Annotated in this window: 62 protein-coding genes (2 of these 62 running past the window's edge); 21 read left to right on the forward strand and 41 right to left on the reverse strand. The window is 44.4% G+C overall.

Annotated elements, in window-relative coordinates; translation table 11 throughout:
- Positions 1-687 carry the 3' portion of a sulfite exporter TauE/SafE family protein gene (locus R7P36_RS14125; RefSeq protein WP_005377266.1) on the forward strand. It extends 84 nt beyond the left edge of the window, so 687 of the gene's 771 nt are visible here — the last part of the coding sequence; the start codon falls outside the window, past its left edge; its stop codon occupies positions 685-687.
- A gap of 293 nt (positions 688-980) precedes the next feature.
- Here R7P36_RS14125 and R7P36_RS14130 read toward each other — a convergent pair whose 3' ends face one another.
- From R7P36_RS14130 to sctW, 13 genes are all read right to left on the reverse strand, one after another.
- Positions 981-1,952, reverse strand: coding sequence for a TAXI family TRAP transporter solute-binding subunit (locus R7P36_RS14130; RefSeq protein ID WP_005377264.1), 972 nt, complete (start codon positions 1,950-1,952; stop codon positions 981-983).
- A gap of 205 nt (positions 1,953-2,157) precedes the next feature.
- On the reverse strand, positions 2,158-3,162 hold the full coding sequence (gene vopD / locus R7P36_RS14135) for a type III secretion system translocon subunit VopD (protein WP_170897332.1): 1,005 nt from the start codon (positions 3,160-3,162) through the stop codon (positions 2,158-2,160).
- Between the two features lie 10 nt (positions 3,163-3,172).
- Complete coding sequence (gene vopB / locus R7P36_RS14140; RefSeq protein WP_005377260.1) at positions 3,173-4,372, reverse strand: type III secretion system translocon subunit VopB; 1,200 nt, start codon at positions 4,370-4,372, stop codon at positions 3,173-3,175.
- 7 nt (positions 4,373-4,379) lie between these two features.
- Positions 4,380-4,865: a SycD/LcrH family type III secretion system chaperone VcrH gene (vcrH, locus tag R7P36_RS14145; protein ID WP_005377258.1), complete on the reverse strand. Its 486-nt coding sequence runs from the start codon at positions 4,863-4,865 to the stop codon at positions 4,380-4,382.
- A gap of 12 nt (positions 4,866-4,877) precedes the next feature.
- The gene (locus R7P36_RS14150) at positions 4,878-6,701 is read right to left on the reverse strand and encodes a virulence-associated V antigen (RefSeq protein WP_272870541.1); all 1,824 of its coding nucleotides are present in this window, start codon (positions 6,699-6,701) and stop codon (positions 4,878-4,880) included.
- A 10-nt stretch (positions 6,702-6,711) separates the two neighbouring features.
- A complete protein-coding gene (locus R7P36_RS14155) occupies positions 6,712-6,996 on the reverse strand; it encodes an LcrG family type III secretion system chaperone (RefSeq protein WP_005377254.1) in 285 nt (94 codons plus the stop codon).
- Between the two features lie 60 nt (positions 6,997-7,056).
- Positions 7,057-7,470 carry an LcrR family type III secretion system chaperone gene (locus tag R7P36_RS14160; protein WP_005377252.1) on the reverse strand — a complete coding sequence of 138 codons (414 nt, stop codon included), beginning with the start codon at positions 7,468-7,470 and terminating at the stop codon, positions 7,057-7,059.
- On the reverse strand, positions 7,470-9,596 hold the full coding sequence (gene vcrD, locus R7P36_RS14165; RefSeq protein ID WP_086013006.1) for a SctV family type III secretion system export apparatus subunit VcrD: 2,127 nt from the start codon (positions 9,594-9,596) through the stop codon (positions 7,470-7,472). The genes R7P36_RS14160 and vcrD overlap by 1 nt, the downstream gene beginning before the upstream one ends.
- Positions 9,580-9,921 (reverse strand): type III secretion system chaperone VscY, encoded by a 342-nt coding sequence (gene vscY, locus R7P36_RS14170; protein WP_005377248.1) that lies wholly within the window; start codon positions 9,919-9,921, stop codon positions 9,580-9,582. The genes vcrD and vscY overlap by 17 nt, the downstream gene beginning before the upstream one ends.
- Positions 9,922-9,926: 5 nt before the next feature.
- A complete protein-coding gene (gene vscX / locus R7P36_RS14175; RefSeq protein WP_054701657.1) occupies positions 9,927-10,304 on the reverse strand; it encodes a type III secretion system protein VscX in 378 nt (125 codons plus the stop codon).
- Positions 10,301-10,675 carry a type III secretion chaperone SycN gene (sycN, locus tag R7P36_RS14180; RefSeq protein WP_104975354.1) on the reverse strand — a complete coding sequence of 125 codons (375 nt, stop codon included), beginning with the start codon at positions 10,673-10,675 and terminating at the stop codon, positions 10,301-10,303. Before sycN ends, vscX begins: the two co-directional genes overlap by 4 nt.
- Entirely contained in the window at positions 10,662-10,946 is a 285-nt protein-coding gene (locus tag R7P36_RS14185; RefSeq protein ID WP_054576989.1) for a TyeA family type III secretion system gatekeeper subunit, read from the reverse strand. The genes sycN and R7P36_RS14185 overlap by 14 nt, the downstream gene beginning before the upstream one ends.
- Positions 10,927-11,820, reverse strand: coding sequence for a type III secretion system gatekeeper subunit SctW (gene sctW, locus R7P36_RS14190; protein ID WP_053307014.1), 894 nt, complete (start codon positions 11,818-11,820; stop codon positions 10,927-10,929). Before sctW ends, R7P36_RS14185 begins: the two co-directional genes overlap by 20 nt.
- Before the next feature lie 185 nt (positions 11,821-12,005).
- Here sctW and vscN point away from each other — a divergent pair, with 185 nt between their 5' ends.
- The 10 genes from vscN to R7P36_RS14240 all read left to right on the forward strand — a co-directional run bounded on the left by vscN (position 12,006) and on the right by R7P36_RS14240 (position 20,563).
- Entirely contained in the window at positions 12,006-13,328 is a 1,323-nt protein-coding gene (gene vscN / locus R7P36_RS14195; RefSeq protein WP_054575030.1) for a SctN family type III secretion system ATPase VscN, read from the forward strand.
- On the forward strand, positions 13,325-13,786 hold the full coding sequence (locus R7P36_RS14200; protein ID WP_005377236.1) for a type III secretion protein: 462 nt from the start codon (positions 13,325-13,327) through the stop codon (positions 13,784-13,786). Before vscN ends, R7P36_RS14200 begins: the two co-directional genes overlap by 4 nt.
- 9 nt (positions 13,787-13,795) lie before the next feature.
- Positions 13,796-15,001, forward strand: a complete 1,206-nt coding sequence (locus R7P36_RS14205; RefSeq protein ID WP_033906162.1) for a type III secretion system needle length determinant — start codon at positions 13,796-13,798, stop codon at positions 14,999-15,001.
- Positions 14,998-15,966 carry a SctQ family type III secretion system cytoplasmic ring protein VscQ gene (gene vscQ, locus R7P36_RS14210; protein WP_017634547.1) on the forward strand — a complete coding sequence of 323 codons (969 nt, stop codon included), beginning with the start codon at positions 14,998-15,000 and terminating at the stop codon, positions 15,964-15,966. Before R7P36_RS14205 ends, vscQ begins: the two co-directional genes overlap by 4 nt.
- Positions 15,963-16,613 carry a SctR family type III secretion system export apparatus subunit VscR gene (gene vscR / locus R7P36_RS14215; RefSeq protein WP_005377232.1) on the forward strand — a complete coding sequence of 217 codons (651 nt, stop codon included), beginning with the start codon at positions 15,963-15,965 and terminating at the stop codon, positions 16,611-16,613. The genes vscQ and vscR overlap by 4 nt, the downstream gene beginning before the upstream one ends.
- A gap of 13 nt (positions 16,614-16,626) precedes the next feature.
- Positions 16,627-16,893: a SctS family type III secretion system export apparatus subunit VscS gene (gene vscS / locus R7P36_RS14220; protein ID WP_005377227.1), complete on the forward strand. Its 267-nt coding sequence runs from the start codon at positions 16,627-16,629 to the stop codon at positions 16,891-16,893.
- On the forward strand, positions 16,890-17,675 hold the full coding sequence (gene sctT, locus R7P36_RS14225; protein WP_213899509.1) for a type III secretion system export apparatus subunit SctT: 786 nt from the start codon (positions 16,890-16,892) through the stop codon (positions 17,673-17,675). Before vscS ends, sctT begins: the two co-directional genes overlap by 4 nt.
- Positions 17,676-17,690: 15 nt before the next feature.
- Positions 17,691-18,740: a SctU family type III secretion system export apparatus subunit VscU gene (gene vscU, locus R7P36_RS14230; RefSeq protein WP_042523790.1), complete on the forward strand. Its 1,050-nt coding sequence runs from the start codon at positions 17,691-17,693 to the stop codon at positions 18,738-18,740.
- A gap of 103 nt (positions 18,741-18,843) precedes the next feature.
- Complete coding sequence (locus R7P36_RS14235; protein WP_158156528.1) at positions 18,844-19,554, forward strand: AraC family transcriptional regulator; 711 nt, start codon at positions 18,844-18,846, stop codon at positions 19,552-19,554.
- 106 nt (positions 19,555-19,660) lie between these two features.
- Complete coding sequence (locus tag R7P36_RS14240; RefSeq protein WP_373921550.1) at positions 19,661-20,563, forward strand: DMT family transporter; 903 nt, start codon at positions 19,661-19,663, stop codon at positions 20,561-20,563.
- Positions 20,564-20,652: 89 nt separating this feature from the next.
- Here the strand turns inward: R7P36_RS14240 and R7P36_RS14245 are convergent, their stop codons facing one another.
- The 20 genes from R7P36_RS14245 to R7P36_RS14340 all read right to left on the reverse strand — a co-directional run bounded on the left by R7P36_RS14245 (position 20,653) and on the right by R7P36_RS14340 (position 36,761).
- Positions 20,653-22,131: a hypothetical protein gene (locus tag R7P36_RS14245; RefSeq protein ID WP_005387135.1), complete on the reverse strand. Its 1,479-nt coding sequence runs from the start codon at positions 22,129-22,131 to the stop codon at positions 20,653-20,655.
- Positions 22,132-22,140: 9 nt separating this feature from the next.
- Positions 22,141-22,599, reverse strand: a complete 459-nt coding sequence (locus tag R7P36_RS14250; RefSeq protein WP_005377211.1) for a CesT family type III secretion system chaperone — start codon at positions 22,597-22,599, stop codon at positions 22,141-22,143.
- 230 nt (positions 22,600-22,829) lie between these two features.
- On the reverse strand, positions 22,830-23,807 hold the full coding sequence (gene vopR, locus R7P36_RS14255; protein WP_213899510.1) for a type III secretion system effector VopR: 978 nt from the start codon (positions 23,805-23,807) through the stop codon (positions 22,830-22,832).
- A gap of 10 nt (positions 23,808-23,817) precedes the next feature.
- Positions 23,818-24,264 (reverse strand): type III secretion system chaperone, encoded by a 447-nt coding sequence (locus tag R7P36_RS14260; protein WP_025768119.1) that lies wholly within the window; start codon positions 24,262-24,264, stop codon positions 23,818-23,820.
- Between the two features lie 255 nt (positions 24,265-24,519).
- Positions 24,520-25,683: a VopS family T3SS effector adenosine monophosphate-protein transferase gene (locus R7P36_RS14265; RefSeq protein WP_206970890.1), complete on the reverse strand. Its 1,164-nt coding sequence runs from the start codon at positions 25,681-25,683 to the stop codon at positions 24,520-24,522.
- 3 nt (positions 25,684-25,686) lie between these two features.
- Entirely contained in the window at positions 25,687-26,118 is a 432-nt protein-coding gene (locus tag R7P36_RS14270; RefSeq protein ID WP_042523798.1) for a type III secretion system chaperone, read from the reverse strand.
- Positions 26,119-26,303: 185 nt separating this feature from the next.
- Positions 26,304-26,942 carry an HrpE/YscL family type III secretion apparatus protein gene (locus R7P36_RS14275; RefSeq protein WP_005387146.1) on the reverse strand — a complete coding sequence of 213 codons (639 nt, stop codon included), beginning with the start codon at positions 26,940-26,942 and terminating at the stop codon, positions 26,304-26,306.
- Positions 26,921-27,586 (reverse strand): SctK family type III secretion system sorting platform protein VscK, encoded by a 666-nt coding sequence (vscK, locus tag R7P36_RS14280; RefSeq protein ID WP_115386029.1) that lies wholly within the window; start codon positions 27,584-27,586, stop codon positions 26,921-26,923. The genes R7P36_RS14275 and vscK overlap by 22 nt, the downstream gene beginning before the upstream one ends.
- A complete protein-coding gene (sctJ, locus tag R7P36_RS14285; protein WP_086012989.1) occupies positions 27,579-28,325 on the reverse strand; it encodes a type III secretion system inner membrane ring lipoprotein SctJ in 747 nt (248 codons plus the stop codon). The genes vscK and sctJ overlap by 8 nt, the downstream gene beginning before the upstream one ends.
- The gene (gene sctI, locus R7P36_RS14290) at positions 28,325-28,669 is read right to left on the reverse strand and encodes a type III secretion system inner rod subunit SctI (protein ID WP_005387149.1); all 345 of its coding nucleotides are present in this window, start codon (positions 28,667-28,669) and stop codon (positions 28,325-28,327) included. Before sctI ends, sctJ begins: the two co-directional genes overlap by 1 nt.
- 8 nt (positions 28,670-28,677) lie before the next feature.
- Positions 28,678-29,313 (reverse strand): YopR family T3SS polymerization control protein, encoded by a 636-nt coding sequence (locus R7P36_RS14295; protein WP_025768115.1) that lies wholly within the window; start codon positions 29,311-29,313, stop codon positions 28,678-28,680.
- Positions 29,310-29,669: a YscG family type III secretion system chaperone gene (locus tag R7P36_RS14300; protein WP_005377200.1), complete on the reverse strand. Its 360-nt coding sequence runs from the start codon at positions 29,667-29,669 to the stop codon at positions 29,310-29,312. The genes R7P36_RS14295 and R7P36_RS14300 overlap by 4 nt, the downstream gene beginning before the upstream one ends.
- 3 nt (positions 29,670-29,672) lie before the next feature.
- Positions 29,673-29,921 (reverse strand): type III secretion system needle filament subunit SctF, encoded by a 249-nt coding sequence (gene sctF / locus R7P36_RS14305; RefSeq protein WP_005377199.1) that lies wholly within the window; start codon positions 29,919-29,921, stop codon positions 29,673-29,675.
- A gap of 18 nt (positions 29,922-29,939) precedes the next feature.
- Entirely contained in the window at positions 29,940-30,143 is a 204-nt protein-coding gene (locus R7P36_RS14310; RefSeq protein WP_005377198.1) for an EscE/YscE/SsaE family type III secretion system needle protein co-chaperone, read from the reverse strand.
- A complete protein-coding gene (gene sctD, locus R7P36_RS14315; RefSeq protein WP_132937104.1) occupies positions 30,130-31,431 on the reverse strand; it encodes a type III secretion system inner membrane ring subunit SctD in 1,302 nt (433 codons plus the stop codon). The genes R7P36_RS14310 and sctD overlap by 14 nt, the downstream gene beginning before the upstream one ends.
- 5 nt (positions 31,432-31,436) lie before the next feature.
- A complete protein-coding gene (gene sctC / locus R7P36_RS14320) occupies positions 31,437-33,311 on the reverse strand; it encodes a type III secretion system outer membrane ring subunit SctC (RefSeq protein WP_250154981.1) in 1,875 nt (624 codons plus the stop codon).
- Positions 33,308-33,736, reverse strand: a complete 429-nt coding sequence (locus R7P36_RS14325; protein WP_085569994.1) for a YscB family type III secretion system chaperone — start codon at positions 33,734-33,736, stop codon at positions 33,308-33,310. The genes sctC and R7P36_RS14325 overlap by 4 nt, the downstream gene beginning before the upstream one ends.
- A gap of 12 nt (positions 33,737-33,748) precedes the next feature.
- Complete coding sequence (locus tag R7P36_RS14330) at positions 33,749-34,729, reverse strand: T3SS regulon anti-activator ExsD domain-containing protein (protein WP_005377193.1); 981 nt, start codon at positions 34,727-34,729, stop codon at positions 33,749-33,751.
- 148 nt (positions 34,730-34,877) lie between these two features.
- Positions 34,878-35,738 (reverse strand): AraC family transcriptional regulator, encoded by an 861-nt coding sequence (locus R7P36_RS14335; protein WP_005377191.1) that lies wholly within the window; start codon positions 35,736-35,738, stop codon positions 34,878-34,880.
- Positions 35,739-36,347: 609 nt separating this feature from the next.
- Complete coding sequence (locus R7P36_RS14340; protein ID WP_213899512.1) at positions 36,348-36,761, reverse strand: YscW family type III secretion system pilotin; 414 nt, start codon at positions 36,759-36,761, stop codon at positions 36,348-36,350.
- 388 nt (positions 36,762-37,149) lie between these two features.
- Here R7P36_RS14340 and exsC point away from each other — a divergent pair, with 388 nt between their 5' ends.
- Both exsC and exsE2 read left to right on the forward strand, forming a co-directional pair.
- A complete protein-coding gene (gene exsC / locus R7P36_RS14345) occupies positions 37,150-37,596 on the forward strand; it encodes a type III secretion system regulatory chaperone ExsC (protein WP_005377174.1) in 447 nt (148 codons plus the stop codon).
- 8 nt (positions 37,597-37,604) lie between these two features.
- A complete protein-coding gene (exsE2, locus tag R7P36_RS14350; protein ID WP_017821350.1) occupies positions 37,605-37,910 on the forward strand; it encodes a T3SS regulon translocated regulator ExsE2 in 306 nt (101 codons plus the stop codon).
- A gap of 126 nt (positions 37,911-38,036) precedes the next feature.
- Here the strand turns inward: exsE2 and R7P36_RS14355 are convergent, their stop codons facing one another.
- Entirely contained in the window at positions 38,037-39,557 is a 1,521-nt protein-coding gene (locus R7P36_RS14355) for an aldehyde dehydrogenase family protein (protein ID WP_005377169.1), read from the reverse strand.
- Positions 39,558-39,796: 239 nt separating this feature from the next.
- On the opposite strand from R7P36_RS14355, the gene R7P36_RS14360 reads away from it, so the two are divergent.
- Positions 39,797-41,563 carry a sigma-54-dependent Fis family transcriptional regulator gene (locus R7P36_RS14360; protein WP_005377167.1) on the forward strand — a complete coding sequence of 589 codons (1,767 nt, stop codon included), beginning with the start codon at positions 39,797-39,799 and terminating at the stop codon, positions 41,561-41,563.
- Positions 41,564-41,624: 61 nt separating this feature from the next.
- On the opposite strand, the gene R7P36_RS14365 is transcribed toward R7P36_RS14360, so the two are convergent.
- The gene (locus tag R7P36_RS14365) at positions 41,625-41,762 is read right to left on the reverse strand and encodes a hypothetical protein (protein WP_193837338.1); all 138 of its coding nucleotides are present in this window, start codon (positions 41,760-41,762) and stop codon (positions 41,625-41,627) included.
- 577 nt (positions 41,763-42,339) lie between these two features.
- Between R7P36_RS14365 and R7P36_RS14370 the strand changes: the two genes are divergently transcribed.
- Positions 42,340-42,543 carry a hypothetical protein gene (locus tag R7P36_RS14370; RefSeq protein ID WP_005377162.1) on the forward strand — a complete coding sequence of 68 codons (204 nt, stop codon included), beginning with the start codon at positions 42,340-42,342 and terminating at the stop codon, positions 42,541-42,543.
- Between the two features lie 10 nt (positions 42,544-42,553).
- Here the strand turns inward: R7P36_RS14370 and R7P36_RS14375 are convergent, their stop codons facing one another.
- From R7P36_RS14375 to zwf, 4 genes are all read right to left on the reverse strand, one after another.
- On the reverse strand, positions 42,554-43,081 hold the full coding sequence (locus R7P36_RS14375) for a hypothetical protein (RefSeq protein WP_213899513.1): 528 nt from the start codon (positions 43,079-43,081) through the stop codon (positions 42,554-42,556).
- A gap of 226 nt (positions 43,082-43,307) precedes the next feature.
- On the reverse strand, positions 43,308-44,756 hold the full coding sequence (gnd, locus tag R7P36_RS14380; RefSeq protein ID WP_213899514.1) for a decarboxylating NADP(+)-dependent phosphogluconate dehydrogenase: 1,449 nt from the start codon (positions 44,754-44,756) through the stop codon (positions 43,308-43,310).
- 38 nt (positions 44,757-44,794) lie between these two features.
- Complete coding sequence (gene pgl, locus R7P36_RS14385) at positions 44,795-45,511, reverse strand: 6-phosphogluconolactonase (RefSeq protein ID WP_005387158.1); 717 nt, start codon at positions 45,509-45,511, stop codon at positions 44,795-44,797.
- Positions 45,508-47,010 carry a glucose-6-phosphate dehydrogenase gene (gene zwf / locus R7P36_RS14390; RefSeq protein ID WP_017634563.1) on the reverse strand — a complete coding sequence of 501 codons (1,503 nt, stop codon included), beginning with the start codon at positions 47,008-47,010 and terminating at the stop codon, positions 45,508-45,510. Before zwf ends, pgl begins: the two co-directional genes overlap by 4 nt.
- A 537-nt stretch (positions 47,011-47,547) precedes the next feature.
- On the opposite strand from zwf, the gene R7P36_RS14395 reads away from it, so the two are divergent.
- Positions 47,548-48,513: a helix-turn-helix domain-containing protein gene (locus tag R7P36_RS14395; protein WP_005387160.1), complete on the forward strand. Its 966-nt coding sequence runs from the start codon at positions 47,548-47,550 to the stop codon at positions 48,511-48,513.
- Between the two features lie 99 nt (positions 48,514-48,612).
- Positions 48,613-50,748 (forward strand): TonB-dependent siderophore receptor, encoded by a 2,136-nt coding sequence (locus R7P36_RS14400; RefSeq protein ID WP_064376719.1) that lies wholly within the window; start codon positions 48,613-48,615, stop codon positions 50,746-50,748.
- A 91-nt stretch (positions 50,749-50,839) separates the two neighbouring features.
- Here R7P36_RS14400 and R7P36_RS14405 read toward each other — a convergent pair whose 3' ends face one another.
- Complete coding sequence (locus R7P36_RS14405) at positions 50,840-51,526, reverse strand: response regulator (RefSeq protein ID WP_017634565.1); 687 nt, start codon at positions 51,524-51,526, stop codon at positions 50,840-50,842.
- Positions 51,523-53,142 carry a sensor histidine kinase gene (locus R7P36_RS14410; RefSeq protein ID WP_104975367.1) on the reverse strand — a complete coding sequence of 540 codons (1,620 nt, stop codon included), beginning with the start codon at positions 53,140-53,142 and terminating at the stop codon, positions 51,523-51,525. The genes R7P36_RS14405 and R7P36_RS14410 overlap by 4 nt, the downstream gene beginning before the upstream one ends.
- Before the next feature lie 476 nt (positions 53,143-53,618).
- On the opposite strand from R7P36_RS14410, the gene R7P36_RS14415 reads away from it, so the two are divergent.
- The 4 genes from R7P36_RS14415 to R7P36_RS14430 all read left to right on the forward strand — a co-directional run.
- A complete protein-coding gene (locus R7P36_RS14415; protein WP_005377125.1) occupies positions 53,619-53,846 on the forward strand; it encodes a hypothetical protein in 228 nt (75 codons plus the stop codon).
- 130 nt (positions 53,847-53,976) lie between these two features.
- Entirely contained in the window at positions 53,977-55,392 is a 1,416-nt protein-coding gene (locus tag R7P36_RS14420; protein ID WP_104975368.1) for a TolC family protein, read from the forward strand.
- 3 nt (positions 55,393-55,395) lie between these two features.
- Positions 55,396-56,376 (forward strand): HlyD family secretion protein, encoded by a 981-nt coding sequence (locus R7P36_RS14425; protein ID WP_213899515.1) that lies wholly within the window; start codon positions 55,396-55,398, stop codon positions 56,374-56,376.
- 22 nt (positions 56,377-56,398) lie between these two features.
- Positions 56,399-57,165, forward strand: partial view of an ABC transporter permease gene (locus R7P36_RS14430; RefSeq protein ID WP_213917262.1) — the 5' portion only. The gene runs 400 nt beyond the window's last position; the window shows 767 of its 1,167 coding nt (coding positions 1-767); it begins with the start codon at positions 56,399-56,401; the stop codon falls past the right edge of the window.

Here is a 57,165-nt window from a genome sequence, read left to right on the forward strand (position 1 = left end):
ACTTTTCCGGCTCTATTGGCAGTTGGTGTTCCTCCTATTATGGCTAACGCAACAAACACATATGCTTCATGTGCGGGTTACATTAGTGGAGCCGTCGGGTTCAGAGAAGAGATCATGAAGAACAAGCATGAACTGCTGTTCACAGTCTCATTCAGTTTAGTCGGCGGCGCTGTCGGAGCATATCTGTTGCTCAACACGCCAGAATCGCTATTTATGGAAGCTATCCCTTGGTTACTCTTATTTGCCACCGTGCTTTTTCTCACCGGTTCTCGTTTAACAATGCTAATCAAAACTGTCGCGAAAGAGCACAAACATGCTGGCATACTCGGAGCAATCGCGTTGGGTTCACTACTTGTTGGTGTCTCTGCTTACGGTGGTTTTTTCAACGCAGGTTTAGGGGTTATTGTTCTGAGCTATCTGGTAGTAGCTGGCCACCAAGACATTAATTTAATGAACGGTTTGAAATTGCTCGTATCTACGTGTGTTTCACTCATTGCTATCGTGATTTTTGTTGCCAATGGCTCCATTGACTGGCACACAGGTAGTGTTGTTTTGGTCGGTACGTTGGTAGGTGGGTATCTTGCAGCTCGTGTCTCTCGTCAACTGAATCCTAATCATGTTAAAGGGTTTGTTGCTCTTTCTTCTATTCTCATCACTATCTACTTTTTCATTGATGTTTATGTTTAAGCAAAACTTGTACAAGTGGATAACACTCCTACAAAAACGCCAGCGCGAAAGATTAATGCAGATGGCTTAACGATTTTTTGTGTCACTCCAGCGAGGTTAGGAATCTAATAGCACTACACTGAGCGGCTAATGAAACCATTTTGATCACAAAGTGCTCGGATGGAAGAGCCTGTATCACGCTCCTTCGTCGCTGTACAGGGTGACGAGAAATAGAAATATGCCACTCGCGGTTAAACGAGTGGCATTGATCGAGAAAGATGGCGTTTTACATCAATAATAAGAGAAAGTAACGCTTACTTAATCAGCCCTACTTCTTTGTAGTATTTGAGCGCACCTGGGTGAAGAGGCGCAGATAAACCGTCTTTTACCATTTCCTCTTTCTTCAAGTTTGCAAACGCTGGGTGGAGACGGCGGAAATCATCGAAGTTTTCAAATACCGCTTTAACCACGTTATAAACCACATCTTCTGGTACCGCAGTAGAAGAAACAAACGTCGCGCCCACACCAAAGGTTTGAACATCACTATCTGTGCCACGATACATACCACCTGGGACATTTGCGACACGATAGAAGCTGTTGTCTGCAACCAGTTTTTCTACATTAGGTCCAGCTACCGTTACGATATTACTATCACACGACGTAGTGGCTTCTTTAATCGCTCCACTTGGGTGACCAACGGTATAAATCATCGCATCAATTTTGTTATCACAAAGTGCTTTTGATTGCTCTGCTGCTTTTAACTCAGAGACAAGCTTAAAGTCGTCGTTACTCCAACCATACTGGTTCATTAGCACTTCCATAGTACCTCGCTGACCAGAACCAGGATTACCAATGTTGACGCGCTTACCTTTCAAGTCATCAAAAGTTTTGATGTTCGCGTCTTTACGTGCAACGACAGTAAACGGTTCTGGATGAACGGAGAATACGGCGCGCAGCTCTTTAAAAGGCCCGCTTTCTTCAAACTTACTGGTTCCTTTGTAAGCATGATACTGCCAGTCTGATTGCGCGATACCGAGGTCCAATTCACCAGCACGAATAGTGTTGATGTTATAAATCGATCCCCCAGTACTTTCTACCGAACAACGGATACCGTGCTCTTCTCGCGATTTGTTAACCAAGCGACAAATAGCGCCACCAGTCGGATAATAAACCCCTGTTACGCCACCGGTACCAATCGTGACAAACGTTTCCTCCGCAGACGCAGAAAAGCCTGTTGTGAGTGCAGCCAAAGAAGCCGCAAGTGCGATTTGCTTAAACTTAAACATTGAACATCCCTTTTACCTGTGTTGATGACCGTTTAAGTATAGCAACCGTTAACAATTTGATAACGTTTGAGTTCTCATCCTTGGAGGTTGATTTATAGATATATATTTTTTTATCAACTTAACCTGCTGATAAATAGCGTTTATACTTTTATCCCATAAAAAAAGCGTTGTATAAACAACGCTTTGTAGTTAGTGAAACGGATGGTTACACCGTTGGGACTGACGCTCGCCACGCTTGGTTCTGGCTATCTGAGATAGATCGGAACAAGTCACGTAGCTCTTTCAATAAACCTTCTTGGAAACCAATGTTTTCATCGGCTTTCTGTTTGGCTGCTTGTGCGCGAGTCGCTTGTACTTCATCATCTTTGCTGCGCGCTTGCGCTTTGGTTTGCTCTACACTCGATGCTGAGTTTGCCATCTGGCCCAAAGCTTGAAGAATCGCGTTCTTCGCTTGGTTTGAGCTCATCAACTTATCGAACTTACGGCCACCACTTGTCAGCTGCGCTGTCGTGTCTGCGATATTGTCTTTCGCTAGTGAGTGCGCACGCTTAACCTGATCTTGCTGCGTTTTAGACAAGCTATTGTTATTTAATAACTCTTCTGCTTGATCGAAGCCAGCTTTTTGCGTTTTCAGTACATTATTGCTCGCCATTTCATTCTTGATTTCTTTCCCTGCTTTGAAAGAACCAAGGGCACCAATAATTGCGGTAGCACCCGCTAATACACCCGAAACGACTGCCATCGCGATCATTGCGCTTGCCGAGTTGTTTAGTTCTGCCGCTTGGCTTTCTAAACTCGCGACGTTTGCTTCAACAGCAATTTCACGTTGTAGCACTTGCTGCTCACGGCTCAGCTTTGATACTTGATACAACAATGTTAATAGCGTCAACGATTGTGATACCGCATCTGATGGTGACTTGATCACCTCCTCACCGTTAAGCGCTTTCATCGTTGTGCTCATTAATGAGCTCACCGTCGGCGCAAGAGCACTCATTAAGTTTGCAACAACTTGAGCTTGGTTACTCACTGTGGGAGCTTTAGGTGTCTCTAACTGGTAGCGTGCTGCACCAGAAACACCAGACTCACTTTGGCTTTTAACGGCACCCGCTTCAAGCTTTGTTTCCGGCGCTTTTTCTGCTTTGTTGGTTTTAATGGTATCGCCTAAACCGTATAGTTCACCACGACCCGTTCCGCCTACTTTATCTAGCATAATAAACTCCTTATACCGTTGCAGGACGGCTTAACACCGTTTGCATAGTTTCACTTTTCGCTTGAATCATTTGCATGATGAGGCTCATCAGCTCTTGGAAGTCTTCCATCAACTTACCAATCTCTTCTTTGAGCTTATCAATGACAGCCTGGCTTAACGTCATTTTGGCTCGAAGGTCTGTGATATCAGCCTGAATCTCTGTTACGTGAGCATTGTTAGCAGCATGGACACTGTCCGTTGCGCCTTTACCCACGTTGACGGCAAGATCGACGGTTTCTGCGCCATAACGAATCGCTTTCGCTGTTGTTGTCGCAGCTTTTGTGCCCATATCCGCCACTTTCGCCATGTTTGCAGCGGCTTTCGTAGCGATTTCCGTGACCTTTTGAGCTACCTTACCAGCACCTTTTGCTGCAAGTTTCGCGATACCGCCAGCAGCTGCACCACCAAACGTCACAACAGCTCCGATAACCGCGACGGCGATTTCTAATGCCATTACGACTTTGTTTAGCACATCGACATTTACGCCCGCTTCTTTTAGCGCATCTTGAACGGCTGGCTCTTGCAACGCCATGCTCACTGCTCCCATGACGCCACCAGCGATCATAAGTGCACCGGCTGCTGCACCAACACCCGTTGCCACCATTACGGCACCAACAACAATAGAAACCACCGCACTGATCCAACCAAAGATCTTCGCTGCTAAGCCTGATTTTTGGGCTTCTTTTGCAGCGGCTTCCGATTCTTTGATTTTGTCTTGGTTTTCCACCATCTCTTTTTCGTGCTTAGCTTTTGCGACCTTCACTTCCTGAATTTTCAGCTCGTTTTGAGCACTTTTCAGTTTATCCGTGATAGCAGCAAGCTCTACTTCAAAATCATCAGCAGATCCTGCGATGATTTTGACGGCAATCGAACCTGTTTGGTCTGCAACTGCATGGAGAGATTTTGCAATGGTATCGACGATCTTTTGCAGCTGTGCCATGGCTTTTAGCGTCAAATCATTCACTTTGTCACTAACAGCTGCGTTAGGTGCATCTAACTGAACTTTTACTTTTCCGGTGTTCAGTACATCTGCATCTTTACTCTTCACGTTTTCTACCGTCACAGAAGGCGTCGCTGTAGACGCCGTTTTCTGCACGTTATCTAACGTGGCTTGGCCAGATTCAGGGCTATAAACCTGTGTCTGGATGCGGTCAAGTGCAATAGAACTCATAGTCTAATTACTCCTTTTTATTTCTCACCGCTTCTAACATGATGCCTGCACGCTCATGCAAATCTGCATATTGTGATTTTCCGGCAGACATCTCCTTCGCGCTGTAAAACCCACTCTCTGCTTCTGTCAGTTGTTCCAGTTTAAGGTGACATTCAGCAGAGTGAAAAGGTGGGCGTGGATCATTTACGTCCACTAGCGCTGCGTAGCTGTAGGCGTCTATTGCCTGCAGATACTCACCCAACTCCTGACGAGCCGCGCCAAGGCCAATGAAAAATCGCGCCTGATAATGATCAAGCATGCTGAGTAATTGAAATACTTTCGCTGCTTGCTCAATCTTTCCCGATTGGAAAAAGTTGTAACCTACGGCATAAATGTGTTCGATGGTGTCCTGAGACACATCGTGCAACATTTTTAGCGTGCCTCCCTCTTCCAAAAAAGACAGCAGTTCTTCTGCTTGCATTTGAGATGGATCGGTCGCGTTTGTTTTAGTCATGGTTGGTTATCCTTAAATGGCTCGTAGGATTTCTTGTAAAATACTGTGGTACTTCTGAACAAACTTGTTCATCGCTTCAACGGTCGAGTTGTATTGAGAACTGGTGTCGTTCAGCTCAGTGGTTTTGATTTGCACTTCATCGTTAAGCAACTTGGATTTAGCACTGACAGAACTAGAAAAATTAGACAGCTTTTTCGACTTCTCTTCGTCTTGGTACGAAGCACCATCACCGATAGTAATACCTTGTGTTTGAAGGAAGTCTCGATGGTTTGTTATCTTATTATCCGTCAAATACTTGTACTCAGGTGAAGCTTCAAAATCCGTTTGATTGCTGTAGTTAAAGTCACTCGCTTTGAAGTTACTTTCTGGATATCCCGGTTTATAAACCCCATCAACACTTTGCGTAGAGTGAATTTTTGATTGCACAACACCAAAAACTTTAAGCTGTATTGTGAGATCCTCTAATGCCTCTTTCTGGTCATTACGTTTCTCTAAACGGTTAACACGACGCTCATTTAGTGCAAGCAGCACTTGCTCATCAAAACGGTCTCCAATGCTGGACTCAACAACGGCCAACAAATCACGAGCCGTTAGAGAGTGCTCTGCTCTCACCTCGCGATCCGCTTTCTCTTTATCGGTGATATTGAGTAGACGCTCTTTCAATGCCCCTAAGTTTTTGCGCAATGCCTCGTATCGCTCAGTAAATGAAGCCCCGGTAGATTCACCTTTTACTATTTTTTCAAACTGTAATCGGATATCTCGTTCGGTGTTTTCTTTGATCAAATTAACTTGAGCTGCCGTTATTTGTGTCTTTTGGACATCGGCTATCGCGCTGTCCTGGTAAAAGTCATCGATTTCTATATTTGTTAAACTCACCGCGAAGTTGGCGAACAGACTAGAAAGGGTCAAAGGCTCAGTTCCACCAATGACAGTATTAAGTGTTGCTTTTAGATTGTTCGTTCCACTCGCCTCACCATAAGCTGCGCTATATTGGCCTTTCACTTGAGCGGCCATTTCATCTAACGCTTCTTTAAGCTGCTGTTTAGAAATACCAGGAGTCCAGGTAATTCTGCTAGCTAGCGCACTTGCGTCATCGGTGCTTAAAGTAATACCAATGCCTTGAAAACTACTTTTTAATTGAGCTGAGACTTGAAGGGCGAAACTCTCTTTAGTCAACAGAAAGTCCGAGCTCTTCAGTTGCGCGAGATTAACGGAACCTAAGCTACTAAAGGCATTGCGAAGAAAAGAAATAGAAGCATCTCTCACTTCACGGGAGCCCATTTGATTAGCAAGCTCTGCAACAAAAAGAGAAATTTCTTTGGTGGCATTAGCCAGTTCTGTCTCGGAGAGGTTGGCGATCTGCTCCGCTTGGTTACTCTGGGTGCCCAGATTAAATTGACTAACAAACTCAGTAGATAACGAGCTATCTACGTTTTCCGTCAGTAGCTTACTAAACCAAGCCTGAAACTGATTTGATAGCGTTTGGTTTGTTTGAGCATTAAACTCGGCTGCGGTTAATTCGCCATCTGAGTTAGCACTTTGTAGCGACTTTATCCAAACAGATGCGGTGTCGGTCAATGATATACCAGCAAACGCGTTATTTTTCGCTTTTAGGTTTTCAAGCGTATCAACATAAAGCGCGATGCTTTGTGATTCCGTTTGTCCCGAGATAGTTGGCAATGAAGAGATTATCGAGGCAAGTTGCTGAGTCTCTGCTTCACCCAGTACAGGGGTAAATGCCTCTATCAAGTTTTGTTGGAAAGTGGGTAATGGTGCACTACTCGCAGCTGTGTCTGTTGCTCCTGTCGTAGAGCCAGTCGTTTTCATATTCGTCATTTCCAAACCTCTAAATCATCATGCCGCGCATCACTGTGGGACGCTTTCTGCGTTTACCTGACGTACCTTGTAGCTGAGTTTGTTGCTGCCGGCGGCGCTGGACTTCGTCTATTAGCTCTTGCTCTGCACGTTTCATGGTATCTACTGGCGCTTTTATGCCGCCAAGTAAAACATCCCCCGCAACAGGACCAACACCTAAGCCTTCCAATAGCTCGTTAAAAATATCGGTTCTGTCTTCAGCTTTTCTAATGGCAAGCTCAGCGTTCTCAATCGCATCGGTAAACGGTTGCTTCATCTTGATTCCTATCTTAAAGCGGGTCATCTCATCGGTGCTGTCAGTAACAGTCGTGAGTTTTTACTTTTTCAACTTTTTCAAAGGTCTATAATCTGCTAGGCGTAAACAGTACCAGTCTTCTAGCTCATCATGGCTTGCACCGCATGCTTTTAGATAGAACTGTGCCAATCGCTGGCTGCTCATGTTGCTACCACGTAACACATCGACGTTGCCGCGAATGACCCAATCGGAGGGATAAAGTTGAATGGCATGTTCAGCCAAGAGAAATAAGCCGGCAAAGGGGTTACTCAACCCCAATTTTGGACGAACGCGTTTCAGAAGAACGATGATGATTTCACCGTCCTCCACCCGAAAAACGAGCTCTAAGCCCTCAACTTCAATTCGATAACCAAGTTGAATTTCACTTTGTTGCCAAAAGTATGGCGTCACTTCGATCCCCGCTTGCGCCAGCGAGAGTATTAGTTTTGTTTTCATTACATCCCCACCCTTCCAAGTGGCTGAATATTGATTTGCTGGGTTAGTTCTTGAAATGACAAAACGGGCAGATCGTAGTATTCCGATTCAATAAGCTTTCGCACATATCGGCGTACATCCATAGACACAACTAGCACAGGTTTATTCGGCATGCGGCTTAAGTCACCAATGGTCTGTTTCACATCACTGACAAATTGTTGCGTTACTGACGGATCTAACGCCAAGTAACTCCCTGCTGAGGTTTGACGAATACCGCTGCGTATTGTGTCTTCGAGATTTTGATCCAATAAGTAAGCGGGCAACATGTTTTGTCCGCTCGCGTATTTGTAGCAAATGTAACGTTTTAAGCTGGAACGAATGTACTCCGTCAGCTGTACAACATCTTTCTCTTTTTGGCCCCACTCAACCATCGCTTCCAAGATCACGCGAAGGTTTCGGATAGAAATGTCTTCAGAAACCAAGCGTTGCAAGATTTCCGTCATTTTTTGCAACGGAACAATACGCTGGGCCTCTTTGACTAGCTCCGAATAACTGCCTTCCATCTGCTCCAACAGATAACGCGTCTCCTGAATACCAATAAAGTCTTGTGCGTACTCCTTAAGAACATGAGACAAGTGGTACGTTAAAATCCTGTCGGGTGTGAGAAAACCGACATGACTGGCTACGAGTTTTTGCTCATAACTCTGTGCCACCCAAATGCTAGAAATACCGGGTAGAAAATCTTCATCTTGCTCATAAGGCACGCCTAATAAATCGATCTGTTCATTCCCTTCTGTCACCAAGAGTTGATCTTTAACAATTCGTCCTCGTGCAACCGGGACTTCTTGTAACTGAATTAAGTACTCGCCATTTTGCATCCCCTCGTTAAAACGCAGGTGGATACCTGGGAAAGGCACGCCGAGGTCGAGATATAGTGCGCGCCTCACCCTTGCTAGCTCTTCATTTAATGCGACCGCTTCCAAGCTTTCCTGAAGGCTCGCGTCAAGATCAATCAACAGCGGGACTGTCATGGCGAACTCTTCTTGCTCACCTAACTTACCTTTACTGTTTCTAGAAGGCGTAGGTTTGCTTGGCTTCGCTGCTGGCGAACCGGCCCCTTGCGAAACAAAGCTTGATAAGTCGGTGCTATCTGATTCCGCTTGTTTTTTCTGTTGATAGAAAAGGAAGAAACCACCACCACCAACCACGGCGGCCAAGACCAGAAAAGTGATTTTTGGAAACCCAGGGATGAGTGCGAACAGCACCAAAAGCACACCACCAATAAGAAGCGCACGTGGCTGAGCAATGACCTGCCCACCAATGTCCGACCCAAGATCAGAAGAATCTTCATGAGAAACACGCGTCACGATAATACCGGCGGTAATCGCGATAAAGAGTGCCGGGATCTGCGATACCAAACCATCGCCAACGGTCAAAATCGCAAACAATTCAAGTGCTTCAGAAGCACTCATGCCTTTTTGCGTTACCCCGATCGTGACGCCACCTAAGATGTTGACCACAATGATGACCAGACCCGCAATGGAGTCGCCTTTAACGAACTTCATCGCGCCATCCATCGAGCCATACATTTGGCTTTCTTTTTCAATCAGTGATCGTCGGTGCCTAGCTTCGTGTACGTCAATTACTCCGGCACGCATGTCACCGTCAATACTCATCTGCTTACCAGGCATCGCATCGAGTGAGAAGCGCGCACTAACTTCTGCTACCCTCTCTGAGCCTTTGGTGATCACCATAAACTGAACAATGGTAATGATCAGGAACACAACGATACCGACCACTAAGTTACCGCCCACAACGAAGTTACCGAATGTATAAACGATTTGACCAGCATCGCCTTGTAGCAAGATCAAGCGGGTTGTCGTGATAGATAAAGACAGACGAAACAATGTCGTGATCAATAGCACCGCAGGAAATGCAGAGAACTCAAGTGGCGTGGTGATGTAAATCGCTAACATAAGCAGCACCACCGCAATGCTCATGTTGGTGCCAATCAGCACATCCACCAGTGCGGTAGGAAGTGGCAATATCATCATAAAGACGATCGCGAGTAACATCACCGCAAGCATGATGTCTTTGCGTTGCCCTACTTTGTTTAGAATATCGATCAACTTATTCATGTGATTCACTATTTAAAGATTGCAGATAGCGTCGGTGCGCTTGACGGGCGCCATCGACGTCATTTTGTTTCCAACGCGCTTGGCTTAAACAAAACCAGAGTCCTGCCGAGTCAGGATGAAGGTCAGATTTTAATAAGTGCTCACACACCTCAATCGCCCGGGTATATCGACCACTTTGTAAACACGCCACAGCAAGTGTTTGCATCGCCTCTTTGTGCTGCGGTTCTATTTCTAGAACCGCATCGAGAATAGAAATGGCATGCTCTGGCTTTTGGTATTGAACTTGTAGCGCAGCATGAACAAGTAAGAGTTCAATGTCTTTGGATCTCAACATGTTGGTTAGACCTGAATAAGGAGATTGAGCGCCATAGTGAGGTAACGCTGATCTAGTTGCGTACTTTGTAGCGTTTCGGATGCTTTGATAAAAGAAGCGGAGCCTGAATCCTGTGCAAGAACTTGCATCTGAGCCAACGTTTCATCAAATTGTTGACGGTATTTTTCTGGACGCAACAACTCTGAGTGCAGCAGCTTGGGCTTAGTTAACGCGATGAGATATTGGTCTGAAGGCCGGAGGTCATAGAGCTTCTCTAAATGTGTAGCGACCGCCTGACCATCAGGAAGCAATTGAAATCGCTCTGGGAAATCGGCCTTAACTTCACTATGAGTAACATGCGTAAAGGCTTCGATGCCTACGTTTAAAGTGCTGACTCGAGTCATGAGCCTGCCACATCGTTATGCAGACGAGCCAAAAGCGTAAACGCTTGCTCTAAGGTCGGCAGTGTTACTTCTTCTCCTTTTAGCCTTGCTGAAAAAACCAGAGTTTGCTCATCTAACAAGCCGGTTTTAATTTCGAAAGGCCAGCCTTGATCGGCATGACACAAACACAGTGCACTTTGAATCATGTCACTGGTTTGATGCCAAGATAACGCTCGAGACAACATCAAGAATAACTGCTCACCCTGTCGCTCAATATGCAGCGTACCACTTTGCTCAAAATCCAGCTGCACCCGTCCAGCTGATGAGAAATCGACGGCATAGAGCCCCATTCCTCGGCAAAATTCATCGACGGATGCATCAATCCAACTCATCTTCCCACGCTTCCTCTTCTTCTATATCAATGGCTTCGTCTAGCGCCTTTTGTACCGCTTGGATTAAATTCTGTCGTTGTTCATCATCGGCGAATACGTCAATTGGGATTGCGCGAACTAACTTATGAAACTCTCGAAAAAAATCGATTTTTTGTTCTACCGCCGTCAATTCCATTGCGTTGGCGACTTTCCATATCTCATCACTGCTTACCCATCGCTGCTCTACCAACGCAATCACATCAGCCATCAAATTAGAAACTTGATAAGCCATAATTCGTCCTTTCCGGTTTAAACATTTGGAACAGCTGACTCACACGATCTTGCAACGTATTTAGAGTTTTGAGTTTTTGCATATCGGACATCAACCACTGCAACTTAACCGAGTCGATACTGCTACCTTGAACACTAAGATCTGCACTCATGCCTTGCAGCATAAAGTCAACAGCGGTCGATACCTCCTGCTCACCAAAGCGCGCTACTACATCTTGATAAGCCGCGCCGAGCCCTTGATAACTATGAACGGTATCGCGGTAGAAGCCGCGCAGCTGATGCAAAGAGCTAAACTCTTGCTCTTGGCTGTATTCATCAGCAAAATTTGAGACACGGATTTCCGTATCAATTTGAGACCATGTATCTGGGTTTTGCTCGATTCTTAGAAGTGCTTGGTCAATCAGCGCTAGTAGGTGTTTACTTTCTGGACTCGCACTCAAAAACTTTTTAACGGCTTTTAGGGCTAGGTATTGATGGCTTTTCTCCTCGGAAAACCCATTCAAGTAGGCTTGTAATTGCGCGATGGTCGAGATATTTCCTCCCGCCATTTTTGTAGCCAAATCTTTGATCTTTTGATTCTTTTCAAGATCAGGGACTTTTCTTAAATAGTCCGAAACGAGTTCATGTGCTTCATTAACTCGAACACCACTGTCTTTCACTTTGCGCTTAGTCAGATCTTTCTCTGCTTTTTCGGAACCGAGTGAAGTGAGTTCTTCCATCGCATCAAAAAGTGATTGTGTGGCATTGTGAACACGGACGGTTTCACCGCGATAATTGCCTTTTTGTGAAACGTCGGGACGAGACGATTCCAACCCGCTTTGGATAGACGCATCAAACTTTGGATTTGTTGCGATATGATTGTTGATAATACTCATTCACTTGCACTCCTTCCGCACAATACAGGCGAATTATAGGAAGTGCGCTTTTTTGAAGCTGTCAAAATCAGACGTGTTTTTTTAGTGCGCTTTCAGTTTTCTAAAAACTCCCGACTGATATTCACTATAAATTGATTCTTATACTTTCTATCCTCTCAGCATCAATCATTGCGCATATTTTTACCTTGAACGATTTCTCATACATCACTGATATCCAACAATCTGCGATTAAACACACGCGTTTGATCCAAATTCGCGGGCGCGTTACGCAAGTCACCGGCACCATTATCAAAGCTGTCGTCCCTGGCGTTCGTGTAGGTGAACTGTGTGAGTTGCGTAATCCCGATCAAACTCTGTCTTTGTTAGCGGAAGTGGTTGGCTTCCAGCAGCATCACGCTTTGCTCACTCCGTTAGGAAATATGTTTGGGATTTCCTCAAATACAGAAGTAAGCCCAATGGGTAAAATGCACGAAGTGGGTGTTGGCGACCACCTGTTAGGTACAACGCTTGACGGGCTTGGACGTCCTTTCGATGGTACGCAAAGTCAAGAACCAAGCGCTTGGTATCCTGTTTATCGCGATGCACCACCACCAATGCAACGTAAACTGATTGAAAAGCCAATCTCTCTTGGCGTTCGATCCATTGATGGGCTACTGACCTGTGGTGAAGGTCAGCGCATGGGTATTTTTGCAGCGGCTGGCGGGGGTAAAAGTACCCTACTGGCAAAACTGATTCGCTCCGCAGAAGTTGACGTGACCGTTCTCGCCTTAATTGGTGAACGCGGACGCGAAGTGCGCGAGTTTATTGAGCATGACCTAGGCGAAGAAGGAATGGCCAAATCGGTTTTAGTGGTCGCTACCTCTGATCGCCCAGCAATGGAGCGCGCCAAAGCCGCCTTTGTTGCCACTTCTATCGCAGAATATTTTCGTGACCAAGGTAAACGCGTGCTACTGCTGATGGATTCGGTGACGCGTTTCGCCCGCGCACAGAGGGAGATTGGACTAGCCGCAGGCGAGCCACCAACACGACGTGGCTATCCGCCTTCCGTTTTTGCCGCTTTGCCAAAGCTGATGGAACGAGCTGGACAATCAGACAAAGGATCAATTACAGCACTGTACACCGTGTTGGTGGAAGGTGACGACATGACGGAGCCTGTCGCGGATGAAACTCGCTCAATTTTAGACGGGCACATCATTCTCTCGCGCAAACTTGCGGCAATGAACCATTATCCCGCCATTGATGTACTTCGCTCAGCAAGCCGAGTGATGAATCAAATCGTTGAATCCGATCATCAGGCGTCTGCTGCTCATATTCGCGAAATGTTAGCTAAGTATGAAGAAGTTGAACTGCTAATCAAAATTGGCGAATACCAACATGGCGCAGATAGCCGAGCGGATATGGCCATTGCACAAAGTGATGATATACGCGCCTTTTTACGCCAAGGCACTCATGAACCAAGCGATCTTGATGGCGCTATCGCTCAACTTAAAGGGATGGCGAAACAATGATAGAACGCTTATTAGAAATCAAAAAAATTCGCGCTGACCGTGCGGATAAAGCCGTCAAGCGTCAAGAATACCGAGTGTCAAACGCCGCAGCACAGGTTCAAAAGGCCGAACGTTCTGTCGCGGACTATCACGTTTGGCGCCAGGAAGAAGAAGAGCGACGTTTTGCTAAAGCAAAACAACAAACGCTCGTCCTTAAAGAGCTGGAAACATTAAGACAAGAAATCGCGTTGTTAAGAGAGAGAGAAGCCGAACTTAAACAACGTGTGGCCGAGTCAAAAAAAGCGCTTGAAATCGAACGCTCGGCACTTAAAGAAAAGCAAAAAGAGGCGCGACAAGCCCATAAAACCAAAGAAAAATTCGTTCAGTTGCAGCAACAAGAAGTCGCGGAAAAATCGCGAGAAAGGCAATACCAAGAAGAACTCGAACAGGAAGAGTTTCGCACTGTCGACATTATCTAAAGGTTCACTATGCGCATTACCCCAACAACTGAAACATCGAATACGCTGCACAAATCAACGCCGGAACAAGCGCCTCTCGAGAAGGAGGCCGAGCTTCAATCACAATTCGAGCATGCAATGACGAAGAAGCCTAGCAAGGGAAAGGAGTCTATCGTTGGGAATCCCCAAAAAAATCATACTGGCGAAGAAGACATACCGCTAAGGCATAAGACATCTCAAGGTCTAGATAAGAAACTTAACCTATCGAACCAAGAAGCCAACGCTGACAAAAACATCTCTACTTTAAAAGGTCAAAGTGACGTCGTCAGTAAGAGAGATATAGAGAAATCGCAAGACGACGCAGCAAATAGCGAAGAAATAATTAGCAAAAACAATAAATTGCTTAAACATGATGGAAAAAGCGATGGCGACACAGTTCTAAGCTCCCCTTCTACCGAGCGTGTTGATCCTCACTTTCAAGCTCATTTGAAAGATGATAAACCGACGCCGATGGATAAACATACCTCGCCGGAGTATCTCTCTACGCTTGAATCTGGCTTGCTCCCCCAAAATGCGACAGCGACAGAGCTCGCTCAAGATGGGATTAACATTGTTGGCTTAACGAAAAGGCAAACTGAAAAAACGCACAATAAGCGTGCAACTCCGCCGCTACAGAATACAGGCAAACGATCAGACCAAACTGGTGGCCTGCCTGAAACCAAGCCTCTTGAAAAAATCGTGACGAAAAGCGCACTAGTCGCCGTTAAAACGGATGAAGAAAAAGTGCCTTCTCAACCCCTTGCAAGTGCGGTAACACAAGGCGATGTCATCCTAAAAAGTGTTGCTTCGCAGGCTCAACCAAGCCCAACGCGAGACGTAAACCAATTACTCCAGCAATTGGTGGATAAAATCTATGTTGCTCTGCCAACCGCATCGGACAACAAAGAGGTTCGGCTGTTTCTAAGTGAAGGACAATTAAAAGGTGGCGAAATCCACATCAAGTTGGACGCTCAAGGGTATAGCGTGACGATTCGACAAGAGCATGCCCTTTCCATTATTAGCCAGCAAGCTAGACAAGATCTTGCTGAACGGCTAAACCGATTCGGTGGTGAGCAGCCACTTCGCTTAGCGATCAGCGAACAAACTCAACAGCTCGATCAACAACAACATGAACAACAACACTCACGCCAACAACGCAGCGTGTATGAAGAATGGCAAGCGGAGAATGACCTATGACACCGTTAATAATACCCAAAGTGGATGCAGAAAGTATCGCGCTCAGCAATCAACTTTGTGCAAAACAGTGCCACTTCCAAGGGACTGATGGTCAGAGCGTATCGATTACTGTTGCTCAAATCCCTTCATTTGAAGGGTTCCGTTTAACCACGTTGATTGGAGGGCAAACCCTACAAGTAGACTTTTCTCGTGCGCAGCTCCAACATTGGCTGAAATCGACCTTAAATGCTACTGCGTTTGAGTCCCTGCCTAACTCCCTCCAGTTAGCACTTTTGAGCTCACAGATAGAACCGCATAGTGAGGCAATCAAAGCGCTATTTGGTCAGTTACCCATTCTTAGTCAACTACAGCCGTTAGAGGCGAGCCAGGCCCAAGAGCATACTTTAATGTTAACCCTCAATAAGCCTAACGGCTCTCTTTGTTTGTGGGTTAGCGAAGGATCAGACGTGTTGTTGGATGCGCTACCAAACAGCGCTGCTCTACAAGCTCGACACCTCGCTTTACCTGTGTGGTTAAGTCTTGGAAGGACCCATTTGACGTTAAGCGAATTTAATTCGCTCGAGCTGGGAGATGTCATCTTTTTTGACGATGGTTACATCGCCAAGCAACAAGCCATTTTTCAAGTATCTAACCAGAATCTCTGGCGCTGCCAACTGGATGACCAAACTCTTCACATTATGGAAAAAGAAACCAATATGAATGACGTAAACACTTCAGAAATGTTAACCGACCACCAGCAACTGCCTGTGGAACTCACGTTTGATATCGGCCATCAAACCATCACGCTAGAGCAGCTTAACCAGCTTCAGCCAGGGTACGTATTCGAGCTAAACCAGCCTGTATCTAAGCCGGTAACATTGCGTGCCAACGGCAAAATCATTGGTGAGTGTGAACTGGTTAATGTTAACGAACATTTAGGTGTGCGCGTACTGGAGCTGTTCGGTGGCACGCAGGAGCCAGCATGATCCAGTTACCCGACGAGCTCAATCTCATTGTCAGCTTAGCACTGCTGGCACTGATCCCATTTATCGCCATGATGGCGACGTCGTTTGTGAAACTGGCCGTTGTATTCTCACTGCTGCGTAACGCTCTCGGTGTACAGCAAATTCCGCCGAATATGGCGCTTTACGGATTGGCCATCATTCTGTCAATTTTCATCATGGCTCCCGTCGGGTTTGAAACCTACGACTACGTAAAGCAGCATGATATCTCCCTTGAAGATTCTGCAAGTGTAGAAGGCCTCATTGAAAGCGGTTTACAGCCTTATCGAGAATTTTTGAAAAAGCATATTCGGGAAACCGAAGCCATATTCTTCACTGATGCTGCACGCACATTGTGGCCACAGAAGTACGTAGACCGTTTAGAGTCGGACAGTTTATTGCTCTTACTGCCCGCATTTACCGTCAGCGAGCTTACTCGCGCTTTTGAAATTGGCTTTCTGTTGTACTTACCGTTCATCGCTATTGACCTAATTGTGTCGAATATCCTACTCGCAATGGGGATGATGATGGTATCGCCAATGACGATTTCCCTCCCCTTCAAATTGTTGCTTTTTGTCTTGCTTGACGGCTGGACAAAGCTCACCCACGGCTTAGTGTTGAGTTACGGTTAATCACGGAGAAAGTATGCATTCTGCTGAAATCATTCATTTCACGACTCAAGCATTAACCCTAGTGTTGTACTTGTCATTACCGCCGATTTTAGTCGCAGCATTGGTTGGTACATTGGTGTCGCTTATTCAGGCGTTAACTCAGGTCCAAGAACAAACGTTAGGCTTTGTGGTCAAGCTTATCGCGGTCATTATTACACTGTTCGTCACAACGCAATGGCTAGGGGCAGAGCTCCACGCCTTCGCCTCGCTTGCTATGGATAAAATTCCTCAAATACGATGAGTTATCACGACTTACACCAGGTTTTATTTTTGTCCAGTCTGACGTTACCTCGGTTAATGGCATGCTTCATCTTTTTGCCTATTTTGAGCAAGCAAATGCTAGGCGGCACCATGGTGAGAAATGGTGTGCTTTGCTCACTCGCGCTGTTTATATTTCCGATGATTAATCAGCAAAGCTTGCCCGCAGAAACCGACGGCATTTGGCTGATAGTGATTTTGGGTAAGGAGGTATTAATTGGGCTATTGATAGGGTTTGTTGCTGCTATCCCCTTTTGGGCGATAGAAGCGGCCGGTTTTCTGGTCGACAACCAACGTGGTGCTGCCATGGCAAGTATGTTTAACCCAACGCTAGGCTCACAATCCACACCAACAGCCGTGTTGCTGACCCAAACGTTGATTACCCTGTTCTTCTCTGGCGGGGGCTTTGTCACTTTTATCTATGCGTTATTCAAAAGCTATACATCTTGGCCGATCGTGGACTTTTTCCCAACCGTTAGCGACGCATGGGTTAGCTTCTTCTACGCGCAATTTGAACAGCTTATGTGGCTTGGTGTGTTGATGTCCGCTCCACTAGTGTTGGCAATGTTTCTTGCTGAGTTTGGTCTGGCGCTTATCAGTCGTTTTGCACCGCAATTGAATGTTTTTTTCCTTGCCATGCCAATAAAAAGTGCCATCGCGAGTGTTTTACTGATCGTGTATCTCGGAATAATGATGGATCACTTTGAAGTACAGTTTTACGGCATTACCCGATTCGCAGAACAACTCAATACCATTTGGCAATAACGCTTAGGATTCTTTATGAGTGCAGAAAAAACAGAGCAACCCACCGCAAAAAAGTTACGCGATGCTCGACAGAAAGGTCAGGTTGCCAAAAGCCAAGAAATCGTATCGTCTGCATTAATTTTGGCGCTCATAATTGTACTGTTTGCGTTCGCCGATTATTACATGTCGCACATCTCAGCGCTTATTCTCCTACCAAGTAAGCTTGCTTATCAGGGTTTCCAAGATGCGCTAGTCGATGTCGCTATCGCCATCGCAAAAGAAATTGCCTATCTACTCGCTCCGATTATTCTGGTTGCTGCACTCGTCGCCATCTTTTCCAATATGGGGCAGTTCGGGTTCCTATTTAGTGGTGAATCCGTTAAACCCGACATCAAAAAGATCAATCCCGTCGAAGGGGCCAAACGCATTTTTTCCCTTAAGAGTGTGATTGAGTTTATCAAGTCGATCCTTAAAGTCTCTCTTCTTTCCTGCATTATCTGGGTGACATTACGCGGTAACATCAACGCTTTAATGCAAATTCCAACTTGTGGGCTAGAATGTGTCCCGACCATTACTGGCGTCATGATTAAACAATTAATGATTATCTCTTCGGTAGGCTTCATCGTCATCGCTGCCGCAGATTTTGCGTACCAGAAATTTGATCACACGAAAAAGCTCAAAATGAGCAAGGACGAAGTGAAGCGCGAATACAAAGAGATGGAAGGCAGTCCAGAAATAAAAAGCAAACGTCGTCAGTTGCACCAAGAGCTACAAGCCTCCAATCAGCGCGAAAACGTTAAACGTTCTAATGTATTAGTTACAAACCCAACACATATCGCGGTTGGCCTTTATTACAAGAAAGGCGAAACGCCCCTGCCCGTCATCACTTTGATGGAAACCGAGGCGGTAGCCAAACGTATGGTCGCAATCGCTAAAGAAGAAGGCGTTCCTGTGATGCAAAAAGTCCCTCTTGCTCGTGCACTATACGCCGACGGCAACGTCGACCAGTACATCCCAAGCGATCTTATTGAAGCAACTGCGGAAGTGCTTCGTTGGTTGGCCTCGTTAGAGTCCGAGGCGGACTGACAAACCACATCCCATTCAAGATCTGGGCTTACAACTGCCCAGCTTTCAACCTCGATACTTTCAACGCTATAATGCGGTATCCTTTAACTGTATGTTGTTTTTTATGAAATCTAGCTTAAGCATTCGCTCCTACACGAAACGTATGAGCCGACATACTCATAGTGATTATCATCAACTGGTGCTTCCTCTCCAGGGCAACATACATATTGATATGGATAGCTATGTCGGAAAGGTGGCGATTGGCGACTGCATAGTCATCCCCAAAAGTTGTGCTCACGGTTTTAATGCCGAAGAGTCATCACGCTTTATTGTTGCGGATATGACCACTTTGCCCACTCATTTGATGGATAATAGTGTGGCTGTGTTTTCGATTAGCCCGCCTCTACTGAGCTTTATCCAGTTTGTCGAAAAGCAACTTGAGTATCAGGTTAATGATGAAATTGAAAACTCAATGGTTGCAACCTTCTATCTGTTGCTGGAGCAGCAAAAGCGGTCTCGCTCCGTAGATTCGCGTATTCGAGATGTACAGGTTGTGATCGCCGAGCAGCTTGATCAGCCACTCACCATTGCCTCATTAGCGAATGCCGCTTGCTTGAGTCCGACGCAGTTTAAAAAGCTCTTTAAAGAGCAGCTAAAAGTGAGCGTCCATAAGTACATTACACTACAACGTATGGAAAAAGCCAAAGCACTACTGACTCATACAGACCTTCCAGTTCAGTTGATAGCTGAACGAGTTGGCTATAGTGACCTTTCCGCGTTTAGTCGACGGTTTTCAATGCATTTTGGTATGTCTCCTAGAGAGTTTTCCCGGTAGTCACTAAAATAGTCCTCTGGAACAAGTATTCCGTCTTTTCAGCACAAAAATCTCTATCGCTTTCTTTTATTCTTTCTACCCTAAAACAGCCATTCACTAGGTAGAAATTACAGTGTTAAAAAAACATTTCACCGACTATCAATTAGGAACTTTATCCATACTTTTTGCTTCAACCCTGTGGGGAACGACGGGCACCGCTGCCAGCTTGGCACCGGATGTCAGTGCTCTCGCCATTGGCGCATTTTCTATGGGTATTGGTGGATTTATGCAAGCATGTCTGTCTGCGAAGTCACTGAAGAGAGATTTTCGAAAAGTCGTACATAAGAAGAAAACGTTACTGGTTAGTATTATCGCCTTAGCCACCTACCCACTGGCTTTTTATTCATCAATGCGATTCGCCGGTGTGGCTATTGGTACGGTTATTTCTATCTCCACTGCTCCTTTCTTTTCTGCTTTGTTAGAGTGTCTCTTTAGCCGAAATCAGACCATAACCAAGCGCTGGATGATGAGTTTCGCAATCGGGGTCATTGGCATTACCTTGTTGCTGGCTTCTGAGTCATCCGCAAATAGCTTATTTGATCAGGATATGAAGCATTGGGGTGTATTACTTGGCCTATTGGCAGGTTTGACGTACGCCATTTACTCATGGGGAGTAAAGGCTATGATTGACCACGGCATTGAATCGCAAACGGCCATGGGAAGTGTTTTTGGTATTGGTGGAGTTTTGCTTCTACCAACACTTTTTATCACGGGTGATAATCTATTTGCATCGTCAACTAATACGACGGTCATGCTCTACATGGCCTTGATTCCAATGGGGTTAGGTTACATCGCTTTTGGGTTTGGGCTACGGTTTGTTACAGCCAGTGGAGCTAGTATACTCACGCTATTTGAACCTGTTATCGCAGCAGCACTAGCAGTTGCGATTGTTGGGGAAGAAATTTCTCTCATTGGTTGGGTTGGTATAACGTTGACACTTGTGTGTTTGTTTCTTCAGTCGAAAAATTAAATTCAATGGCGATGAGCCAGCCCCAAAAAGTAACGCTGACGGTAGATAAAGTAAGGAGCAGCACCTACTCCCTACTTTACCATTTGAAATTACACCCAGCCTTCTGCCAAGTACATCAATCGCAATTGACTTGGTGAGCCTAGTTTTTCTAGCGCATCTAATTGGACGTCACTCAGGTTTGGGCATTTATCAAGATAAACCCGTCCGTTTGCTGCATCTAGGGGGAGCTTGTAGGTGAGCTTTTCGTTGATTTTACTTGCTTCCCCTTTATCAATCGCTCGAACAGCTGGCATGAGCCAATCCCAATCTTCTCCTAACAGTTTTTTAAACGCCCCGTTAGCAATAGACTCGGTTTTACTTGGTGCATCCTCTGGGCTTAGCTTCAAGATAGAGTCTACGTCAGGAACCAAGTGCTCACTTGGCTCTGAACCCAACATCTTTTTCAGTGTTAATCGAGCGGCTTCCATCTCTTGTGCCTCTTTAGGCGCTTGAGGAGAAGTCATTGCAGTATTCTCCTTAGGGCCAAGGTACGCCATTAATGCGCGGACAGAAGCCGGATCTTGCATACTGAAGGTAAAGTCTCCTTTTGCATTGGAAACTTCAAGTCTAGGTAAAACACCAGACATTTCGCCTTGCATAAGTTGCTCTTTTACTTCCGTATTTAGCCCGTATGCCCCAGCTTGGTTCGCCACAAAGCCACCGCCACTCATGATAGCAGTCGTTGCCGCAGAACCGATTGCCTCTTTTGCTATCGGTGTGACGCCCACCGTTGCTACAGAGCTAACACCGAACGTGCCCAGGCTCCCCGTCGCCATACCTAACGTAGCTCCAATGCCACCTTCAGCCGACAGTATCGCATGACCTTGAGCCAAGGTTTGCTGCATCGGCATAGAAAGACGTTGATCTCGCCCTGGCAACTGTGAAATTTGTTCTAACTGATGATGGTAAGCCTCAGCATCACCATTTACGGCCGCTTTGTGCAACTCTCGACCTGTAGAAATCAATAAGCCAACGCCAGGTAATGCCAAGTTAATAACGGCGTTAACACCAGAACCTTTTAGCTTTTCTTTGCCCATCTGCAGCAGTTCAGCAGCAAAGCCATCCATTTTTCCTGGATACTGGGCTTCTAAACTCACCTGCATACGCGGATCTTTGCTGATCGCATCAAACGTATTTTTAAGCTGCTGGTACGTATCGCTGCTCACTTTTATTTCATCCAATAGGCTGACAACTTCTAAGATTTTACGCTCAGTAAGTGGCTCACCGCGATAGCCTGAAGGACTCACTAGGGAGTAAGCCAACAGCGCAACCTCAGGTTTTTCTTGCTTAAGTAGCGCCTGCTTTAAATCAAGGTGAGTTTTGATGTTTTCTTGGAAAAACTTAGTGTATTTGCTTCTCAATACGCCTTCGTGAATAGAAGCAAACTTATGACCTTTGTGGAATGTGGAAGGTTCTTTTACTTCACCTCTTTTACTGATCACTCGGTCATCTTTTTGCGCAGCAACTGCACGAAACTGCTCTAGATCAGGTACTGGGCTTTGGCTGATTTTTTGTGTTGTATTAACCATTTTTCTCTCCTACACACGAAGTGATTGAACATGAGCTTGTTCATGATTAGAGGTGGTTGGAATCGCTTGATCCAACATTGCGAAACGCGCTTGCCACAGCTCGGCCTGTTCAATAACTTCGTGAAACCAAGCGGTAAGGTTCGTCGTATTTAGATGCTCAACGGGTTTACGTCCTGCTAAGACAAGCTGTCGACCATTTGGAGCTAAAGCAAGTGCGAGGTTGCCACTACCAATTCCTTGATAGTTAGCATGAGCAAGAAGCTCTAAACCTTTTAGTCGTTGTTCACCGGATTTTTCTAACCCTCCGAACGTTACAGACAACATCAAATCATCCGTATCTGTCGCGATGAAATACAACATGTAGCGATCATCGACCAGTAGCTGACAACGTTCATTTTCTTCAAAATTCAGTTCGGGCAACTCATTGAGTTGGCAAAACTCCAAGAGCAGTTGTTGAATCGTGTTCATAACTTTTTCCTTTTGTTTCAATAACTCTATTGAACAACGATTGCAGATTGAACGATGTCGGTAATGGCTTTATTTTTGTCACTTTTTCGCCTTCATTGTGAGGTTTTCCGCAGAAATCTCGCTCTAAAATCGAGTTGCCAGAGTAATAAAAAAGAGCAGCTCAGAGCTGCTCTTTCAATAAAGGTTAGATGCTTAGCATGGTGTATTTGCTCACTTCTTTTGCAGAGTGACTAACCCAGTTTATGGCTATCAAAAATGACTTCTGTTGGCGGGAACATATTCGAAACAGGTGGTCGTTGTGCATCTCCAAACATTGGTGCACCGAATGCAGATGTCGCCCACGGGTCAACAATTTTCACATCCTTACTCCACGTTGATGGATCTTTTATGTCGCTCCCCTCTTGTCGACCAACCAGTACATAAAGGTGTGTACCTGAATGACCCTTTTTAAACGCAACCACTTCTACTTTGGGTTCACTTTCAGGTGTTCCTGACATGCCTTGAATCATCTCAGCGGCGGCAGCAAAGGCAAATGTAGTACAGCAGCCGGCTTTCGCGGTTTGTACTGCCTTAGCAATGTTCTGTAGAGTGCTTAATTGCGGTGCGGTTCCTCTTTGTGCTGCAGCTTGAACTCCGTTTGCGGACATCGTCGCTCTGTGATCTTGCATGATTCGCGCTTGATCCGCGTGAAGCTCTTTTAGTCGTGGCTTTCCTTTTGTTTCATAAAACTGTGACCCCTTAACACCGAACGTATTTAAGTCCGTACAGGCAAAATCACCAAGCTTTTGAAGGTTGGCTTTATGTTCGTTGATAAGCGCGACACTCGATGAGGCTTTATTGGTTTTGGAAGAAGAGGCTGCCGTTTGTGCAGTGGGCCAATTTGAGCTAGGACCAGACGACAATCTCTCAAGATTTTTCAGGCTCCCAAGCGTTAACTTGTTTTCACCGTTCAACACATTTTTCAGCATGAGCTTCGCAACATCTTTAGGAATACCCTGCTTAGTAAGCAGGTTCACTACAATATCTTTCGCTTTATTCTGGTGGCTAATACGCGCTCTGATACTTTTATTTTTTGGTGCGCCCTCTTTAACAAAAATATCTTTACCGTTGTGTGCTCGAACCTCTTTGTCGTCAGCTTGATTTTGTGTCGCCAAATGTGACGTTAACTGACTCAACGAGTGCATTTGCGATGTATTAATATTGACCATGTGTGATGCCTTAAACTTGAATAAATGCGTGTACGTCTGTTTGGCTAAAATCTACAACCGTGTTGTTTTGAAATAACTGTCCCCAAGTATCAACTAATTCGTTCAACTGAATGATTAAGTTAGCAATGTTGGTGAGTTCACTTCCAGTCGCGATAGCAACTTGAAGAACAACGTCTTTGCGTGTTGGATTCACACAAAACTGCACACCACCTGTTTCTCGATACAAAAAGTTGTATTCAAGTAAAACTTGAAGTTTATCTAGCGTAATATCATCTTGTTCTATAAGCAGGTTTTTGGAAATCAATAACTCGCCTTTTTCCTCTACGAGCAGAACATCGACACTGTTGTTTTCAGCAAAATGCAGTGACCACATTTGATCGTCATACGCTGTCACGCGCTCAAGGTTCAGCACTTCTCCTAGCTCAGAGAGAAGCATATTAATCTTTCCTGTATCCATGTTGTGTCCTGTCTAATTTATTATAACTAAGTGACATCGATATATTTATTTCAGCGAAGCCACTTGGGTATAACGGCTCATTTAAATAAGCGAATAAGGATAAAAGAGATTTTATGGCGAGATAGAAACCGACACTTTATTTCAACGTCTCATTTTTATTGCTATTAGCCGTTTTATTGAGAAGAAAAATTAAGGTTAAGCTGGAAAATAAAAGAGCGGCAATCGCCGCTCCAAAAATTAAATAGAAGTAGAAAATCACTTAATACCGTGAAGGCTATTTTCTGCATCCATAACTAAAGGATTGAACGAGTCGTTACGAAGTTCTGCTATCGCGTATAGCATGCGCCCCATGCGACCATTTCCATCGGTAAAGCCATGGTACCCGATAACTCCGGCGAACAAATGTTTACCTAAGTCTTTATCTTCTACAGGGTTCTCTTTCAAAAAGCCTTCAATGTGCTGCTTTAACATGCCCTCACCGCCAATACTTGACGGCAAAGTGCCACCCGAAATATTTGGCCCTCGGTAATCACGCTCAACATTAGGCACCAATCGAGCGTGTAGCTCTTTTAGGTTTTCCATATTCAATAAGTCTTTACCATTAGACGCGTATTCTTTCAGTAAAGACGTAATATTTTCGGCATCGTTTCCTTTAGAGTTAGAAGCATTAATGATCCACGCCGCAGCTCTTTCAACATTATTGGTTACGCCACTTTTGTTAAACGCATCCTCCGCCAGTCCTTCAGCGTATACACCTTGGCTTAGATCGGTGCTTGCTAGACCTTCGATATGACGTTGCGCCGATTTAAGATGCATCACCTCCATATCAAACACCGCTTGCATTTGATTAATGCTACCTGCCGGGTTTTTCTGCGCTGCAGATACACCACCGCCGTAGTCTTTTACTACACGTCCAGCAAGCGACTTCGCTGCACTTTCGCCAATCAGTGATGTGAGGTTTTTACCAGAATCGGTTTCTAACATTGCCTCTGTCATCGCTCGCTCTGCTAACTGGTTTAGCTCAGCAGAGTTCGACTGAACTGATTTACTGTCTAACTTCGCAAAGGCATTTAAGACATCTGATGCGGTTTTTATGCTTCCATCCTTGAAGAACATTTGTCCATGCTCAACAGAAGAAGCAGCTTGTAAACGCTGAGCTTGTCCTTGCTCATTATCAAATACGGCTTTTGTAAGGGCTTTCGCTACCGATTGTGGGCTACCTTCGCGAAACAGTTTTCCTGTCGCTTCAAAAAATCGCGCTACTGCACCATTCGTAGGATTGGCGCGAGTAAATTCTTGGGTCGCTGCGTTGATTTGGTATTCTTTGCCACCAATACTCAGCTTACCTTCGTTAAGTATCTCGTTACGAGCTTGCGGCATGGCGGCCTGCAACGCGCTAACACTTCCAAAACTGATCATGTTTTAAACCCTTAATGTGGAAAAATGAGTGGTATTCGTTTCCGGTACTTCGGTTGTTTTATTGGTTACTTCTTGTGTATTCGCACTTTTTAACCACTCGATGAAATTCGCAAATGACTCATCGAAAAAAGATGCAGTTAGCAGTTGCTGAGGCAGGTGTATGAAACCGATATATCCGGTCTCTTCCTCCCAGCATACCGCTGGAGAGCCTTGCGTTAAGGCATCTTTCATATGTTGATGCAAAATATCAGCACTCGGTTTATCACCTGAAATCAGCCCGATAAGCGTCACACGATCTTCTTGTGCACGAATTGTGATTGCTGTGTTTTGCTCAACGAGTAGATGGCAACAATCATCCTCATCAAAAACCAACGGCTCCAATTGGCAGCGGCTGGCAAAATCTGTCAGTAAAGAAGTTATAAATCCATTAGCCATTCGACTAAATAATCCTATTTTTGTTGTTTTAGAGGCGCTGCTTAGTTGCAACACTTATCAACTAAGCAGCTTTCTTAGGTGTATTCTTAAGGATTTATGGCAGTGAATATTTTAGAAATGGTCGGATTTTTTTTGTTTAAAGGCATTAAAATGAAAAAACTCAGCAAGTGCTGAGTTTTTGAGGTTTATTCATGAATCGTAATTTTACGCTCGCTGAGCTGCTTCACCATGGCTTGCTTTAATGCATGCAGCTGTCCATCAATACTGGCGTCGATGATCCCAACTTCTGTTTCCAAAATGCAGCCTCCATTTTTCAAGCGCGCATCTGCTACCACGTCAACATAACCGACTTCAGGGAAATCACTTAATACACCAGCCACCTTTTCTCTCACCTCAACAACCTGCTCTGGGTGGACATGTAAAATGACCTGCTTTTGGTTACTCACCAGTTGCAACGCTTCTCGAACTACACTCACCGTGGTATCGACATCATCGAAGGTATCGATGATCTTACGTACTGCTTCTAACACCACACCTGTCATTTTTTCTTCGACTTGCTGATAGTAGTCATTACAACGTGCTAAGGTTTCAACCATCGTTTGCGCATTTTCAATCTTGGCTTGTGCAAGGCCATCTTGATAACCACGTTGTTTTTCGGTTTCGTAGGCTTGTTGGGCATTAGCAATGATGCTTTCAGCTTTGGAGTTCGCGGCTTCAACTAAGTGTTGCGAATCCAGATAACTGGCATAATCTTTCGCTTTCAGCACCTTTAAGCCAGGTGCCAGCTGCAAATTGTCTGTTTTTATTTCAACAAATGAAACCATTGAGGAATAACCTGTTTTGCGATTTTTTTTGTGAGTCGATACGCCAGATCTCGTTGATCCGCTTCCAACCAGTTAGCTGTTTCCGCGTTTTCGCTAAGTTGCTTTTCTAATTTGAATTGCCAACGAAGAACAACATCTTCTGGTGAGTTAATCAAAATAAACCTCATCCAAAAATATCCCAGCGCCCTCATGCTTGCTTCAACAGACCTTTCATCCAATAGTTCTGGTAACGAACGCTGCCAGCCTTGCGGCCAGCTGGATAACAGCATCGGCCCGTTTTGAATTAAGAACCGAGCGCCTTCCAAACCAAATACGTTGTTCAGAACCTGTTTAGGATGTTTTAAGACAACGCTTCGCATCGCAACGCAATGCAAAGCTCCACCCACCATCAATACGAGTTGATTCAACGCGTCTGTCGGGAGCAATGCCAAACTATGACAAGGTCTGTTAAAAGCCATCTCAGGAACGGGAGATAACGCCCACTCATTGATACACCATTGGTTGAACATGGGGTTATCTCTCCAGCCTTCGATATTTAGTAACCAAGGCTGCTTTTGCTCTATCCAACTTCTATGGATGTACTGGCAAGGCGCATAGTTAAACTGGTGTTGTACCTGCGCGAGTGGTGTTTCTGGTTTAACCACGCTTCGTGTTCCTACGACACCATGTAAAAGTAGCGATATTCGAGCCGATGAGTGCCGCTACCAAGAACACCAAAATGGCGATAAGATTATTCGCCGTCTCTTTGGTGACCTGAACCGACAAAATGCTTTTAAATTGATTGTTTTGAGTAGCAACTCGAACCTCTGATGAGGGTACCATCACTACGCTGATTCGATCGTAGTTCAACCCCTCAATACTGTTGTTCACTAATAATTTGATCTGCGGAACATATGAATCAAGCGCAATATCTGCCGCGTGTTTAATAAATACGGAGGCAGAAGCTGGAGTTGGACGCTCTCCTGGACGCAGATCTTGATCTTCCAAAACAACATGAACACGTGCCACTAGCACGCCATCAATCTGAGATAAGGTTGAGGAGAGCTCTTGAGATTTCGCGTATACCAAACGTGCTCGTTCTGCTAATGGTGACGAGATCAAATCGTCTTTAGGAAACACCTCTTTCAGTGTAGAAAACTGCTCTCTTGGATAGCCTTTTCGCTTTAGCGCGTCTACCGCGAAGGCGATTTGAGAACTGTCTACCATTAACTTGACGGTGTTGTCTTTGTCAGGTTCTTTTGTTGCAACGACACCTTCGGATAGTAAGATCGACAACATCTCATTACCCTCTTTCTGAGTAACGTTGGTGTATAGCTCGGTCTGACAACCTACCAGAAACAACGTGAGCATGATGAAAACTGCTCTCATTTTATTCATCATCACTATTGTGCCTTCAATAAGGTTTCTACGTTTTGTGTGGTTTTACCCACGGTTTTCGCGATCAGCTCTTCTTGAAAAGTAATGCGTGTCAGCGCCCACTGCATTTGCAGTAATTGCGCCGGATCATCACCCACCATCTTCATGTTGTCTTGCAGGTTACTTTTCGCGTTATCGATAGTGTTTTTCAACTCGCTGATGTTTTCTAGCAAACCTCCCTCCAGGCCATTACTTGCCTCGGGAACCGACATGGCTTGCTCAAAACGTTCGCTTAAACCGTCTTCGACTTGCGCATCCTGCAACTTATCAATGTTGGTTTGCATCACCTCGGTGTACTGCGTGTTTATCATATGTACTCCTAAGATAAATCTAACTTGTGACTGTGAGTCATGATGTTTTTCACCATCGCATTTTTTTGGATCATGAAGCTAAGTTCATCACGAACCATGTCCAGTGTTGATGCCATATCAGGTAACGACTTCAACTCTGCCCAGCAATGCCATAAGGCTTGTTCTTTCTGGGCACCCAGTGGAAAATGCTGCGCTAGCATTGCTTTTAGTGCTGTTTTATCAGCAGGTGGTTCGGCAATAAGCTGTCCCGAAAAATTCCCTAGTAACTCCTGCTTCAACACCTTTAACAAATCAGATTGTGGCTGCTCGTTGCCTTTTGCACTCTTCGCCTCATGAAAGGCGTACCACATTGCCTCTCGTTTAACTTGAGGGTCGGAGAACGCTTCATTTAACGATGATAAGACACTTTGTTTACTGACAACCTCTGCGTCTTTTAATGATTCGTACCACGCTTTAATCTCCGCCAGTTTGGCTTCTGTTTTCTCTAGCGTCTCTTTTGGAGAAACATGTGAAACTTGCTCTTGCTTGTCACTTCGCTCCATGAGTGCTTTCATCTTGTCTTCATCGCTCCGCTCATAATGGCGCGACTCCGACTGACGCAAAGATTGGTGTTGAAGACTTAGGTTGCTTGAATCAATGATCATCCAAGATTCCTAATGTCCTGAGAAAAGCTCGCAGCAAATGCTTGGCTTTCTTCGCTTCCTTGTGACGCAAGTTCTACCCAGCTTTCCGCTTTGCTCAGTAAACCGGCTTTGGCAGAAGCAAGAGCCGCTAAGCTGATCAGATCTGGATAGGCATTACAAAGTGGTTCGAGTAATTGATGAGCCTCTTCATACAAGCCTTTATTCATGAGGCTCATTGCACGAATCATCGCAACGGTCTCTTCAGAACCTGAGCTTGCTTCAAGGCCATCTGCAATCGTGTTGGCTTCTTGATGACGATGCATACCTGTTGCCATCAGCGCGATTTCAGCCAGCAGTTGGCGCGTTTCTCGTTCCATGCTTTACACCTTCTGGAGAATCGACTGCATCACATCTTTAATCGCACGAGTGGTGGTCGCATTGATATTGTAAACAACAGACCATTTGTTGATCGCGTGCTGAAGCTCGGCAAGCTTTGATGGATCATCGGCATTGGTTTCTAGGTTCTTGATGGCTGCCGTCACTTCTGTGTTGGCATCTTTCGCTTGTTGTTCTAACTTAGCTTTAACATCATCAAGGTTTACACTGTTACTAGCATCGTAAAATGACATAAGACTTCCTCGTATTTTTTAGTTAGCTTCGTATGATTCAACGACCGCATGGGCGGCTGTGTAAGCTTCATACTGTTTGAGTAGCAATTGGTACTGCTGTGGTGAGCACCCTAAATCCAACTGACGTTTCACCACCGCTTGTGCTTCTAAGAGCTTGCTCTTAATCTTGTGCACTTCCGCACCGTTTGTGTCGTTATTTAAAATTTGTTCAAGATTTGTCATTGTTCGTCTCGCCTTCATATCCGAGTTCTATTGTTATCACCCGCCCGCCTTTAACCAACTCAATACCAGCAGGTGTAACACTGGATATTCGGTAGCCCTGAGGCGTTCTTGCACCGACCATATAGCGAACGTTATCGGTCAGAATCACATATGGAACCTGGCCAAAGTTAACGCTACGAAACGGGAAATCGATATTGGTGCCTTTACTCACCTTAGGTATGGATTTCAAAACTAAGTACGGTTTCTCACCATATTGTTCCCGGAAGTCTCGGGTCACACCGTAAAATCGAGTCGTTTCGATATCATCAAGCTCACCACGAACTTCGATGCGATCACCGCTGGTGACCAACTGGACTTTTTTCAGTAACTCCGCATCCGTCAATAACGCTTTTAGCGTATCCATGTAGGCACCCGCTCGCTGCAGTTCAACCTTCCACGCAATAAGACCCGGCACGTCTCGCTCCAAGATTTGTTCAACTTGGTTCCAGCGGCTTGCATCATCGATATAGCCCGTCAGCAGCAGTGTTCCGGTCTCATCGCCATTTTCGACTTTCACTTGGTGATAGCCGAGGTTGCGCAAAATAAATCGAACCCCGCGACGGATTTCTTCCATCGTTCTTAAGTCACTTTTGTAATTGATGCCCAATACATCAATTCGACCAAGCAGATCGAGTTTCTGTGTTCGGTCTTCAACATAGCCCTCTAAGACTGCTTGGCGTGCGGCGGCATTCCATTCCACACGAACGTCGCTAAGTTTGAGCTCGCCTAAGATGTTACGTACCAAAACAATGGGTTCTGCTTCTGTAACAATTTCATTGTTGTTTCCGTTAGCTTGGCTGTACCACATACCGGCAAAAATGACACTCGGGACAAAACTACAGAGCAAAGCGATGAGCGTTGTTTTTTTCCAGCTAGAGCGTTGCACAGCAACCACAGGTGTATTCTGTTGGCTAGATTCGTCGCTGACGTTACTCACAATTAACGCATCTTCCGCGTATCCCAGAGCGAACTTCACAACGCCGACCGAGACAACAGCATGGCGTGACAACTCGATACCATCACCTGCAACAGCGATGTCTTCACTGTTAATATTTGCCTCTTCGCAGCCTCGTAAAATGACCGAGTCTTGATGGCAAACGAGGGTGAAATGGTTCGCTTCGACCCCAGCATCAGACAGTACAAGATCAGCAATAAAGTCGTCACTGCCAAGCACGAGAACACCTTCAGGTAAGGTGACTTCTACTCCGGTATGCACGCCTGATAAAATACGAATTTTCCATTGCTGCATCGCGGTTAAGACTCCTCTGAAGGGCGCACACACTCACTTTGTGAGTCATCACATTCCAATACTTTCACCCGCCAACCCTTTTGCCCTGTTGGTAATTGGCACTGCGTTAATTGAGACGACTTTTTCTGTGACAATAAGTCTTGTTGATAGCGCTCGGCCTGAACCCTCGATGTGCAGCTATATACTTCCACTACCGATTTAAATTCAGCGCTATTGTTGGAGATGTTGTTAAGCCTGCCTATACTTGGTCGCAAGTCATATTCGTTGCCAATCAACACACTATCGCCAATACCATCCACAACAATTCGAGGTTCTAAAATAAACATTCGTACTGTGCGGCGCTTAGTATTGGTATTACTTCTAAACAGCGCGCCTAAATATGGGATGTCTCCTAGCAATGGCACTTTACGTAACTGATGGCTCACTTCATCTCGGTACACACCACCGATAAGTAAGCTTTGCCCTTGTTTAACCGTCGCTAAGGTGCTGATTTCAGTTTTACGAACGGAAGGAAGATCATCGACACCACCATCAGCGATCTTTGCACCGTCTTCGAGATGAAGGCTCAGGTTAATTTCAGGTCGTGCAGCAAATCTATCACCAACGATACGTGGGACAATTCTCAGTAACGTGCCATACGTGACCTCTTCCAGCGCTGCGGTTTCTTTACCAACCAGCTTGACGTAAAACGTGCTGCTGTTGTTCAGTACCGCTTCGACATTTTCCTGAGTTAACAATGTTGGCCTTGAAACCACTTGAGCACTGCCTTTGGATTCCAATAAACGAATTTGAGCCAGCAAGTAATTTAGGTTGGTTGAATCAAGCAAGGACTTAAAGTTCTGTCCACTGCCGAGCGTCACATCCCCCGAATTCACATCACCTGTTGTTTTGATATCGACAATGCGGTTGTTTCCGACAGACACTCCCGCTCGCCAATCCACTCCTAACTGACTTAAATCGTTGGCACTGATATCGACAATCGATAGCGCGACTTCAATTCTTGATTGCGGCTGGTCTAATTGCGCGACCAGTTTACGATAGAGCGGTAATCGTGCTTGAGTATCACGAACGATAATCGCATTAAGGCCCGGCTCTGCTTCAACTGTTGCGCCACCATGAACTGAGGCGGTTTTATTACTTTTTACAGGCTTATCTGGACTGGTAACTTCTTTGCTAGACGCACTCGCCACTTGCGTTTGAACACCAGACACGACCCGTTTTAACACCGATGCGATGCCAGGGACCGTAATTGTCTGATCTCGATATGCAATTTCTCTATCCGTTGCAGAAGCGTACTTCAAAGGAATTATCTCAACGAATAATTCGTCGGTTGAATTCGATTTCTGCAGCAAGCGCGTTTCCAATGCCTCCGCCGTTTGTACCACTAAGTCGACATAACGTGGAGGACCAGCAAGATAGACTAACCCTTTGCTCTCAGCAGCTCTCCAACCATAACGAGAATCCCAAACGCCGGTGGAAATTAACGTACTGCGTAGCTCTCTAGCCGTAAGTAATTCCAATTGAAGTAAACGTGAGCGAGTTTCTGTCGCCTTATAGACATGTAAGACGGCTCCATCGAAATACCACATCAAGTTGTACACTTGCGATAAGTAATCGAGGAATTCCGCCGGATCTTCAGGGGTAAAACGCCCATTCACTCGATCGTTGACTTTGTCACTAACAGAAACCGAGACACGATAATTTGCACCGAAGTTATTCAACAACTCTTTTAATGAGTCATTATCTGCATAGTAGCGGAACGATTGTTCGGGCCAGTGTAAGTCTGTTGCTTGCGCGTATCCCAAAGGAACAACACTCACTGCGCATAACAATGCCTTTGTTGCAGCACGCCTAATGTTGGGAAAGATTTTTAGCATCATGGTAACCACACTGTATGGTTGATTGTGTGATTCACGCGTTCTTGTTCCAATAATGCAATGTAACGCTCACATAGATTGACGTGCTTAGAAAGCAAAGCAGAGAACCGTTCCACCGAACAGTCCTCAACCCGTACTTTACTTTGCAAAATCAATTGCTGATCATCATTGGTTGTCAGTACGCCGCCATCCTCACGAATGGTTTTTAATGAGAGCTGCATGCAACGTTGTAACGCTTGTTCTTGTTGATAATCTAGATGCTCTTTAAACTGGAAGGGTAACGTCGCTTCCCATAAAATCCATGACGCACGTTGCTTGATGGTCAGTGATAACTGGTCAACCTCGATGTTGTAAGAACCATTTTCTGAGGCAATAAAATCCCCTACCTTTAGCGCTTCCGCTAAAGATTTCATCATCTTATCTAACATTTAACGCCCTATTTAGATCTGGCTGAGGTGATTGCAAGCCTGGCCGCACTGACCACTTTGAGTATCAAAATAGTAGTGATCGATATCACCAACAGTTTGCATGTTCTTGAACCATTGCCATACTTTCGCAACCGCATTTTGGTCGTTGTAAACCACATCGCATGCATCCCAAACTTCGTTCAGCTCAGGGGCTTCAAGTCGCACTTCCGAACACCAATTTTTCCACTCAGAAATAAATTGTTCGGTTGTAGAGGTGTACTCCGCGAACCCTTTCAGCTCGTCTAAAGACGGTTGCCACTTCTCAATTAACAAACGATGACATTCAATCACTTGCAACTGTTGTTCGCTTAACGTCCCAAGTTGCTTTTTAAGTTGATGCTGCTGGCTCTTAATAAGATCGAGTTGCTGTTGAACAAAGACGGCACTGGTGTCTTCCCCTGATAGCTTCGACCAATATTCCTTCTGAATATCGAGTTGATTGATAAGTTGTTCAACTTTAATCGAAGCATGAAGAGCACTTTGATCGACTTGTCGGTTAATCCACTCGTTGAGTGATAAATGGAAACAAAGCATCAACGTTTTTGGGACAGCCAAATTAAAGCGAAAGCCCAGACGAGAGTTGATGTAGTCCAGCCTTTGTTCGAACGTTGTGATTGTGCTGCTATCACTGAGCTGCGATCCAATTTCCAAAAATAAACGCATGGCAAACCGGTCTATCGAAGCACCAAGTTTTTGATACGTTTTAACTAACTGGCTAGCGCATAGGCTATCGACGACATTTCTATCCAACAAGCGTTGAAGTAAAGATAACTGCTCATAATTTATGACGCCTTCACTCAACAATTGTCGGTGATTGACGTGCACAACATTGAGATCCTGCGTAGGTTTCGAGGCGCTTTCATAACGAGCTCCTCTTTGTAAAACAGTCACTTTCCGCTGTGTCACTATGCTGTCTGGAAAAAGCGAACGGCGTCGCCAATGCTGCTTTTTCATTTATGTTCGTCTCCGCACCCCTTTCGAACAATCCAGAAAGAAAGAGATGTAATAATTTTTAATCGTTCGTTGTTACACGATACATAATAGAATTTACACTGGTGAGTGACTTTCAAAATTAGTCAGAAAATTTTAGTCCCAAGTCATTTCATTTCGCGATAGCCACTTGATCGTCTCCCGAACGTACGCGGCTTGGGGTCGTTCCAAAACGACGACGGTAACTCTGCGTAAAGTAAGACTGGCTGGAAAACCCTGCCTCCATCGCCACATCTACGATGCTCATCTTGCTCGTCAACAGCAGTTTATGAGCATGCAGTAGTCGACGCTCACTGATCCAAGCTCTTGGAGAAATGCCATAGTGCTCATTAAAAAGCTCTTTAAAAGTGGTTAAGCTGGCACCAAACTCCTGCGCGTAGTCTGTCAACTTCCATTCTTTTAAGTAATGCTGTTCCATAAATCGACGTAACCGTTCCGACGTACGGTTTGTTTGTTGTGACAGCAACGCATACAGTGATTCTCCTCCTTTGCTGTGTAGCAAGAGAATGAGTAGTTCTTCGTATTTTAGGCACATAATGGCATCAGGGTACGCTTGTTGCTCAAGCGTCTGCATGCTAGAAAGCACTTGTTCAACGAGTATGTTCAAACCAAAAGTAAACAAACCAGAACAAACTTTGTCTACCTTAGGCAGCATCATCAAAAGATCACTGTGTTTTTGCAGCAACTGACTAACGAGTTCATTGTCGTAGGCAATGATCGACGCTTTGTATGCCCCATCTAGCGGAGAGTACTCTAACAAGTAATCCCCTTGGGATAGAAATACCCCATTTTCTGCAGCAACATCGATTGTGCAATCACCTGTTTGAACTCGAAGCTGACCATTGTGAACGACAACAATGTGAGACTGGTCTGAGTGAAATACTTCGTCAGATTTTTCATAGCAGGAAAAACTACGAATTTTTCGTGAACTCGAGTCGACCCTTTCTGAGTTTAGTTGGCCTGACACATCCATTTTCTACCCTTCATTATTTTGAGTTTCTCAGTGCAAATGTTGAGAAACTTTCAAAGCACTACTTTGATTGTTGTTATTTCTAAGTACTGCTGTATGAATTAAAGAAGCAAAGAAAAGAGCATAGAAGTTCTATCACTTACCATACCCCCCGAATAATTAGCGAATAACCCAAGCATTACCTTTACCTAAAGGTAAAAGTTTGACTTAGTAAATTTCTGCTGTCCGTCTTTATTATTTTTATCAGATAGCGTTTATCATTAGCCAAAACTTAAATATCATTTGGTTATTTAAGTTTGGTTGTTTTGTTATACATTAGAATACAATTAAATAGATTTCGGCATCGTTTCGAGAACAAAATTAAATTTCCAAAATCATAAAAATGTATGTTTTATAGCCTAAAACGCCAAGCCAACGTGTTCAAGGAGCGAGATATAATCATAAAAAATACTGTTTTTGCAACAAGTATGAGTCTAAAAAACAACTGACCCGATGACTTCAAAGTCATGTAATTAATGTTTATAAAAGACAACAAATCTTTCACAAAAGGAAAGATATAGTCTTTATTTTTATAAATTAGAAAATTCTAATAAAAATGTAGTACTTAAAATTTTATCTGTTTATTTTTGGAACAAGAATCAAGTTTTCTTGTTTATTTCCCTCTAAAAATAAATAGTTCTTTTCTTTTTCCGCAACGAGCTCACCGTTTGAATAAAGCTTTCCAATAATCTTCATTTTTCCTTCACCAGCTTGAATTGGTGCAATTAAAAACGAATACTGCACAGGCAACTGAACGCCTTGGTAGCTCTGAGATGCCGATTTAAGACATTGATTATCAATAATTTTACATATTTCCACTTCAAGAGAAGTAATCGAAGGTGGAAAGTAGCCGTCGACAGAAACCCAACCATAGACTGATGCCTGACTCTGTGTATCAAAGCCATCCACCCCATTAACGGACACAGTCTGACTGCACCCACTCAGTATGAATAACCCAATAAAACCAGCCCATATAGAATTGTTCATTATGACCCCATAAACTTATTTTATATAATCTAGCTCATTTGAAATTCACACAATTCTTTATGTAAAAATATAAAAGATCAACTTATATTTATACTACAAGCGGACAATAAATCGCATTTTTCAACAACACGTAGTTAACATGGACTGTAATTTCAAAAGCAGTTTCTGCTCACTTTCATTCCTTCCTTAATTGAAGTTTATTAGAGAAAAATGATATTCATATATCTCATTTCCATTGAGATATGCATCTGAACACATTTACTTTTGCCTTTCTATTTCTCTCAACACATTTAAAAGCCAAAATATAATAACAACCGACTAATATTGATAAACATGAAGAGATACATCTAATATTTTCCTTGATAAAATTTCAAAAGGGACTATTCCTATGTCAGCACGCCAAACTATCGATGAGATTTTGCTAAAGTTTGCTCATCAAATAGGCTTGCCTGCACTGCATCTAACGGAAAATGAAGTAAGCTTAGCCTTTGATGATAATCTAAGGGTGCATATCATCTTTCATCCTGAATCGACAACTCTGCAGCTCGAAGCTGAGATTGTTGGCCTTCAAATTGTAAATTCCGATCTTTATCGTTCTTTTTTGGCCTTTAATTATCACTGGCCTGAGCACCAGTTATTTTTTAGTTTAGATAACCACCGACACGTCCTATGTTTAAACCGACTCATTAACATTAGGCGACTGGATTACGAATATTTTGAAACAGCTTTAGCAGAATTGCTGACGCACAGCGAGTCGTGGGAAGCGTTATTGTCTTCTCATGTAACTATTGATGAGGCACCACCGATGCCACAAACTTTAGACTTGAGAGTTTAGGTGTCTTTATGTCCAATGACATCCAATCCACATACACCAATTCATCGGTTCATGACGTTCAACAAGCGCAGCAAAGTGATGCAGTGCCGCAAGGAACGTTTCATGGCCGTAAAGTCACCCTACTCTCCTCATCAGAAAGCAGTCTGATGCGAACAAGCTCTAAAAGAGAGCTTGGTGAATGTTTAAATCAATTTGCCAGTCTCGAATCTTGCAATCGCGTTTTGGACTTTGATCCGCAACTCAACATTGACAAGCAAAACGCCGCCGTAGAAAAGCTTATGGAACGAAAAGTGGCGATAATTCAACGTTCCTGATATCACAATATAAGCAGGTTAAACATCTAAGTTAACCTTCAGCCGACAAGCTCACGCTAATAAAAAACCCCGAAGATTCGGGGTTTTGATTCATACTGCTTTTTCTTTATTAATTACTTAGTTTCACTAGAAGAAGCCTAACGGGTCGATGCTGTAGCTAATCAGCAAGTTCTTCGTGTTCTGGTAGTGATCCAGCATCATCTTGTGCGTTTCGCGCCCGATACCCGATTTTTTGTAACCACCGAACGCTGCGTGTGCAGGGTAAGCGTGGTAACAGTTAATCCAGATCCGGCCAGCTTCAATATTACGGCCCATACGATATGCAACGTTCGCATCACGTGTCCAAACACCTGCGCCTAAGCCATATTCAGTGTCGTTTGCGATTTCCAACGCTTCAGCCTCATCTTTGAATTTGGTGATAGCGATCACTGGGCCAAAGATTTCTTCTTGGAAGATTCGCATCTTGTTGTGGCCTTCCAACATGGTTGGCTGAATGTAGTACCCCTGGTTGATAGACTCTGGCTGTTCTGACACTCCACCACCAAAGACCACTTTTGCGCCTTCTTCACGGCCGATTTCCAGGTAACTTAAAATCTTATCAAACTGTTCTTGAGAAGCCTGAGCACCAACTTGAGTATCGGTATCGAGCGGATTACCTTGTTTAATCAGCTGTGCACGTTCCGTCAGTTTCTCTACAAACTTGTCATAAATCGCTTCATGAACCAGTACGCGAGATGGACAAGTACAAACTTCACCTTGGTTGAAGAAACCAAGTAACGTACCTTCGATACACTTATCAAGATACTCATCTTCGTAATCGAAGATATCTGAGAAGTAGATGTTTGGAGATTTACCACCTAACTCAACTGTCGATGGGATCAAGTTGTCTGCTGCACATTTCAGAATGTGGTTGCCAACTTGCGTAGACCCGGTAAACGCGAGTTTCGCAATGCGGTTGCTGGTTGCTAATGCTTGACCCGCTTCAGAACCATATCCGTTTACAACGTTGATGACACCAGGAGGAAGAAGGTCACCGATTTTTTCCATCAGAACCAGAATGGATGTTGGGGTTTGCTCTGCTGGCTTCAATACCACACAGCAACCCGCCGCTAGTGCCGGTGCTAGTTTCCAAGCCGCCATCAACATTGGGAAGTTCCACGGAATAATTTGACCAACCACACCAATCGGTTCTGGGAAGTGGTAGCTTGCGGTGTGCTCATCCAGTTCTGCCGCACTGCCTTCTTGTGCGCGAATACAGCCAGCGAAGTAACGGAAGTGATCCACTACTAAAGGTAAATCTGCCGCCAAGGTTTCGCGAACTGGTTTGCCGTTTTCCCAAGTTTCTGCAACAGCAAGCTCTTCTAGATGCTGCTCAATACGGTCAGCAATTTTCAGCAAGATGTTCGAACGTTCTGTCACGCTGGTTTTGGCCCATTTTGCTCTGATGTTGTGCGCGGCATCCAGTGCTAAATTAATATCTTCCTCGCCAGAGCGAGCAACTTTACAATACGCTTGTCCGTTGATTGGTGAGATATTGTCAAAGTACTCACCACCCGTTGGTTTTACCCATTCCCCACCGATAAAGTTATCGTAATGCGATTTAAAGTTAACAATGGCATTTTCACTACCTGGCTGTGCATAGATCATAACTCTTCCTTTTGTTTCTCGTTCAATGTGTTATTGCAGTGTCGTATCGCACTGTTCACAAAGAGCATTACGCAAGTCACACGCCAACTACGCCACACTTGTTGCTAATTAAATGTAAAACTATGATTACCAAGCGATAACAAACCAAGTGAGCGATGTTTGAGCGGATGTATGGTGTGAACACCAATGTTCAAGTGTTCCAAAATGGCACACCCTCACTGTGACAAAATGGTACAGTCATGGAACTTCAACATATTAGCGATAACAATTGGCTTTCAACTTCATGGGTCAGAAGTGAACAAGCGGGTTTAAAACAGCGTCGACGCCCTGAAGATATTCGAGTAACGCCAGCAACGCTCCAAGATAGGCGTCACCAACTCAATTTTTTGCTAGAGGCAGTTACTCAATTTGCACTCCCTTTGTTTAATCAGCTATTTGCTCATAGCGACAGTCGCTTAATTTTGACGGATTCAGATGGTGTCATCATCGGCAGTTGGGGACAGCCTAGATTTCGTGAGAAGTTAACGGAAATCTCGCTAAGCTCTGGAGCATGCTGGCAAGAAAAGGTCAAAGGCACCAACGCGATTGGTACAGCTTTGGTTGAAGCAAAGCCCGTTTCTGTTATTGGTGATCAGCACTTTATCCAACACCATCGTTTTATTAGCTGTTCGGCTAATCCTATTTTCGATCATCTTGGTAACCTCATCGGCGTATTAGATATTACGAGCGAGCAAAAGAGACATGACTTCTCAACGCAAGTACTGGTACAAAACATGGTCCAGCAAGTGGAGAATCAACTACTTAACTTGATTCCACAAGGGCATATTCGTGTGGATTTAGCGTGCGAAAAAGGTTTACTGAATAGTGGTTGGCAAGGAATTATCATTGCAAATGAAGACGGACAAGTTTTGGCTCACAATCAAGTAGCCTCTCAACTTTTTGCGCAAAAAAGTATCATTGGGCAATCCTTAGACGACATTCTATCCACTCGGGGAAATGAGCACCCTTTCGTTTTCAAAACAAAACCGCTTACCGATAAAGATAGCAAGGTCAAGTCTCGTGCTGTAGCGGCGTCCAATGATCTTCATTATGGCGACTCCGCTGTTGAGCACTGTTGGCAGCAAGCCAATCGCGTCATCGATAAAGACATCAGTTTGTTGATTCTCGGAGAGACTGGTGTTGGCAAAAACGAGTTTGTAAAAGCACTCCATAAAAACAGCCAGAGAAAAACGGGACCGTTGGTTTCCGTTAACTGCGGAGCGTTACCAAAAGACTTGGTTGAATCTGAATTGTTTGGCTACGTAGCCGGTGCCTTTACTGGCGCAAACAGCAAAGGCTATCAGGGAAAAATTCGCCAAGCGCACAAAGGGATTTTGTTTCTGGATGAAATCGCGGATTTACCCTTGGAAGCTCAAAGCCGCTTGCTCCATGTATTGCAAGATAAAACCGTGCTTCCCGTGGGTTCAAACCAAAGTATTCAAGTCGATACGCAAATCATTGCAGCCACGCATAAAGATCTGGAACATTTGGTCAGCGAAGGATTGTTCCGCCAAGATTTGTATTATCGCCTTAATGGCTTGATCATTGAGCTACCTCGCTTTGAGGAACGTGATGACAAACGACAACTGATAGAGAACATTCATCGGCGTCACGCCGAATCTGAACAACAGCTTTGCCCTCACCTACTTTCTCTGATGCTGTCTTACTCATGGCCAGGAAATTTACGTGAACTCGATAGTTTAATCAAAGTGTCCGCCTTAATGGCGCAAGGTGAAGAAATATTGGAACTCACACACGTCCCAGCCCACCTAAGTAAGAAACTCAGCCAAGCTCAAGAAGGGGCAGCATCCGCTGAACCAACTTCAGAACTGCGTGCAACCGTCGAAGATAAGTTGCTCAAAACATATCAAGCCAACCAGGGGAACATTAGCAAAACGTCTCGTATGCTTGGTGTGAGCCGAAATACCATTTACAGAAAGTTGAAAAGCCTTGGCATATTAAGTTAATTCTACGACCTCAGATACAAAAAGAGCACCGTTGCGGTGCTCTTTCTCTTTGAAACCTAGCTTACAGGCCGCCTTGTTGTTGTGCCTGTTTTACTAATGCCTGACGTTGAGTTTCCTTCTCAGAGATCACTTGATTGTCCTTGCGCATTTCCTGTTCCAATTCTGCTGGAATGAAAACAAAGTACTTGTTAAGAGTCATCTTAGAACCTCAATTTGCTGTGTTAATTACCTTCTTGGTCGACGTAAACAAAACCAGAAAAACATGTTTTACTGGATCCTTGTTGCTAGTTTCAAAAAATAAAGGATGTTCATATAGTAAACATCCTCCATGTGGGCGCTAATTATAGGCGTAGTTTAAAGGCTTACCTAGCACTCTTTTTCACCTTTTATGCAATCTGAGTTTCGATCGAAAAACGGGTTTAATTGCCCGTAGTTACTAAGGTATTGTTAAACAGAGAAAAAAGCTTTTACTGTAACTGACGACAGGGATGAGCTTACGAGTGTAGGTTCACTTGCAATTGTGTATCGTAGAGTTCGAATACGATAATAATAGCGCTACATGCCCTTAATCTGCGTAGTTAAAAACTTTGAAGTGATAGACAACCGAAGTCATATCTGTGCAACTCAGTTTAACGATTTGTCTACCAGTTCAATATTTCACCTTTTTTGAGAAATCTTTAGCCACTTTTTTGTGTGAAACGTCCCAAAAGAGCAGACAATTAAAGTGTGGTATATGACCACAATTGTCTATTCCCACTTAGCTTCGGGAGGCGTTTATGAAAAGTAACAAACTTGGCCATGTGATGTCTTTCAGCAGGATGTTTTCCTTCATTGCATTCTTGACGGCCACATTCGCATGGATTCTCAGCATGTACGCCCTATTTACTGTTTCTTTAGTGGCTCTTGTGGTCAGTGCAATTCTCTACCTAAAAGACAGGTTTTATCAAAACAAGAAAACGACCACTGAAAAGAGCGCCTAGGCGCTCTTTTCTATTGGATGTCATTTCCGTGTGACTTGATATAGTTATCAATCCGTTCGAGTTCGTGAAAATAACCATACATACCAATACGATTAATTTCTGGTTCTATACAGTATTTTTCTTCTTTTACCATAGCTTCTACAAACATTCCGCTTGATGCAATTGTGAAAGGTGGACACGCTGAGTAACCATTACTTTCTGCAATATACTTCAATCGCCCAAATTCAAAAATTTGACCTGGAATAGCAATGATAAGGGACAAGACAATTGTTATAGTTATCACTTTAATCGGCACTTTGACTAACTGAGTCATTCGATCAAATAAAATATAGACCAATAATGTAGGGCATAAGAGTAAGCTTGCGATACTTAAAACATATGACGCATCAATGTAGAGCACTTGAAAACCACTACTGAGCTGAAGCGGTAGAGATTCGAAAACGAAATGATGATAAAGGCGATAGATAGAGTAAGTAATCAGTAATATGAACATAAGCAACACGAAAGCTGTGTGAAATGGATGCTTCTGTTGTGTCATTTCTATTACCTTATATTTGAGGAGACGGCAGAGAGCTGCTTAGCTTCACTCTTCGAAGAGAAATATTAAACTGCTAGCAAATGCATGCTCTCCCATTTCTGAGAACTGCGTGACGAATCAACGTTTAATGTAACTTTTAAATCTACCAATATCTTACAGACACAAAAAAGGATGCCACTTGGGCATCCCTTTATATCTTTATATTTAGTCGGTTTACTTAAAACGATTACACGTCGTAAGTTGTAGACGCTGTGTCGCCGCCTGTACCAGTCCAGTTAGTGTGGAAGAATTCACCACGTGGACGGTCAATGCGCTCATAAGTGTGAGCACCGAAGTAGTCACGTTGAGCTTGAAGCAGGTTCGCTGGTAGACGAGCTGTTGTGTAACCGTCTAGGAAAGATAGCGCAGAAATCGTACATGGCATTGGGATACCAGACTCTAGAGATTTCGCTGCTACTTTACGCCATGCTGCTAGGCTGCCTTGTAGGATGTTTTTGAAGTACTCATCAGAACCAAGGAATGCGATGTCTGGGTTCGCTTCGTACGCATCACGGATGTTGCCTAGGAACGCAGAGCGGATGATACAACCACCACGCCACATTAGTGCTACGTTACCGTAGTTTAGGTCCCAACCGTTCTCGTTCGATGCTTCGCGCATTAGCATGAAGCCTTGAGCGTAAGAGATGATCTTAGAAGCTAGTAGCGCTTGACGTAGTGCATCAACCCACTCTTGCTTGTCGCCTTCAACCGGAGTGATTGTCTTACCGAATAGAGATTCAGCTTCAACACGTTGGTCTTTCAGTGCAGATAGACAACGAGAGAATACAGACTCAGAGATAAGTGTTAGTGGAATACCTAGGTCTAGTGCGTTAATACCAGTCCATTTACCAGTACCTTTTTGGCCTGCTGTGTCTAGGATCTTCTCAACTAGAGGCTCACCGTTTTCATCTTTGTAGCCAAGGATGTCAGCCGTGATTTCAACAAGGTAGCTGTCTAGTTCAGTCTTGTTCCAATCAGCGAATACTGCTTGCATCTCGTCAGCAGACATACCAAGACCGTCTTTCATGAACTGGTAAGCTTCTGTGATAAGCTGCATGTCACCGTATTCGATGCCGTTGTGTACCATCTTAACGAAGTGACCAGCACCATCGTTACCAACCCAGTCACAACATGGCTCACCAGCGTCAGTTTTCGCAGCGATACCTTGGAAGATAGGCTTAACCGCTTCCCATGCTTCAGCAGCACCGCCAGGCATGATAGATGGACCGAAGCGCGCACCTTCTTCACCACCAGATACACCAGTACCGATGAAGTGGATACCTTTTTCACGTAGTGCAGCAACACGACGGTTTGTATCTGGGTAGTTAGTGTTACCACCGTCAATAATGATGTCGCCTTTGTCTAGCAGAGGTACTAGCGCTTCGATGAACTTGTCTACAACGTCACCAGCGCGAACCATCAACATTACTTTACGCGGCGTTTCTAGCTTCTCTACTAGTTCTTCTAGAGAGTATGCACCGATGATGTTCGTGCCTTTTGCTGGACCTTCCAGGAACTCGTCTACTTTAGCAGCAGTACGGTTGTGAGCAACCACTTTAAAGCCGTGATCGTTCATGTTTAGGATAAGGTTTTGACCCATTACTGCTAGGCCAATTACACCGATATCACCTTTCATTGTTTCTCTCCAATTTTATTTCATCGACGAGCAGCGTCTTAAGCAATTTTTGCTGCCGCGTCTAAATCTAAATACCATTCCGTTAGGCCCGATTTCGCTTGAATCTTAGCCGCTGGGTATGGCAGTGCGTGTGCTGGTGAACTGTTAATTTCTTCAACAATGTCCGCTTTTCCTGCACCAAGCACTAAGTAACTAATGCGTTTCGCTGCTTCTAATACGCGTGCGGTTTTCGACACACGAAGTTGGCCCGATTCAGGATGCGACGCCACAAGAGATAGGTTCGCATCATCATAATTCGTTTGGCCAGGGAACAGAGAAGCTGTATGACCATCTGCACCAACGCCTAATAAGATCCAGTCAAACACAGGTGTGCCGTTTTCATTCGGGATTACCTCTGCCATCTCTTTTGCAAAGCGCTCGGCTTCTGCTTTAGGCTCATCTTCGCCACGGATGCGGTGAATGTTTTCTGCAGGAATATTTACTTGGCTAAACAACAATGTGTTCGCTTCACCGTAGTTGCTTTCTGCATCGTCAGGGGCAACACAACGTTCGTCACCCCACCAAAAGTGGAGGTTTTCCCATTGAATGGAGGTTGCGTAAGCCTCTGAAGCCAGTAGTTTAAACAGCATTTTAGGAGTGCTGCCGCCAGAAAGAGAGATGTGAACAGGTCTGCCCATTTCGCTAAACGCTTTCATATCGTTAGCTAGGCTTTCAACTACCTGTTCTGCTGTTTGGTAGATCTTATGGTTGATCATAGTTCACAGTAATCCGTATCTGTTAAGTTTTTACATGGGAAACGCCAAGCACGGCCATCACGCTGTAACAAGTCATCTGACTCTTTAGGCCCCCAAGTGCCGCATGCGTACCCGAAGAGGGATTGTGGATCTTGCTTAAAATCTAAGATTGGCTGTACGTATTGCCAGCACGCTTCCACCGCATCACTACGTGCAAATAGCGTAGCATCACCATTCAAAGCATCAAGTAGAAGACGCTCGTATGCCGTTAGCATTTGCGTTTCTTGCAGGTCAGCGTAATGGAAGTTCATTTTCACTTCCTTCGCTTCAAAGCCTGCGCCTGGCTCTTTCAAGCCAAAGCTCATTTGAATGCCTTCGTCTGGTTGAATACGAATGATCAGCTTGTTTTCTGGTGCGTTTTGACCAAACACAGGATGCGGTGTTTGTTTAAAGTGGATAACCACCTCAGTAACGCGTGTTGGAAGACGCTTACCAGTACGCACGTAAAATGGCACGCCATTCCAACGCCAGTTGTTGATGTACGCTTTCAAACCGATGTAAGTCTCTGTACGAGAATCGTCTGCAACTCCCGGCTCTTCACGGTAGCCGCGTAGGCTTTGCCCACGGACTTCAGACGCCGTGTATTGGCCTAATACTAGATCGTTGCGCAGAGCGTTTTCGTCTAATGGCTTTAGGCATTGAAGCACTTTTACCACTTCATCACGCATCGAGTCTGCATTGATTTGCGCTGGTGGTTCCATACCTACCATTGCTAATACTTGTAGCAAGTGGTTTTGGAACATGTCGCGCACAGCACCAGAGTTGTCGTAGTAACCACCACGCTCCTCTACGCCAAGGAATTCTGCGCCTGTGATTTCAACGTAATCAATGAAGTTACGGTTCCAAAGCGGCTCAAACATCGCATTAGAGAAACGAAGCACAAGTAGGTTTTGTACCGTTTCTTTACCTAAGTAATGGTCAATTCGGTAGATTTGATGCTCTTGGAAGTGCTCGTGAATTTCTTTGTCCAGAATACGCGCCGATTCAAGATCATAGCCGAATGGTTTCTCAATGATCAGGCGTTTCCAGCCATCCTCTTCACTGTTAAGACCATGTGCTGCAAGACTTGCAGGGATCACACTGTATAAACTTGGTGGGGTTGCTAAGTAAAAAAGCGTATTGCGTTGCTCGAATTGATATTCGTCCGCAAGTTGGTCTAAGCGAGAAGATAGCTTACCGTAATCTTGTGTGTCAGAAGTATTAATTGCTTGGTAGTGCAGATGGTTAATAAATGCATCAAGCGTTTCTGGCTCAGTCTTTTCCATTTCCTGAAGCGATTTTTTCAGCTTCGCGCGGTAAGACTCATCACTGTATTCAGTGCGACTTACACCCAGAATGGCAAAATTCTCTGGAAGCTGCTTGTTCGCGTAGAGGTGGTATAAAGCAGGAATGAGCTTACGGTACGTAAGGTCACCTGAAGCACCAAAAATAACGATGCTGCTGTTTTCTGGTATTACCATCATCTTTCCCTTAAAAACGAGGTACTTATTGTGTGCCCGGATACGGCTAGAGAATGAGCCAACCCTATCAATGGCACCTCAAAATAGAAAATTGGTCTTACCTATTACGTTGATAGGTAAAGTCTATGGGCCCAAAGAACCTCAAGAAGTTGCATTTCCGATTCTTGGAAACACGACGTATTGAGGTCATTTAAGTCACTTATGTCTCAAAAGTACACACTGTACTCGCTGGAGGAGAGTCCGACACGGGGCAATATTGTCTACGACTATTTGATTTACATCAACACTTGCCAGTGCAAACGTTTAAATAAGTTGCACAAAACGTCATAAGCGATTGTATTTTATTGATAAAAAAAGTTTCATCTGAACGCTCCAAAATTTAAGCAAAAACTCTAATATGGGCAATAATTACTCATCCTTGCAATCCATTACAGTTTTATCGTGATCTGTGTTACTTACTTTTTATTTCATCACCCTATTGATAATGATACTCAATTAAAGATAATGAAATCACTATTAATGTGAAAGTAGAACGCCATGAAATCAAGCGCCATTAACCCACATCCCATAAACCGAATACAATCGGTGCTTGACTACATTCACACCAACTTAGACAGCACTCTGAGCGTAGATGAAATATCGAAAGCAAGTTGTTGGTCGCGCTGGCAACTGCAACGCGTATTTCAACAACACACTGGCGTATCCGTCGCTCACTACATCAGAGAGCTTAAACTTAGCCTTGCGGCTGAGCGCTTAATCCATACTTCTGACCGCTCGTTAGATATAGCGATAGAAATGGGATTTACATCTGAACACGCATTTAGCCGTGCGTTCAGGAATATGTTTTCAAAAAGCCCCCGCGAATATCGAAAAACGCAACAACTCTCCGGGTTGAGGCAACCTTTGACGCTGCGTAAGACACCAGAAGAAGAGAAAAAACATCAGCGCTTTATTGAAGTTCGAATAGAAACAAAACCGGCTTTTGAACTTGCTGGTTATCATGAACCTATTCACGGATTGTTTTCCGCTACGCCCGATTTCCAATCCAAAGTACCGTCACTTTGGTCACGTCTTTATTCATCTGAAAACCTTAACAATTCGGAAAGTAGTTACTTTGGCGTGATTGATGTGACTCAAGCGTATTCAAACAACCAACAACTTGAGTATTGGGCAGGTTATGAGTGCAGTCCAACAGCAAACGCACCAAGATCAACGAACTCTTCCAACTCGGGGTTAGACCTCTTGGCTGTTCCTGAGCAAACCTACGCCGTCATTACACACATAGGCAAAGCATCAGAGCTCGCCTCAACGCTGGAATGGTTTATTTTACATTGGCTACCCTACTCTAATTATCATGCTATCGATGGTTATGAGTTAGAGCTTTATCCAGAAGGTTATGATGTTGATAGCGAACAAGCACAAATGCAGTATTGGATTCCTGTAGAGCCAAACGACTCGCTATCTTTAAAACCTAAGAACAGAAGAATAAGTTCCAAAGATTAGTGTTTTGCACCAAATTGTTAACTTTTCCTATTTCTTTGAATATAGAATACAAATAACAATCATTATCAATAAATAGAAAAAGTAGTGGAATTTATAAATATGGAAAGTCCGATTCGATTTCATCGTTCAGCGGTTGCTATCGTCGTATCCGCATTGCTCGCTGGCCACGCCAATGCGACTGAGAGCGTATCCCAACACGAAACGATTACGGTGCTAGGAGAAACATACCGAAACACCGCAACTAAAACCGTTTTAGAACCGGAGGAAACACCGCAAGCGATCACGGTAATCACTAAAGATGACATGGACCTACGCGGCGTAAACTCGGTGAGCGAAGCATTACGTTATGCGCCTGGCGTAAATACAGAATTGCGTGGTGGTGCCGTTTCCCGACTTGACCTATTCAATATTCGTGGTTTTATTAACTACACCAACTTTTATGATGGTCTTCCTTTGCTGTACAACGGTTGGAACCTTCAACCGCAGGTCGATTCCGTTGCTCTTGAGCAAATCGAGGTTTTTAAAGGGCCAACGTCTGTTCTTTACGGCAATATTCCACCAGGAGGTATGGTCAACATTATCGCCAAGGCGCCTCAGTCAACACCCTCGCACTCTGTCTCGATTAGTACTGGGACTAACAACCTAAAAGAACTGACGTTCGACACCACAGGACAAATTGGTGATTCTAATGTGGATTACCGTATCGTCGGCCTGGCAAAACAGCGAGATGGTCAAGCCGATACGTCTGAAGATGAACGTTATGTACTCGCCCCATCTTTCAATTGGCAAGCGACAGAAAGCACATTAGTGAACGTGAATGTTTACTATCAAAATGATCCATCAGCAGGTATCTACACGACTGTGCCTGCATCTGGCTCAGTGATTAAAAACCCACTTGGCTCGATGTCACCAAGCACTTATTTAGGGGATGAGGACTGGAACACTTACGAACGCGAAGTTCTGATGATGGGTTACAAAGTCCAACACGACTTTAACAACAATTGGCAATTTCTACAGAATGCCCGCTACATGACCGCCGATGCCTATCAGGAAAACACATATAACGGTGCACTTGAAGCGGATAACCGTACCGTTGGTCGAAATGCCTATTTAACCGATGAAAAGTCCAAATCCTTTGTGATTGACAACCAACTATCGGGCTACATTAAAACAGGAAATTTTGAACATAACTTATTGTTCGGGCTTGATTATCAGTATCTAGACTCAGATGTAAAATACAAAGACACGCTTGGGTATTCGCTAACTCAGGACATTTTTAATCCTGACCACAACAGCATTGATCGTAATGCACTGAATTTCCAATACAAACAAAACTTGGATATCAAAACGAAGCAGATTGGCGTTTATTTCCAAGATCAAGTTCGTTACGACCAACTTGTAATGATTGCAGGTCTTCGTTGGGATAAATACGATTCAAATACAGACGCCGTTAGCGATTATCTAGGAACAGTATCCAAGAGCAAGGAAGAGTTAGACGATACCAACGTATCTTTCCGAGTCGGTGGTTTGTATGAGCTAGATTTTGGTCTCTCGCCATACCTTACTTACTCGGAAAGTTTCGAGCCAATTGCGGGTGCCGACTCTTCTGGTAAAGCATTTGAGCCATCAACCGGTCATCAATGGGAGTTAGGCTTTAAATACGCACCATTATCTGGTGATATCTCAGGTAACTTAGCACTCTTCCATATTACGAAGAAAAACGCGATCTTGACCGATCCGAATAATCCATATGCACCGAACTATCAAGCGGGCGAAGTGGTATCACAAGGTATTGAACTTGAGGCAAAATGGCAAGCCACAGCACAAGCTGATTTCACTCTAGGCTATACATATACCGATATGGAGATTACCGAGGACAGTTATTACAACCAAGAAGGTAAAACGCCGGTTTGGGTACCTGAGCAAACGGCCTCTCTATGGGCCAATTACTTCTTTGAAGGAAATCTTTCAGGCCTTCGTACCAGTGCTGGCGTTCGCTATGTCGGAGAAGCACAAATTGATGCACAGAATAGTCAAAAAGTACCGGACTACACCTTGTTTGATTTAGCAGCAAGTTACGATTTCTCAACGGTATCTGAATCAATGAAAGGGGCTAGCGTCACACTTTCTGCAAGCAATCTATTCGATAAAGAATACTATTCTTGTTACGACAAAAATAACTGTTGGTTTGGCGCTGAGCGCTCTATCGAAGCGAAGTTAGAATACAACTTCTAACCTCTTAGAACGGAACAGCAGTAATTTGTAAAGCGATGGTTTCTACAATAAGCCATCGCTTTTTATTTTGCATAGAGCATCAATATAAACGCTACCTTGTCACTTTTTTATAGCACCTTTCTGGCCTACCAACAGAGCCATAGTTTAAATCAGCCTCTAGTTCACCAGTGCTGATAAGATATTCCAAATAGCGCCTCGCCGTTGTTCGGCTCGCGCCGATCTTTTCGCCTGCCTCATCAGCGGTCAGCACACTGCCATTTGGGAACAACTCTCTGATCTTGTCTAGGGTTACACCATCAATCCCTTTTGGTAATCGGTTCGGCAAGTTGTCTTGATTGGCATGAGACTGCAGCATTTTATCAACGAGGTTCTGATCCAAACTCTCTACGATGTCTAGTTGTTGGCGTTGGGACACATACTTTTTCAGTGCGGCATCTAAGCGTGGAAACATCACGGGTTTTAACAGGTAATCGACAACGCCACCCCTCATCGCCTGTTGTAATGTATCGACATCCCTTGCGGCTGTAATCAAAATGACATCACACGTTTGGTTACTTGCACGCAGTGTATTTAGTATCTCAAGCCCTGTGCCATCGGGAAGATAGACATCCATCAATAGTAAATCTGGCTTAAGAATGTCGAGTTGCATTTCCGCTTCCATTCTCGTGGTCGCAATTCCAACCACTTCCAAACCTGTCAGTTGGCTTAAGTATTTGTGGTGCAGCTCAGCAATAGCCAGATCATCTTCAATGATCATTACGCGAGTCGCCATACTCATAATTGTTCTTCCTTGGGTAAGTACACCGTTATTCTTGTCCCATAATTTGTATTGGGTATCATCTCAACATGGCCGTGATATCGAGTAGCAAGCTGATTGACAAGGTGTAACCCAACACCTCGATTTTGACGAGATTTCGTCGAAACGCCTTTTGTAAATAATGTTTGTGGATCCATTGTTTTTGGGAGGCCACAGCCATGATCTATCACCTCAAGTATCACTTCATTTCCGTAATCGCTAACGGACACATCAATGTTTCTGCGTTCTGACGCAACATTTGATTCATCGCGAATTGAAGTTAACGTGGCATCGAAAGCGTTATCAATCAAATTACCCAAAATTGTGACTAGGTCTTCCGAATTTAGCCACTCAGGCAGGGGCTCCAGACGACTGCCTTCCTCAACCACCAGTTGTAAGCCTAACTCGCGAGCACGTTCAGTTTTTCCAAGCAACATACCTGCAATTAGCGGGTCTTTAACGGTATCTCTTAAAAACTCAATCATTGCCTGATAGTGTGCGGTTTCTTGTCCAATTAACTTTTGCACCGCATCAAGTTCACCCATTTGTACTAGCCCACTAATGGTGTTGAGCTTATTGCGATGCTCATGGGTCTGTGAACGTAACAAATCTGCATATTCCTTGGTTTGTGATAGCTGCTCGGTTAGATCATTGATTTCATCCCTTAAACGGAAACTCGATACCGCCCCCACGATTTTTCCATCAACATAAATTGGAGAGCGATTTGCAATCAGGCGCTTATGATTAAGGAATATTTCAATATCATGATCTTCCTGCCCGCTTTCTAATACTGTATATAGATCGCTATCACGCAGCGTGTCAGTCAAAGGTTTATTGAGCGCTGATTCTCTATCAATACCGAGAATCTGGCAGGCACTACGATTTATCGAGCGAAGTATCCCTTGGGCATCAATGCTTAACACGCCCTCTTTGATGGTGCTCATCGTCACTTCTAATTCGCCGTACAACCGCCCTATCTCTTCAGGCTCAAAGCCTAAAATGGCGCGCTGAAACTTTCTCGACGCATAATTGGATACAATGGCATTAGCGACGACAACTACGATGACCATTAAAATCAAAAAGGCCAAAAATGGTTCGATGCGGTCTTGCAGTCGGTCGAGCAAATAGCCAACCGAAACCACACCAATGATGTTCCCTTGCTCGTCAAAAATCGCAGCTTTACCACGAACTGAATAACCTAACGAGCCCTGTGCCGTCGAAACATAAGACAATCCCCGTTCTAGCGCTCGACGATTGTCGCCACCTCTCATTGGCTTGCCCAACCGCTCATCAACAGGGTGGATTAAGCGTACTCCCTTATGGTCGCCAATAACGATGAATGCAGCACCTATGGCTTCGGTTAATTCTCGAAAGCGAAGTTGGTATGGCTGGGGGTTTTGGGTTTCGATCATTTCACGAACAACCGCTGAGTCCGCTAAAAAACGGGCAACACCCAGTGCTTTTTCTCCCATTTCTTGCTCTTGATTGATTTTGAGATAAGTGAACCCCGCGGCGACAAGCAATAACAGCTCTATCAACCCCGATAGCGTCATAATAATGAGCATCCGCTTACGAAAGCTGATGGTTTTCCAACTCATTGATACATCCTTGTGATTCACTCTTGAGCGTAACGTTAACACTCAGTTAACAGCATGACGTTGTCGCGGTGATAAATCTGTGAGGAAGGCAAACAAACCGCAGAGTTTACGGTTAATTAATCGACGAGCTGAAACATAAAATTACAACCATTCACCAAATTTAGCATTCCTCTCTGATACTCAATTCCATACATAAATTGCCCTTAAAATCATGATCGCGATCACATCGATTTTAGCGGTTTTTGAGGCGTTTTTAGACTTTACAACGTATAATTTTTAATCAACGAAACCAATGAGAGTTTCGGTTTGAAAGCAGTGAAGCTGGAAGTCTATTAAAAGCTCAACATTGACGTCAGTGGTTTGGACACAAATAAAACAAAATACAAATACTGACTATATGACAAACACTTAGACACCATCTGAAAACTGGAAAACTATAAACAGAGGTGCATTTATAGTTAGAAGGAACACCAAACATGGAACGCGATACCTTTGGAATATGCCTGAATAAGGCGATGCTGTCAGAGAATATGTATTCAACATTTACACACGTCAGGGCTTATGAAAAAAACGGAGGCGGTACTTCTGATCTCAAAGTCCTGTTATCGTTCCCTCAAATGAGTGGAAAAGATCTATTGAATACGATGCGAGGTTCTCGTCAGCTAGAGTGGAGAGCGGAGTTTCACTGTCCATATACGAAATAAATTTGTAACATCTCCCGCGCCCAGCACAAATATAACTGGGCGCATACTACTGCCCAATTTTCCCTCCTACTTAACACGCAGTTACGAATCCTTTATATTAGAGCTAATACTCTACGACAAAGCAGCTATTATGAAAAAAACAGGAAAGGTTTGGATACTGGGCTTACTTAGCAGCTCGATTTCCCTTGCCTGTCATGCGGCACCGATCACTTTTGATACCGCATGGCAGCTATTGCTAGAAAACAACTATTCTCTCAAAGCTCAACGCTCAAACGTCGAGAACTACCAATACCAAGAGAGTGCCACCAGCAATCTCAACTTACCTCAGGTTACTATTGGCGCGAATTACACGCGTTTAGATACCGATATCACGCTTTCGGGAAAACAGATCCTAGACAGCACAGGAGCACACATTAACGTACCTCCTGCTTTTCAGCCTATTTTTGGTGCCTTAGCTAATACCACTTCGACCATAACCGAGCGCGATATTTTCTCTTCGTCTATTCGTGCGATTTGGCCAATTTTTACTGGTGGTCGAATTTCTGCGGCTCAATCAGCAGCAGAAGGCAAAACGGATGAGGCGAAAAGTCAGCTTCTAATGGAACAACAAGCGCGTTTTGAAGATTTATCGAAGTACTACTTTTCTGTCGTACTGGCAAAGGAAGTACTCGCAACGCGGCAAGCGGTTGAAGCAGGGCTAAAAAAGCATCGAGATTTTGCCATTAAGCTTGAAGAGCAAGGACAAATCGCGCACGTTGAGCGCCTGCAAGCCGAGGCTTCTTTAGATAAAGCATCTGTAGAAACACGTAAAGCAGCCAGCGATTTGAGTATCGCTCAGGCTGCATTAGGTAAATTACTCGCACAAGATGATGCCGTAGAGCCCGCTGAATCTTTGTTTATCAACGACAGTCTTCCCCCTCTTACTGCTTTTGTCGATCAAACGTTGCTTACCTATCCGGGGTTAGAACTTCTGAGCGCTAAACACAAACAAGCCTCTAGCTTAATCAAAGCAGAAAAAGGGAAATACTACCCTGAAGTTTATCTTTACGGCGACTACAGCTTGTATGAAGACGATTCTCTCGCAAGCCAAATGAAGCCTGACTGGTTAGTTGGTGTTGGTGTCAGCATTCCACTGATTGAATCATCAGGGCGAAGCGAAAAAGTCAAAGCCGCTCAAAGCGTCGTCTCGCAGGTCGACTCATTAAAGTCCCAAGCCAAACAAGACTTATCGCTGTTAGTCCAAAAGACATACTTGGAGGCTCAGCAAGCCATTGATGAAGTACAAGGGCTCGCATCTAGCATTGAACTCGCTAACGAAAATCTGCGCTTGCGTGAAAAAGCATTTACTCAGGGTCTGTCGTCTTCTCTGGATGTTGTGGATGCACAACTTTATGTCGCGAGTATAGAAACACAACGTTCAGCGGCGCGTTTCCGCTATTTAATATCTTTAACCAAGCTACTCGCATTGAGCAGTGAAATGAACAGCTTCGAACAATATCAAAATACCGCTTATATCCCTGCTTCAACATCCAAAGAGGTGAAATAAATCATGGCAGCTAAATCACTAAAACCCGTTTTACTCTCACTTTGTGCTTTGGGTGTTGCCTCTTGGGTTGGGTATCAATTTTACCAAGCCTATCAACCAGAACCGATCCGCTTACAGGGATTAATTGAAGCCCAGCAATACAGCATTTCCTCAAAAGTCCCAGGGCGTATTGATGAGGTCATGGTACGTAAAGGCGACGATGTAGAGAAAGGTCAGCTTATTTTTACCCTTCATAGTCCTGAAATTGAAGCGAAGTTAGAACAAGCAAAAGCAGGTGAAAAAGCGGCGGACGCCTTAGCTCAAGAAGCTGAGAAAGGCGCACGTGAGCAACAAATCCAAGCAGCAAAAGATCAGTGGATGAAAGCCAAAGCCGCTGCGAATTTAATGGAAAAAACCTACAATCGTGTGAATAACCTTTATAACGATGGCGTGGTTGCAGAACAAAAACGCGATGAAGCTTTAACTCAGTGGCAAGCAGCGAAATACACAGAAAGTGCTGCGTTTCAAATGTACGAAATGGCAAAAGAAGGCGCTAGAAGTGAAACCAAAGTGGCTGCGGCGGAAAAAGCGCGCATGGCATCAGGTGCCGTAGCCGAAGTAGAAGCGTACGCGAAAGATACTCAGATCTACAGCTGGTTTGACGGCGAAGTCTCTCAAGTTCTACTTCAAAGTGGTGAATTAGCACCTCAGGGCTTCCCGGTTGTTACTGTGATAGATACAGAAGATGCCTGGGCGACACTGAATGTGCGTGAAGATTACCTTCAACACTTTAAAAAAGGAGCAACCTTTGATGCCTATTTGCCTGCCTTAAATAAAAATGTTGAGTTCAAAGTAACGCATGTTGCCGTTATGGGTGACTTTGCAACGTGGAGAGCAACCGATGCTTCTCAAGGTTTTGATCTTCGTACCTTTGAAGTAGAAGCTCGTCCAGCTCAACCCGAACCTGAACTGCGTATGGGAATGAGTGTTGTCGTTGAATTTTAATCACAACCACTAGGTTAATGCTATGACGATTAAGATTTCACAGCGGCATATCTTACGACGAGACAAGTGGTTGCTTTCGTGCCTTACTTGGATACCGATTTTGCTCGCGATGATGATTTGGGGAGTGTTCTCTGCGGGCATTGCCCGGGATCTGCCAATCGGTGTGGTTGATCTACAACATTCCCAACTTTCTCGAAAGCTCATTCAATCTTTGGATGCGTCGTCGAGTCTGGCTGTTAACTATCACTACACCAGTGCAAGCGAAGCAAAAAATGCGATGATTGAAGGCGATATCTACGCTTACGCGGTCATCCCATCTAAGTTCGACCAAGACATTCTCCAGCACCGCCAACCTCAACTTTCTGTCTTTTACAACAGTCAGTACATTTTGGTAGCGAAACTGATCAACTCTGCTGTTGCGCAAGCACAAGGCTATTTCGACGCTCAGGTTGAAGTAATGGGCAACTTGGCTAAGGGTAACACCACAACGTTAGCAGCGGCTGGACAGGCTGTACCCGTGTCAACACAAATAACCGCATTATTTAACCGTAACAATAACTACGCACAATTTTTGGTAACGGCTATCGTGCCAGCCATTTGGCAAATATGTATTGTAGTAAGCACTATTTTGATTCTTGCCGCGCACTTTCGCATTTATGGTGGAAAGAATGGCTTTGCATTTTTGGGCGAAAAGCCATACGCCAGGCTCACTACCTTATTAAGTCGGTACATTCCGGTCTTTATGGCGCAAGGTGCGTTGTTCTTGTACTGGTTTTATTCCGTGCTTGA

Source organism: Vibrio sp. 397 (genome assembly GCF_033339395.1).
Taxonomy (GTDB): Bacteria; Pseudomonadota; Gammaproteobacteria; order Enterobacterales; family Vibrionaceae; genus Vibrio; species Vibrio alginolyticus.

Bases quoted from the DNA above. Each gene is read 5' to 3' on its own strand.
- R7P36_RS14130 (WP_005377264.1), bottom strand. From the start codon at position 1,952: ATGTTTAAGTTTAAGCAAATCGCACTTGCGGCTTCTTTGGCTGCACTC.
- vopD (WP_170897332.1), bottom strand. From the start codon at position 3,162: ATGCTAGATAAAGTAGGCGGAACGGGTCGTGGTGAACTATACGGTTTA.
- vopB (WP_005377260.1), bottom strand. From the start codon at position 4,372: ATGAGTTCTATTGCACTTGACCGCATCCAGACACAGGTTTATAGCCCT.
- vcrH (WP_005377258.1), bottom strand. From the start codon at position 4,865: ATGACTAAAACAAACGCGACCGATCCATCTCAAATGCAAGCAGAAGAA.
- R7P36_RS14150 (WP_272870541.1), bottom strand. From the start codon at position 6,701: ATGACGAATATGAAAACGACTGGCTCTACGACAGGAGCAACAGACACA.
- R7P36_RS14155 (WP_005377254.1), bottom strand. From the start codon at position 6,996: ATGAAGCAACCGTTTACCGATGCGATTGAGAACGCTGAGCTTGCCATT.
- R7P36_RS14160 (WP_005377252.1), bottom strand. From the start codon at position 7,470: ATGAAAACAAAACTAATACTCTCGCTGGCGCAAGCGGGGATCGAAGTG.
- vscY (WP_005377248.1), bottom strand. From the start codon at position 9,921: ATGTTGAGATCCAAAGACATTGAACTCTTACTTGTTCATGCTGCGCTA.
- vscX (WP_054701657.1), bottom strand. From the start codon at position 10,304: ATGACTCGAGTCAGCACTTTAAACGTAGGCATCGAAGCCTTTACGCAT.
- sycN (WP_104975354.1), bottom strand. From the start codon at position 10,675: ATGAGTTGGATTGATGCATCCGTCGATGAATTTTGCCGAGGAATGGGG.
- R7P36_RS14185 (WP_054576989.1), bottom strand. From the start codon at position 10,946: ATGGCTTATCAAGTTTCTAATTTGATGGCTGATGTGATTGCGTTGGTA.
- sctW (WP_053307014.1), bottom strand. From the start codon at position 11,820: ATGAGTATTATCAACAATCATATCGCAACAAATCCAAAGTTTGATGCG.
- R7P36_RS14200 (WP_005377236.1), top strand. From the start codon at position 13,325: ATGATAGAACGCTTATTAGAAATCAAAAAAATTCGCGCTGACCGTGCG.
- R7P36_RS14205 (WP_033906162.1), top strand. From the start codon at position 13,796: ATGCGCATTACCCCAACAACTGAAACATCGAATACGCTGCACAAATCA.
- vscQ (WP_017634547.1), top strand. From the start codon at position 14,998: ATGACACCGTTAATAATACCCAAAGTGGATGCAGAAAGTATCGCGCTC.
- vscR (WP_005377232.1), top strand. From the start codon at position 15,963: ATGATCCAGTTACCCGACGAGCTCAATCTCATTGTCAGCTTAGCACTG.
- vscS (WP_005377227.1), top strand. From the start codon at position 16,627: ATGCATTCTGCTGAAATCATTCATTTCACGACTCAAGCATTAACCCTA.
- sctT (WP_213899509.1), top strand. From the start codon at position 16,890: ATGAGTTATCACGACTTACACCAGGTTTTATTTTTGTCCAGTCTGACG.
- vscU (WP_042523790.1), top strand. From the start codon at position 17,691: ATGAGTGCAGAAAAAACAGAGCAACCCACCGCAAAAAAGTTACGCGAT.
- R7P36_RS14235 (WP_158156528.1), top strand. From the start codon at position 18,844: ATGAAATCTAGCTTAAGCATTCGCTCCTACACGAAACGTATGAGCCGA.
- R7P36_RS14245 (WP_005387135.1), bottom strand. From the start codon at position 22,131: ATGGTTAATACAACACAAAAAATCAGCCAAAGCCCAGTACCTGATCTA.
- R7P36_RS14250 (WP_005377211.1), bottom strand. From the start codon at position 22,599: ATGAACACGATTCAACAACTGCTCTTGGAGTTTTGCCAACTCAATGAG.
- vopR (WP_213899510.1), bottom strand. From the start codon at position 23,807: ATGGTCAATATTAATACATCGCAAATGCACTCGTTGAGTCAGTTAACG.
- R7P36_RS14260 (WP_025768119.1), bottom strand. From the start codon at position 24,264: ATGGATACAGGAAAGATTAATATGCTTCTCTCTGAGCTAGGAGAAGTG.
- R7P36_RS14265 (WP_206970890.1), bottom strand. From the start codon at position 25,683: ATGATCAGTTTTGGAAGTGTTAGCGCGTTGCAGGCCGCCATGCCGCAA.
- R7P36_RS14270 (WP_042523798.1), bottom strand. From the start codon at position 26,118: ATGGCTAATGGATTTATAACTTCTTTACTGACAGATTTTGCCAGCCGC.
- R7P36_RS14275 (WP_005387146.1), bottom strand. From the start codon at position 26,942: ATGGTTTCATTTGTTGAAATAAAAACAGACAATTTGCAGCTGGCACCT.
- sctI (WP_005387149.1), bottom strand. From the start codon at position 28,669: ATGATAAACACGCAGTACACCGAGGTGATGCAAACCAACATTGATAAG.
- R7P36_RS14295 (WP_025768115.1), bottom strand. From the start codon at position 29,313: ATGATCATTGATTCAAGCAACCTAAGTCTTCAACACCAATCTTTGCGT.
- R7P36_RS14300 (WP_005377200.1), bottom strand. From the start codon at position 29,669: ATGGAACGAGAAACGCGCCAACTGCTGGCTGAAATCGCGCTGATGGCA.
- sctF (WP_005377199.1), bottom strand. From the start codon at position 29,921: ATGTCATTTTACGATGCTAGTAACAGTGTAAACCTTGATGATGTTAAA.
- R7P36_RS14310 (WP_005377198.1), bottom strand. From the start codon at position 30,143: ATGACAAATCTTGAACAAATTTTAAATAACGACACAAACGGTGCGGAA.
- sctD (WP_132937104.1), bottom strand. From the start codon at position 31,431: ATGCAGCAATGGAAAATTCGTATTTTATCAGGCGTGCATACCGGAGTA.
- sctC (WP_250154981.1), bottom strand. From the start codon at position 33,311: ATGATGCTAAAAATCTTTCCCAACATTAGGCGTGCTGCAACAAAGGCA.
- R7P36_RS14325 (WP_085569994.1), bottom strand. From the start codon at position 33,736: ATGTTAGATAAGATGATGAAATCTTTAGCGGAAGCGCTAAAGGTAGGG.
- R7P36_RS14330 (WP_005377193.1), bottom strand. From the start codon at position 34,729: ATGAAAAAGCAGCATTGGCGACGCCGTTCGCTTTTTCCAGACAGCATA.
- R7P36_RS14335 (WP_005377191.1), bottom strand. From the start codon at position 35,738: ATGGATGTGTCAGGCCAACTAAACTCAGAAAGGGTCGACTCGAGTTCA.
- R7P36_RS14340 (WP_213899512.1), bottom strand. From the start codon at position 36,761: ATGAACAATTCTATATGGGCTGGTTTTATTGGGTTATTCATACTGAGT.
- exsC (WP_005377174.1), top strand. From the start codon at position 37,150: ATGTCAGCACGCCAAACTATCGATGAGATTTTGCTAAAGTTTGCTCAT.
- exsE2 (WP_017821350.1), top strand. From the start codon at position 37,605: ATGTCCAATGACATCCAATCCACATACACCAATTCATCGGTTCATGAC.
- R7P36_RS14355 (WP_005377169.1), bottom strand. From the start codon at position 39,557: ATGATCTATGCACAGCCAGGTAGTGAAAATGCCATTGTTAACTTTAAA.
- R7P36_RS14360 (WP_005377167.1), top strand. From the start codon at position 39,797: ATGGAACTTCAACATATTAGCGATAACAATTGGCTTTCAACTTCATGG.
- R7P36_RS14365 (WP_193837338.1), bottom strand. From the start codon at position 41,762: ATGACTCTTAACAAGTACTTTGTTTTCATTCCAGCAGAATTGGAACAG.
- R7P36_RS14370 (WP_005377162.1), top strand. From the start codon at position 42,340: ATGAAAAGTAACAAACTTGGCCATGTGATGTCTTTCAGCAGGATGTTT.
- R7P36_RS14375 (WP_213899513.1), bottom strand. From the start codon at position 43,081: ATGACACAACAGAAGCATCCATTTCACACAGCTTTCGTGTTGCTTATG.
- gnd (WP_213899514.1), bottom strand. From the start codon at position 44,756: ATGAAAGGTGATATCGGTGTAATTGGCCTAGCAGTAATGGGTCAAAAC.
- pgl (WP_005387158.1), bottom strand. From the start codon at position 45,511: ATGATCAACCATAAGATCTACCAAACAGCAGAACAGGTAGTTGAAAGC.
- zwf (WP_017634563.1), bottom strand. From the start codon at position 47,010: ATGGTAATACCAGAAAACAGCAGCATCGTTATTTTTGGTGCTTCAGGT.
- R7P36_RS14395 (WP_005387160.1), top strand. From the start codon at position 47,548: ATGAAATCAAGCGCCATTAACCCACATCCCATAAACCGAATACAATCG.
- R7P36_RS14400 (WP_064376719.1), top strand. From the start codon at position 48,613: ATGGAAAGTCCGATTCGATTTCATCGTTCAGCGGTTGCTATCGTCGTA.
- R7P36_RS14405 (WP_017634565.1), bottom strand. From the start codon at position 51,526: ATGAGTATGGCGACTCGCGTAATGATCATTGAAGATGATCTGGCTATT.
- R7P36_RS14410 (WP_104975367.1), bottom strand. From the start codon at position 53,142: ATGAGTTGGAAAACCATCAGCTTTCGTAAGCGGATGCTCATTATTATG.
- R7P36_RS14415 (WP_005377125.1), top strand. From the start codon at position 53,619: ATGGAACGCGATACCTTTGGAATATGCCTGAATAAGGCGATGCTGTCA.
- R7P36_RS14420 (WP_104975368.1), top strand. From the start codon at position 53,977: ATGAAAAAAACAGGAAAGGTTTGGATACTGGGCTTACTTAGCAGCTCG.
- R7P36_RS14425 (WP_213899515.1), top strand. From the start codon at position 55,396: ATGGCAGCTAAATCACTAAAACCCGTTTTACTCTCACTTTGTGCTTTG.